We start from the raw sequence: 44,912 nt of genomic DNA, 5'->3' as shown, positions 1-44,912 counted from the left end.
ACGTTCTCCTTGTAACTGCCCTCGATTCCACATTCTCCAAGCAGTGTCATAACTGATCCCTTTTTTCTTAGCATAATCTGATAGTTTCATGTGAACTGCAATGTAAACTTGTACTAACCATATTAGCAGTTGTTTGCAGTCATTTGCATATATTTTTTACAAAACTTTACAATACCGGCAGATGTGCATCCGGGCAGTTCCGGACACCAAATTGCCCATTCGTTTGTATCGGGATCGGGTTCAAGTATCACTCGCCATTTCATAGGGACTAAATCCTTAGAGAACTACCCAAGATGATAACAGATGGACTCCACAAGCATAATCAATGCTCAAGCCCGGGATGACTCGATAGTGGTTCACGTTGAAAGTGCCAAGGGTTTATTATGCCCAAAAGCAATAAGTAGTCATGCAAAATAAATTTCCTAGTGAAGACAGGCAAGAGGCAATAGGCAAGAGGCAAAAGCTTTATCGAAATGTGTAATTAATTTTGCTTAGGTACTTATCAGGTGGGGAGCCAATAACCCCAACGCTTTCCCAATAAGCAACTAGCTCTAGCCCTGTTTTAGGAGGATTTTGTAGATAACTCATTCTCTAGCTCTGAAGGTAAATCTAGGCTGATGTTCACGGTATTTCCTCAACGTTCAATGACCTGTCTTTGATTATATCGGAATATATTCAGTTAAACGAAGGGGTTGAGTTTCCTTGCGTAAAACCAGCCTAGGACTGTGATTTAATTGATAGAGCTATTGCCCAATTAAACCTTGAAAATGAGAATATTTACAGATAACGGTGCTACAAGCTGTAGGACTCGACGAACCTGTGCTGGTTCTAGGCGTTGTCAGATAAAGAGATGAGAAGGCAAATCAGAAAATTCCCTTAAGCTTCTAATTCATGACCTTAAGTTTAAGGATGTTCCAGTTCCCTACACTTTTGCTTGATTCATCTTTACATCTGACAACGCCTATCCTCTTGCCAGTAGCTGTTGAAAAGCAAAATGATCAAATCCTAGAGAACCGCTTGGATATTTGTTTGATTCTTGGCCAATTCTGCCAATGTCATTCCCTTTGTAAGTCGTTCAATTTCACTGCATCAGCTTAATTCCTTGCCAATGAATCAAATAAAGACAAAGACTTTACCGCTAGTTTTGGCAACTATTCTCGGTGTGAGAGGAGGAGGCAGATTTTGCTGCCGTTTCCTCTTGATAGCTAAGACAGGATTAGTTTTTGCGGTAAAAAATCTTACTGCCTTGGTCACTGACAAAATGACAATTGCGGTAGGACCGCCAGAGAGATCTGAAAATCGGTTCTTTCGAGACGCGATAATAGTCTCCTAAGACGGGACGGATAGCCTCGGTTGCTTCTTGGAGATGATAGTGGGGAATAGTGATAAAAATATGATGGGCGACGTGGGTACCAATTTGGTGATGGATGGGATTAAAGATGCCATAATCGCGATCGATGGTAGAAAGCGCTCCTTTGAGAAAGTACCAATCTTGACCGCGATACCAGGGAATATCATCTTCAGTGTGGTGTAGGAATGTCACTAGGTCCAACCAAACCACAAAGACGATATAGGGCATGATGTAGTAGTTAAACAGAAACCAAAAGCCGTAGCTGATACCCACCCCGATTAATAGACCTAACATAAAGGTACAACAAACGGTGCTAGTCAGTACCTGCCACCGTTCCGAGGGGCGAAAGAGGGGGCTTTCGGGCGTAAAATGTGACCCCTGTTTATTAGGAGAACGACGGAAAAGATAAAGGGGATAAACAAATAAAATTAGCTGAAAACGAGCTAATTTTTCGTACCAAGCCATATTGTTATACTGGGTTTCCGTGACGGGATACCAACTTTCATCGGTGTCGATATTGCCAGTATTAGCGTGATGGGTGCGATGACTGATGCGCCAACCGTGGAAAGGTACGAGAATAGGAGTATGACTGAGATGACCTATTAAGTTATTTAACCAACGATAACGGGAAAAGGAACCGTGACCGCAATCGTGACCGACGACAAATAAGGCCCAAAACATGGTTCCCTGCATAAACCAAAAAAGGGGGAAGAACCATGCTTGATTAATCTGGTAAGTTATCCAGTAAAGCAGGGTAATGATGCCAATATCAAAAAAAAAGTAGGCTAAAGAGCGAAAAACGCTTGATTGGAAGCAACGGGCCGGGATAGCTAGACGGACATCCTGTAGGGTAAATGGCAAAAATTCTCTTTTTAGGGCAGGTTTAGGTAGGGTTTGGGACACTAGGTTATAACTTAAGATGGATAACAGGGCAGTATTGACGAAGGCTTGAGTAGCTCAAGTTTTCTGTTTCTCGGTGCGCTATCTTTTCTCTATCTCAGCTAGGAGCAGATAAAACCAAGCGATCGAGTGAATTTCGTCTAACTCACTGGAATTTTATTGTAGGGCTTAATGTAACTTAACAAAAGCCCCTAGGGAAAGTTAATCACATTCTCCCCCTGTCTGTCCATCTGTCCCCCTGGGCATCTAGTACAATAATATCTGAGAAAATAGATAAGACTCTCGGTTATTCAATCAACATTATGAACGAGTTACCTATTCGTCCAGCTAACAAAAATTTTACCCATAGTCGCTTGACTTTTGCCGATTTTTATGCGGGAATTGGTGGCTTTCGTCTCGGTCTTGAACAAATCGGTTGGCAATGTGTTTTTAGCAACGAAAATAACCCAGATTGTGTGAAAACCTACAATCACAATTTTCATGAATCCATGAAACCGCAAGATGTTGAAGCTTTAATTCCTAGCTTACTTCCCGATTTTGAGGTTTTTTGTGGGGGATTTCCCTGTCAGCCATTTTCCAGAGCAGGACAACAAAAAGGTTGGCAAGACAGTCGCGGACTAGCCATTCAGGAAATTCTCAGAATTTGCCATGAAAAAAAGCCTAAAGTTATCTTTCTTGAAAATGTTAGTAATATCCTGCGCTTAAATAAAGGGCAGATATTAAAAGATATATTAATCCAGTTAAAGGAAATAAATTATCTGGCTTTTTATGCAGTTATCGATAGTAAATATTTCCAAATTCCTCAATCAAGACCTCGCTTTTTTTTATTGGCTTTTCGCAAGGATTTAGGAATTAAAAACTTTCAATTTCCCCAACCTTGCCATGCAGAAGTAGGTATTGAAAAAATTATTGTTCCGGGGGATTATTCAATTCCCATATCGGAAAAATGGCAGCAGTATATTGATTATTATGCTGGCAGAATTACTGCCGAACAATTATCTTTTCAACTGCCAAAAACAAGAATAAGTATTGAAAGGGCAAGTGTTAATGTAGATTATGATAATTGTATTTATCAAATGAGATCTAGTGGCATCCGAGCAATTTCTATCCAAAAACCCTTTCCTACTTTTGCGGTTAGTGTTAGCGGTGGTGGTGCCATGATTCCAGTGTATAGCAAGGAAAGAAGACATTTAAGTCTCTTAGAAATAAAAAGATTAATGGGATTTCCCGATGATTATTATTTTCCTGTTTCTCGCACCGCTGCTATTAAACAACTTTCTAACGCTGTCTGTCCCCCAGTCATTAAACATATTGGTATAAATATTACTAAATCACTTAATTAGCTCGATTTAGCCGGTCTTCAATATTTTCTTGACTGGGGAAAATAATCTTAGTTACTTCAGGAAAAGCTAAGACACATTCTGAACATTTATCAGGAGCATAGTTACAAAGATTACAGATTTGCCATTTGCATTTATTACAATAGAAGCAGAGAGCTTGAAAATTGTCATCGGCACTATTTCCACCTTTTTCTACGGGAATCCGATGATCCCAAACTAAACGCACTCGATCCCTAGCATAGGTATTTTGATTGATATTTTCTTTCTTTTTAAGAATTGAGCCACAAAAATTACATTTATTTTTTTGTTGTTCTAAGATATTTCTCTGAATTAGGGATGAGGGAGGTGTTCTAATCGGTGGTTTAGTAGTGGTAAAAAGTCGTTGATGATCGGAACTATCTAAAATATATTTTTGACTGCCTAATCTTTTTTGTCCTGGGGGAGCATAAATAAAATTAAATCCCTCTTCATTTCAAAGTTCGCTAAAGGGTTTATTAGCATCAGCATAGGAATCTTGAATTAAATTTTCAGAAATTTTACCCTTGAGTATAGTTTTTATCTCTTGCAAATTATTGGTCGCATTAGTTAGATCGCTCTCACAACCTTCTCCATACCTAATCAGAGTTAGCAAAGCAGCAATAGTTCTTTTTTTATATAAAATAATTACTCTGTTATCATTAAAGATAATTAAATATCCTTTTCCTTGAGGATTCTTGGTAATTTCCCTAATATCTTCTAACTTGATCCCACTCATCTTAATACCTCTAGAAATTACAGATAATTGGCTGTTAAAACCCAAAAAAAGGGCGAACAAAATTCACCCTAACAGACACAGTAATCATCCTACAAAGTACCGATAAACTGATCAATGCGATCGAATCCTTTTTCAATCGTCTTTAGGTCTGTAGCATAGGAAAGACGAATACAATCATCAGCACCGAAAGCAATACCGGGGATAGCAGCCACTTTTTGGGTTTCGAGGAGTTTCTGACAAAAATCCCGGGATTTTAAACCAGTTTGACTAATATCGATAAACACATAAAAAGCACCGTTGGGAGTAGGACAATTGAGTCCAGGGAGCGATCGCACTCGTTCTAAAATATACTGTCGGCGCTCGCTAAAAGCTTTGACCATTTCCTCGATGCAATCTTGGGGACTCTCTAAAGCAGCGATCGCACCGTATTGGGCAAAAGTGCAGACATTAGAGGTACTATGACCTTGGATCTTAGTCATAGCTTTGACAATTTCCACCGGTGCTGCCACATAACCGACGCGCCACCCCGTCATCGAGAAAGCTTTAGCAAAACCATTACTAATAATACTGCGCTGAAAGATTTCCGGACCAAAAGAAGCGATACTGCGGTGAATTGCGCCATCGTAGAGGATTTTCTCGTAGATTTCGTCAGAAACCACTAAAATATCCTTTTCAACCACAATTTTTGCTAAAGCTGCGATTTCTTCGGGAGTATAGACAATACCGGTGGGATTAGAGGGGGAATTGAGAACAAATAATTTAGTTTTCGGTGTAATTGCCGCTTCTAGCTGTTCGGGGGTGATTTTATACTGATTCTCTAGGCTAGTATTGACGATAACCGATGTTCCTCCCGCTAACGTCACCATTTCAGGATAACTCAACCAGTAGGGTGCGGGAATAATTACTTCGTCCCCCGCTTCAATTAACGCCATGATTAGATTGTAGAGAGACTGTTTACCGCCATTGGTGACGATGACATTATCGGCATTGTATGCTAGTTGATTATCCCGCAGCAATTTCTCGGCGATGGCTTTTCTTAACCCCGCTTCCCCGGCAGCCGGTCCGTAGCGAGTTTTTCCCTCATCGAGGGCCTTTTTCGCGGCAGCTCTGATGTGAGTGGGTGTGTCGAAATCTGGCTCCCCGGCGCTAAAACTACAGACATCTTCGCCGTTTTTCTTCATTTCCTTGGCCAGAGAGTCGATAGCTAGGGTAAGGGAGGGGGTGACTTGATTGACTCGTGACGCTAGTTTCATAGTATTTTACCCTGACAGGGCTTTTCTGATGACCTACACAACCTTTAGTATTGTCCATCACCCCGATTGTTCTGGGTGTTTTTTTATATAATCTCCGGAATTGCGGCGCTTAGGGATGGGAATGGGGTGATGGGGTGTGGGGTGTGGGGTGTGGGGTGTGGGGTGTGGGGTGATGGGGAAATGGGGTGATGGGGAAGTGGGGTGTGGGGTGTGGGGTGCGGGGAAATGGGGAGAATAAATAAAAATAATCTCCTGTCTCGGAGTCTCCTGTCTCCTTTCTTCGTTATTGAGGATTTTTTCTTTTCGAGGGTTTTTGTTTGCTGGTAGGGAGTAGGGGAGCGGTTAATTTTTCATAGAGTTCAAAAAGGTATTCAATACGGTTTAATTCACTGGTAAAGGGTTGGGGACGATAACACAAATCAACAGCTTTGTCAAGTTTTTGGTGAGCTTTGAGCAAGTGGGGAGGCATGGTTAAAGGATCGTATAAATCCGCAAGGCTACTATCAGGATATTTTACCCTAGTATCTAGCACAGCTTGAGCGCAAGTTTCGACGGTTTGTTTTTGTTTGTCGGTGATATTTTCTGGAAAAGGAAAATTATTATAAACAATATCTTTTGAGTAGCGATAATCGCTTTTTAATCTTCCGCAAACATATTTAACCCATGCCATGTGCATTTCTGAAGTTAAGATACCAAATAAATATAAATCGCCGTTCGGAATAGACTGACAAGTATCACTTACGATATTATCAGCAGTAAAAAAGCCAATGGGAATGTATTTTCTATTTTCTGACGTAGTTCTAGGTACAAGAATATAGTCTGATTTTGGTTGCGTTATTTGTCGAAATAAACAATGATAAGAATAGTTCCGGGTTGAAGCTGCAATACTTTTTGACCTGAATTGTTTCACGGCTTCCACACGCTCCAAAATTTCAGGTATATTCTTGAGTTCATTTGGTTTAATATCGAGTAGCCACAAACACCATTTTTTGCCACCATTTAAAAATTCTCTAGCACTAATAAAAGGTCTAATAAATTTAATTACCAAAGTATTTTTTGAGACAAGAGTATTTTTTTCTTCTTCAGATAAAATAAAATTACCTCCATCTGTTGGCTTATTTCCATACATCATATTAGGGACATTACAGAGAGGATATTTTCGATTAAAAACCAAAATATTGTTTGCATTGATTAAGTAAGGATTAATATTTTTGGCTTTTATTAAAAGCGGCTCACTGGTTATAGTCTGATAGTCGAATAGATATTTTTCATTAGCTTCAAAACTAGCAAATCCAATAATCACACAATGAACCGCAGCATTACCTTTAGCTTCATTACTCCATTTGAAAGTTCTATGAGCAAAATGAATACTGATATTAAATTCGTTTATTAAAACATTCCATAAGATAGATGATTGTTCCCCTTGAGAAATAGAATTAGTCGCCACTAATCCCACCTTAATTTTTGTGTTTTGAATAAATTGAGCAGATTTATAAAACCATGCTGATACATAATCCATAACCCCTGATCCAATGATTTTATCAAGAACTAGCTTTAAGTCTTCTTTTTGATCAAAATTTTGGTAATGATGCCCCACAAAAGGAGGATTACCTAAAATAAAATTGAGCTTCTCTTTTGAGATAACTTCCTCCCAATCAATCCGCAAAGCATTTCCATGAACAATTTTCGCCGCTTTCTTTAATGGTAAACGCACAAAATACTGACCAAAAGTATTACTAACTTTAATATTCATCTGATGATCAATTAACCACATTGCCACCTCAGCCACCCTCACCGCAAACTCATCGTATTCAATACCTGCAAACTGATTGACATCTACCTGAATAATGGTACTAATATCTGTTACCAACTGCCCCGTTTTATCTAATTTATCTAACTCTTGTAATACCAAAATCTCTAAATCTCGTAACTCTCGATAGGTAATAATTAAAAAGTTGCCGCAACCACAGGCAGGATCGAGAAAATATAAATTAGCAATCTTTTTCTGAAATTCTAGTAATTTATTGCGATTGCCTTTAACCTTCTCAAATTCTCTGTGTAAATCATCTAAAAATAACGGTTTAATCACCTTTTGAATATTTTTCTCGGAGGTATAATGCGCCCCTAAATTGCGTCGCTCTTTTGGATTCATTACCGCTTGAAACATAGAGCCAAAAATAGCAGGGGAAATTTTTCCCCAATCAAAAGCACAAGCTTCTAATAACATGACTCGCATCTTGCTATCAAAAGCCGCTAGGGGTAATGACTCCTCAAATAACTTGCCATTTATGTAGGGAAATTGAGTTAAATTTTCATCGAGATTTTTTAATCTTTTTTCTTCTGGTGTATTCAAAACCTGAAAAATATAAGCGATGTGCATCGCCAAATCACTGCCATCTTCTTTGGTATGTAAATCGATATATTCCCAGAAAATCCCCTTATTAAAAATACCAGTATCATCGGCAAATAAACAAAATAATAAACGCACTAGATAAACTTCTAAATTATGCCCCATATAACCAATTTCTTTGAGGCAATCATGAAGTTTTCCCATTAACTCGGCCGCTTGAATATTGACGGGATCTTCGTCTTTATAAACTCGCTTTTCGTAACCAGCAATAAAATCAAATAAATGAACATTATCAACAAAATTACTTAATTCAAATTCCCATTGATTGCCCGAATCTAAATCATATAATTTAAACCGTTGAAAATCCGAGACTAAAATATAACGCGGTAACTCATGTTCCTTTAAATTGGGAAAATAATCCTTAGCCTGTTGTGTGGCTTTTTCTAAATCTTTCCCCTTCGATTTATGCTCAACTAAAATCGTTCCTTTCCAGAGTAAATCAATAAAACCCTGTTTATTATCGGCTTTTTTTATCGGTTGCTCAAAACTGGCTACCCTACGCCGTGAAATGCCAAAGACATTAAAAAAATCATTCCAAAAAGATTGAGATTCTGCTTTTTCTGAAGTCTCTCCTTCCCACTCTTTTTGAAAAGCGATGGCGCGATTTTTAATTTCATTCCAACTTAAAGGCATAGTTTTAACTCCTTATCTTTCGCCGGTTTGCTCAAAGATAGTAGAAAATGGTGTAGGGAGCCAGATGCAGTCAGCAAGGGATACAGATAAGTAGCTGGTTATAATTAAATTGAAGATAAATTTTAGGTTCGATCCCCCCTTAATAAGGGGGGTGCCGATCCCCCCTTAGTCCCCCCTTAATAAGGGGGGCATCTGATAATTTTTAACGCCTACCTACTTAGTTTCCATTTTAGGTGATTTTTTGGTAAACTACAAGGGAAGCTAGAAATTAGTAACGCCTTGAGAATTGTAGCCGCTTAGTTATCAGTGCAGTTATTGACTCGAAGGAACAACTTATCGCTATGTCCAAAACTCTCTACGAACAAGATTTTCAATTGTGGCTCGCAACAACAATTAGCCACCTACAGAAGCGGGAATTTGCTGCGCTGGATACTGATAACTTAATTGAGGAGTTAACCGAGTTGGGAAAATCGGAAAAAAGAACTTTAGAAAGTAATTTGATGATTCTTTTAGCTCATTTGCTCAAATTAAAAGTACAGCAGGACGCACCGCCATCAATGAAGGATAGCTGGTATTGTTCTATTATTGAGCATCGCCAGCGAATTGAGAAAAACTTACGCAATACACCTTCCCTGAAATCCTATCTAGAAACTGCTATTCGAGAAGCTTATCCAGATGCTCGTCAAGTGGCAATTAAGGAAGGGAAACTTGCTCAATTTGGTGTTCGGATTCCCCCAGAAAATGATTATCCTCAAATTTGTCCTTTCTTGCCAGAGCAAATCTTAGATGAGAACTTCTATGGCAATTGACCAAATGTGTCTCAGCTTATAATAATATGAACAACCACAAAGGCACAAAGGACACAAAGATTAGGTTTTTCTGGCAACCCTAACTAGGGTTTGCTGAATAAGTAGGGGCGAAGCATTCGGATAGAAAATCTACCTTTTCACCGATAGGTTATTGTCCGAATGCTTCGCCCCTACAGGACGCGGACCGATGAAGACGCAAGGTTTTGAACGACGATTCTCTCAAAATCTTGCACCTGTGGGAGCGAGAAAAGCCCCAAAACCTTTACTTTGCCTACATTTCAAATTTATTCAGCAAACCCTAACTAAAACTTACCTGAAGAAAAGCCCCCAGAAAACATCACTTTCTAGGGGTTTAATTACAATTGACGGAAAACAAACTTATGGGGAGGTTAACCTCCAGCCACCGCAGGAACGATACTGACTTCATCGCCATCTTTTAAGGGAGTTTTTGTCCCATCGAGGAAGCGAATATCTTCACTGTTGACGTAGAAATTTAAAAAGCGCCGGGGTGCGCCCTCTTCATCGCATAAGCGGGCCTTAATACCGGGGAAACTTGCTTCTAAGGATTCGATTAAATCACCGACACTACTAGCACTACACTCGATGGTAGCCTTATTTTCTGTAAATTTTTGCAGGGGAGTAGGAATGAGAACTTTTACGGCCATAGATATCAAGGAAAAAGTGGAAAGGACAGTAAGCTGCGCGCAAATTTAAATTGCTTGTGGAGATGAGGCAAGGGGATAATCGCCCCATCATCCCCGAACATCAATTCTAGACGAGAACCTGTTGCCATTCGAGGCGTTCGAGGGTGCGGGAACGTTCCAGGGCCCGTTCAAAGCTTTCTAATTTCGGTTCGATTAACAGGGGTTCACCGATATAACCCTGTACCGCTTCTTGGGTTTTTAGACCATTACCAGTGATATAAACAACTGTGGTTTCTTCAGGGTCGATTTTACCCGCTTCTACTAATTTTTTCAAGACGGCGATGGTTGTACCGCCTGCGGTTTCCGTGAAAATGCCCTCCGTTTCTGCCAAAAGTTTAATACCTTCGATAATTTCGGCATCGGTGACGGATTCAATATTACCGCCGGTTTTACGGGCAATATCAAGGGCATAAACACCATCGGCGGGATTACCAATAGCGATCGATTTGGCGATAGTATTGGGTTTAACTGGGGCGACAAAATCCCGTCCTTCCTTGAAAGCTTGGGCAATGGGGGAACAACCCTCCGCTTGAGCGCCACTAAAACGCACTGCTTTATCTGCCACCAAACCGACTTTGACGAATTCTTGGAAGCCTTTATAAATCTTGGTAAAGAGGGAACCACTGGCTAAAGGTGCGACAATATGGTCGGGGAGTTTCCAGCCTAATTGTTCAGCCACCTCAAAGCCTAAAGTTTTGGAACCTTCGGAATAGTAGGGACGCAGATTGATGTTGACAAAACCCCAACCGTAGGTATTGCCCACTTCTGAACAGAGACGGTTAACTTGATCGTAATTGCCTTTAACTGCCATTACCGTGGGATTATAGATTAGGGTGCCAAGAATTTTACCCGCTTCTAAATCGGAGGGAATGAAAACACAACAGTCTAAACCGGCGTGAGCAGCAATAGCGGCGGTGGAATTGGCGAGATTTCCCGTACTAGCACAGGAAACGGTAGTAAAACCTAATTCTTTGGCCCGGGTAAGGGCGACGGATACCACTCTATCTTTGAAGCTGAGAGTGGGCATATTGACGGCATCATTTTTAATGTAGAGATTTTTTAGACCCAAGCGCCGGGCTAAACGGTGGGATTTAACTAGGGGAGTCATACCCGTACCCACATCGATAGGATTTTCACTTTCCACCGGCAAAAAGGAACGATAGCGCCAGATGGAATTGGGACCTGCTTGAATGCTTTCTCTGGTAACGGTGCGACGGATGAGGTCGTAATCGTAGTCCACTTCTAGGGGGGCAAAGGTTTCTTCGCAGATATTCAGCGCTTTCAGGGGGTAAGAAGTCCCTCCTTCCTTAGAAACCAAGCGGGTAAAGGTGGGGATGAATTTTGAGGTTTTGATGTTTGTCGCTAGGGTCATGATTTTCCTGTCTTGCCGTCAACTGAATCTACACACATCCTATCACCGGCAAAATCTTGGTGTCAAATATACCCGACAAAAATAGTCGGGTATAAATTTATACCAAAAATAGGTGATATTCTGGGGAGCAGCAAGGGTTAAGGGGAGAGAGTTCGGCTGCCGTGTCAGGAAACTTCGGGGTAATTTTAGGTCAAAAAAAGGACTAGGAGAAGGGATTTAGGTTTTTAAGGGAGCTATAGCCTATTTACTGCTAATTTTATCGAAATAAACCCTAATTTTTCTTTAAATAGCTTAAATAGGGGGCGATTAACTGCGGTTGTCAGAAAGTTTCTCGCTTTACTCCGGATGATTGTCAAGAAAAGTGACAAATTATGTGATTTTGTTGAGAAATAATAATTTTTCTAGGCTGCCAAATAAAATTGACCATTTCCGGCAGGAGACTCCGAGTCAGGAGGCAGGAGTCAGGAGATTATTTTTATTTATTCTTCCTTTTCCCCACACCCTACACCCCACACCCCACACCCCACTTCCCCATCACCCCACTTCCCCATCACCCCACACCCCACACCCCACACCCCACACCCTACACCCTCTTTCAAGTCAGTGGTCAGGAGATAACTGCTTTTTGATAAAAAGTTAAGGTAGTATTGCCGTAGCGTTTTTGACGACAAATGGTTAAACCTTCTAGATTAATTGCTTGCCAAGATTTGGGATTATGTTCCACGGCAATTTCCCCCAGAGAATCTAATAAATTAGATTGAGAGATGGCAGTTAGTACCGGTAAATATAACCCGCTTTCGTAGGGAGGATCAAAATAAATTAAATCAAAACTTTTCCCCGCTAAAGTGGCTAACTTTGTCAGCACATCCCCCCGAATTACTTGGAATTGCTGGGGAGAAGTTGCTAAATTGCGCCAATTTTCCTTAATAATTTCGCCAGCGCGTCCTGATTGTTCAATTCCGATTACTAGACTCGCACCTCGACATAAAGCTTCCGCACCCATGGAACCATTACCCGCACAAAGATCCAACCAACGACAGCCGGATAATTTCTGTTGCCAGATATTAAATAAAGCTTCTCGCACCCTTGCTGTCGTCGGACGGGTTAATTGTCCTGCTAGGGTTTTTATGGGACGATTGCCGTAAATTCTCATCGGTTAAAAGGCAAATTCAGTTAATCTTTTTTGTAATAAATCAGGAAAAAGAGCATAGTATCTTTGATTGAGAGGAGAAGGATGGGGGAGAGGCAATAAAGTCACTTTCTTTTGCTGTTTTAATCCATCTTCATCGGTAGCGGTAAGGGTAACTAGCAGTTTTTTGGTAAAGCGTTCTTTATCAAGATAGAATTTATCTACTTCTTTGGGTTTACCGTAGGGTTCAAACCATTTAAAAGCTTCCGTGCCAAGGGGAATGATATGATCACCTTGCCAATAAAAAACGAGCAGTTTTTCTATAAATGGACGAAAACGATCTTTCACTTCCCCAGAATAAGCTTTATTACCCGGCGGTTTGTAGGGAACTGTATTAGTTAGGAAAATTCGATCGCACACCGATAATAACTCTTGACGATCATGGGATTTTCTCCCCTGCCAAGCTTGAAAAAATCCCTCTCTTACCATTCTACCGGCAGCCCCGATCAAAGGTTGTCCTGCATACACTTCATCTCGTCCTAAATCCCGGCCAAAAAAGCATAACTGACTAGCAAGATTACCAGCATACAAAACCGGTTCAAAGGGGTCTTTTTTTGCCTCTTGGTAAATCAGGGTATCGATGGGAAAATCCTCTTTTTTTGCCTCTTGGTGTACCTGTTTAATTAGGGTTTTAATATCGGTCATTATTCCAGAAATCGGTTATTAGTGGCTCTCCATTCTACTACAAAAATGAAAATTATCAGTCTTCAGTCTTCAGGAGATTATTTTTATTTATTCTTCCTTTTCCCCACACCCCACACCCCACACCCTACACCCCACACCCCACACCCTACAACCCAATTCACTCCTCGGTGCGATAGCCAAATTCTGCTAAAAGTGAGCGAGATTGTCGCCATTTCGGTTCTACCTTCACAAATAACTTTAAATATACCTCCCCAGCGATTAACTTTTGAATAGCCGATCGAGCGGAAGAGCCGATCGCTTTTAACATACTGCCATTTTTACCGATGACGATCCCTTTTTGGGAAGCTCGTTCCACGTTAATGGCGGCAAAAACCTTGGTTAAAGCGGGAGTTTCCTCGACGCGTTCAATCACCACCGCCACAGAATGGGGAATTTCCTGACGGGTTTGCAGTAAAATCTGTTCGCGGATTAATTCGCCCATAATAAACCTTTCTGGCTGATCGGTGACTAAATCGGGGGGATAGTAATAGGGACCGACTTCGAGGGAATCAGTTAACAGATTTTGCAGTTCTTCGATTCCCGTCCCCTCCAGTGCCGAAAACTTGAGCAGAGGCCAGTTATTTTCCGTCGCTAAGGTGCGATAACTATCGTCGATAGGCTCCGGGTCTTCCGGCTGCTGATCGGCTTTATTTAGCCCCAAAATCGTGGGAGTTTGGTTTTTAGTCAGTAAATCGGCAATATAGCGATCGCCACCGCCCAAAAAATTACTACTATCGACAACAAATAAAACTAAATCTACAGAATTTATGGCGTTTTCGGCATTTTTAACTAAAACTTTGCCTAATTCGTGATGGGGTTTGTGAATGCCGGGGGTATCGACAAAAATCATCTGGGAGCGCTCGTCGGTGACAATGCCGCGCAAACGGTTGCGGGTAGTTTGAGCGATGGGGGAAGTAATGGCGATTTTTTGTCCCACTAATTGATTCATCAGGGTAGATTTGCCCACATTAGGACGACCAATAATGCCAATAAAACCGGATTTAAAACCAGTGGGTGCGATGGGAATTACTGCCGAATCGAGATTAAAGGCTTGGGAGTTGATAAAATCGTTCATAATTAAAGAATATTACTTAAAAAATATTTTTACCCATGCAAAGGATAATTTTGTTCTTGTTAGTATTGATTCTAGGCTGTAGTAACCATTTAGAATTATCTATAGCGGGAAATTTAAGCGATCGCTTAACTAATTATCCTCGCTGGATGACTAAACCGGTGGTTAGTTTTGCCAGCGGAGATTTAGTTTATCCCGATTGGATGGTGGGCAGTTGGACTGTCACCAGTACCCTAATCGATTTAACCGCTCCTCTTTCTCCCCAGATTATCACACCTGGTTTTGAAAGTAATCGTCGTTACCTGGAACAATCGATCGAGTTTCCGGTGAGATTCATCGAGAAAGCTATTTCCAGACCGATAAATGCTGCCTTTTTATCCACCATTATCAGTAAACCATCAATTGTGGCCGATCGATCCTTTAATGGTTTAGCAATTAGTCGGGCCTACTTAGGTAATCAATCGGTATTATCGGTAAAAACTGACCCTAATAATCCCAATCGTCAGATTACCTTTTTACGCGGCGCTCATCAACTAATTTCCACCGTAATTGCCAGAAATAGCGAAACTCCTAGCCGAAATCAATTTATTGCCACAGAAATCAGTCAACAAATTTTCCGGGGAGAAACCAACACTTATCTTAATGAGGTGGAAACCACCACCGCCTATCAGTTATTATCTGCCGATAAAATTCTAGGCGATCAGGTGACAGCCATTTATCTTTCTCCCCAATCGCCGGATTTTTTCCAAGCGCCGAATCGTCCGGTGGCTTTGTATCGTTATCGCTTAGAGTTGCTGAAAGATTAATAGAAATCCTGTAAAAATCAAAAATCTTCCCTTAGATGAGGAGACAGGAGGAGAAAAAAGACAAGAGATAATCCTAGCCATAAAACCTAAGATTAGGTCAAATTTATCTAATTGGGTCGCCGGTCGTCGGTCGTTAACACCACATTAGGTTATACTTCTAGGAAAATGACATCGCTATTAAAATAAGTTTAATTAATGTTTGTGAGCAGAGGAGCTAGGAGTTAATGGTTTGGGATCTGGGCAAGAAAATTAAAGATGGCCAGTACAGGATTCAGGAAGTATTGGGTGAAGGAAGATTTGGCATTACCTATCGAGCCAGCGATCGCAATGGTGATTCAGTGGTGATCAAAACGCCGAGGGATGTGGGTTTTAAATTGTGGGAGTCTAAGCGTTTACAGAAACTTTTTTGGCAGGAAGCGAGTAAATTAAAAGGTTGTGATCATCCTCATATCGTGCGAGTTAAAGAGTTATTTTCAGAGGGTAAAGCTAACTGCATGGTTATGGAATATATTGATGGGACGACCTTAGATCGGCGATCAACAAAAATTTTACCAGAAAAAGAAGCCTTACGCTACATTGAGCAGATTGGACAGGCTTTAATGGTGGTACATAGTCGCGGTTTTCTGCATCGAGATATTCGACCGGGTAACATTATGATTCGGACTGGTAAACCAGAAGCGGTCTTAATTGATTTTGGTTTAGCCTTAGATTTTGATGAAGAATTAACCAAAATTCGTACCCAGGAATTAGCCTCAGGTTTTGCGCCTATTGAGTGTTATTTTCTTAATAATAAACGCGGAGCTTTTACCGATATTTATAGTTTAGGAGCCGTGTTATACGAGCTTTTAACGGGTAAAATTCCAGTGAATGCGATGACTAGAAAAGATGCGATGACTCGAAAAATTGATCATCAGCCTTTAATTGAGCCGAAAACCTACAATTCAGAAATCAGCCCTAATATCAATAAAGCCATTCTTTGGGCATTGCAATTAGACGCAGATAAACGTCCTCAGTCAGTGCAAGCATGGTTTAAGGATTTAGGTTTGTCTATTCCCAAAAAAGAACAATTTAAAATATCTCAACCCATTGTTATTAATTGGACATTAGTGTGGGCTGGTGTCGCGGCGATTGCTACTTTATTAACGGCTTTAGGTGTACCAGAATTGATGAAGCAAAAGTTTACACCTCAACCAACTCCGACAGTTTCTCCCCCATCTTCTCCTAAGTAGGTAGGCGTTAAAAATTATCAAATGCCCCCCTTATCAAGGGGCGATCAAGGGGGGATCAAGGGGGGATTAAGGGGGGATCAAGGGGGGATCAAATGCCCCCCTTATCAAGGGGGGATCAAGGGGGGATCAAACCCCCCTTATCAAGGGGGGATTAAGGGGGGATCAAACCCCCCTTATCAAGGGGGGATCAAGGGGGGATCAAGGGGGGATCAAGGGGGGATCAAAGACGATTGCAGTTCGATAAACTCACTAACCACAATGGGATGCAAGACGTGCCATTGGTGTAAACTTAAGCACCACCAAACTCCCGTAAGGGCGAAGCATTTGGGCAATAACCTATCGCTGAAACCGTAAATTTTTTATCCGAATGCTTCGCCCCTACAAACTCAAATACCAAAACATAAGCCAATTTTGAGACAAAAGCAGATTTTTTGGTATGATAAAAACAACTATTGCAAAATTCTATGGTTTGGCAAGCGGGACAACTCCTCCACAATGGCAAGTACGAGATCCTTGAGGTCTTGGGACGGGGAGGTTTTGGCCTGACCTATAAAGCACGTCATCGCCAACTCACCCTGGAAGTGGTGATCAAAACTCCTGATATTTTGCAAAAAAGAGATACGGAATACGAGGATTATGTTAGACAATTTGAGGCGGAAGGACGCAAGTTAGCCAAATTTTCCCAGACTCACCATGCCCATATCGTCCGTATTTCCGATTTTTTTACTGAAGATAAAGTTCCCTGTTTGGTGATGGATTTTATTCAGGGTCAAACTTTGATGGAAAGGGTGAAAACTCAAGGAAAATTATCGGAAGCGGAATGTTTAAAATATATTCGGCAAATTGGCAGCGCATTAGAGGCAGTTCATCAAGCAGGAATGGTACACCGAGACGCTCACCCTGGCAATATTATGATTCAACCCAATGGGAATGCTATCTTGATTGATTTTGGCATTGCTAAAGAGATTATTCCGGCTGGTAGTAGTTCCACAAATTCAGGAGCTAATTTGTCTTTTGCCCCCTATGAACAGATTGTAGAACACTTTCAAAGTCAAGATAGAGCTTTAGAAAACATTACAAGTAATCGTAAACCTAGTGTCGATGTTTATACGCTTGCGGCTACTTTTTATTATGCTGTCACCGGACAAAAACCGACTCCTTCAATGGAACGCCGTTTAGATAATCGTCCCTTAACATCACCGAAAGAAATTAATCCTAATTTAAGTGATCATCTTAACAAAGCCATTACTCTGGGGATGGCTTTGAAAAAAGAAAACCGCCCTCAATCTATGTCCGATTGGTTACAACAATTGGAATTACCACCGCCTCCTGTAGAAGAAAAATATCGTCCGCCTCCTGTAGAAAAGAAATATCGTCAAGAAAAAGTTAATCCCCCACAGCCAAGGAAAGAGCCAAAAGAGGCTGAAAAAAAAGCCCCTGTTAACCCAAACCCTTCTGATAATTCTCTTCAGAAAAAACTCAAAGCTCTTCCCTGGGGTTGGTTAATCGGTGTGTTTTTTGTTTATGGTGTAATTGGTTACACTTTAGCTGCCAATTCAGCACGATGGTAAGTTTGGGCTGGGGCTGCAGCTGGGGCTGGGGCTGGGGCTGGGGCTTTGGTTGCGGCTTTGGCTGTGGCTGGGGTTGTGGCTGGGGTTAAGGCTGCGGCTGTGGCTTTGGTTTGGGCTGTGTCTTGGGTTGCGGCTATATCTGTGGCTTGGGTTGCGGCTGTGGCTGTGGCTTGGGTTGCGGCTGTGGCTGTGGCTGGGGCTGGGGTTTGGGCTTGGCCTTGGGCTGGGGCTGTGGTTGTGGCTTGGGCTGGGGGGGTTGTGGCTGGGGCTGGGGCTTGGGTTGCGGCAGTGGTCGGGTCATGGTTCTATCACCGGGAAAATACAAATCAGTTTGCACCTTTCTTGCTTTTTGTTTTTCCTGGATTGATAGGTGGTATTACTTTCAGTCTTATGTCAGGGAATGTTCTTGGAGGAATAGTAACTGGAATAGGGAGCATGGTAATAGTATTTACTCAGGGTTGTACTGCATTGGAGTTAGACAGGAAAAACTTTAGCCCTTTCAATATTTTTCTGATTCCTGCGGTTACAAATTTAAGTGGTTTAGCAAGCGGTTGGTTATTGGGTTTTCTCCTGCATTCCAAAGGCTAACAAAACATAAAACTATCCTCACAATTCCGTTTTTTCTATTGTTATCTTCCCTAGATTAGGTTAATTAATGCAACCCAAAAATTAAATTGTGCCATAGTAGTGAGTCTATTCTGCTGAGGAGCATCTCACTTGTGCCATGCGTATTAATGCTTATAGCTGTCAAAAACTATAAAACAATGAGCTTGCAATCAAAAGTTCATGTCTGCGTCACAGTAAGTTCATATCCCCCACCTAAATTAGAGATAGTCAGTCCCAAGCCGTTTTCCGAAACACTCCTCTCACACCCACGATTATTAGGACTGACTTTTATTCCCTTCTCAAAATGGTTAAACAATAAAAACTATGACTCGCAATATTTTTAACGATAATATTTCCCCGCTCAACGAAGGCAATCCCAAACGCTCCAAATCTTCTGCAATGAAAAAACTTTTTGCCTATTCCTCCTTACTGGTTTTGGGTGCTGGGTTAGGCATCGGTGCCACCTACGCCTACAGCCAAAATCCTCTAGAATTAGCCCAAAATATTGCCACCGCTACCAATAATCCTCGCCCCTCCACAGCAGCCGCAGCCGCTCCCTCGTCTCTGGTTATTCCTACCAATTTTGTCGCTTCTGTGGTGCAAGAAGTGGGGCCGGCGGTGGTAAGAATTAATGCTTCTAGGGAAGTCAATGGAGGCGGTGATTTTTCGGAATTTGCTAACGATCCTGTTTTCCGTCGCTTCTTCGGTTCCCAAATACCGGAGCGAGGAGAGAGACAAGTTCAAAGAGGCACGGGTTCAGGATTTATTATCAGTAATGACGGTAAAATTATCACCAATGCTCACGTTGTCGAGGGAGCAGATAAGGTGACTGTCACCCTCAAAGATGGTCGCACTATTGATGGTAAAGTCTTAGGTAGTGATCCTTTAACTGATGTGGCAGTGGTACAGGTGGAAACGAGCAATTTACCCACGGTTAAATTAGGTAATTCTGATAGTTTACAGGTGGGAGAATGGGCGATCGCTATCGGTAATCCTTTGGGATTAGATAACACTGTCACCACGGGGATTATTAGCGCCAAGGAACGCAATGGCTCCCAAATTGGTGCTAGTGATAAACGGGTGGATTTCCTGCAAACCGATGCGGCAATTAACCCCGGAAACTCCGGCGGACCTTTGTTAAATGCTCGGGGAGAAGTTATCGGAGTTAACACCGCTATCATTCAAAATGCCCAGGGTTTAGGTTTTGCTATTCCGATTAAAACTGCCCAAAGAATCGCTGAACAATTAATCGCCACGGGTAAGGTGGAACATCCCTATCTCGGTGTTCAAATGGTACAGTTAACCCCAGAGGTAAAAGAACAATTAGCCGATAGTCCCATGGCTGATAATTGGACTATCCCCGATGATTCTGGTGTCTTGTTAGTGCGGGTGATGAGAGATTCTCCTGCCGCAGCAGCAGGATTGCGATCGGGTGATGTGTTAAAGTCTGTAGGTGGTAAGAATGTTACCGATCCCGATGCAGTTCAGGAAATTGTGGCTAATACTCAAATTGGCGATAATTTACCCGTAGAAATTAGCCGAGAAGGACAAAAAATTAATCTGAATATTCAAGTGGGTAGCTTGAATACTGCTAACAGATCCTAGTCTGGAAGATAAGTGGTAAAAGACCTAAACTTTATAGAGAGCTTGTTAGTAAGCTCTCTATATTTCTGGTTTTACTTTTGGCTCTTGAATCGAATAATTATAGCATTTATCTTAATGGTGAGATAAGTAGGTAGGCGTTAAAAATTATCAGATACCCCCCTTATCAAGGGGGGATTAAGGGGGGATCAAGGGGGGATTAAGGGAGAATCGAAAGATAGTTAAATACTTGAACCTACGCTGACAATTTTACTGTTGGGAGATAGAAAATAAAAACCGCTCGTAAGCTCGATTAATTTTTTGCATAATTTTAATCGCCATGGCGGAGGAATTGTGATCGGGGTGATACTGACGAGCAAGCTGATAATATCTTTGTTTAACTTCTGAAAAACTGGCATTCTTAGAAATTTCTAAAACCTCCCACCAATCCTCGGAATCGGAGGGCAATATTTCTAATTCTCCTAACATTTCTGACCATATTTTTACCTTATGTCCATAACTACCTGTAATTAAAAATTGACCGTCAGGACTAAATTTTAAGGGAGCAGTTCCCCGTAAAGTTTTAATTAATTCTCCTGTTTGTCCTTGCCAAATTTTAATTTCTGTTCGGGAAGCACTAGCAATTAGATGGCGATGAGGATTAATAGCAATACTGATAATTGCCTGCTCGTGTGCCTGCCAACTTTTAATAATTTCTCCTGTCTTTATATCCCAGATTTTAATCACTTTATCACTACCACCACTAATTAGATATTGACCATCATTACTAAAAGCTAAACTGTTAACGGCTGCCCTGTCACCGATAAAAGTTTGATAAGCATAACTATGATCAAATCGCCATAATTTAATAGTTTTATCATCACTACCACTAGCAATAATTTGGCTATCGGGACTAATAGCACAGGTATTAACTGCCTCCTCATGACCGATTAAAGTTCGCTTTAATTCTCCTGTATGATAACCCCAGATTCGCAGAGTTTTGTCATTACTAGTGCTAACAATAAATCTTTCATTGGCAGCAAAAGCTAATTGTAAAATTACACCATGGTGGCTATGGGGAGCATTGACACGAGCGAAAAAACTACTTTTATACTGCTTAGTGTCTAATTGCCACTGACTAATTCTGCCATCTAATCCACCAGCAATAATCGATTTACCGTTAGGACTTATCGCCAGAGTTTGGATCGGTTCATTAACTCCCACAAAGGAATAAATTAATTTACCCGTTTCTCGCTGCCAAAGTTTTATGGTTTGATCTTCTCCCGCACTAGCGATAATTTTACCATCAGGACTAACATCGATCGCCCCAATATTTTCCTGATGACCTTTAAGAGTTTGGAAACACTGCCAAGATAAACGCTCTGGAATAGTAATTTCTGTAGAATATAACTGTTGATTTTCCTGAACAGATACTTCTTCTAAAAGTCCCTGTAGTTCTGCCTCTAGATTTTTATATTTTCGCGTAACCTCTTGCCAAAATAAAGCTTCTTCGTACTCTCTAGTAATGCGATCAAAAAATTCTAGATTGCCATAAAAATTATTGTTGGAGTAGGTGGGGGATAACATTTTCATCAGTCCGTAGACTCCTAACCCGACTATCCCACCAGCGATCGCCATAGAACCGACACCAACACCGAAAGCTGTACCTTTAACCGCGACTCCCACACCCCCAAAGGTAGAGTAGATACCGATTCCGCCAAGGCTTCCTATTCCCAAAGCTAACCCGACATTGTGATCGTTTGTTTCTAGTCCTTGCAGACTGGCATAAATTGCCGAACTTGTCAGGATGCCAATCCCCGTCATTCCCACTAAACCGACGCTTATACCGCCAAATCCGCCGACTAAGCCAATATTTCCCAGACAAGCAGATAAATTGGCTCCTGTGACTCCACCGACGGCAGGAATAACAAAATCGAGCTTTTTAGCCATATTTTTGCGAAATAATCAAGTTAGTCATCGGGTTTCTCCTATAGAGTTTAGCCTAGTTTGGTATCGACGACTGACTCCCCAAAATGGTACTTTTCCCTCCTGCCCCTGCCCCCTGCCCCCTGCCGACCGCCTCTTTCAAGTCAGTCCCGATGAAAAAATTTTCACCCCTACAGATGAAAGAGGTTTTCTTCCCTACACCCCACACCCCACACCCTACACCCTCTTTCCAGTCAGAGGCAATCAGGAAAAATGATAAGTATTTTATATATAAATAGCTTCAATGCTTAAAAATATTTAAATTTACAATCGGTAATATTTATTTTTACTTAAGAATTTATTGAGAATAATTTTTATTTATTTACGAGGTTGCAATACTTCCAGCGATTCTGGTACAATTTTCCATTATGCTATGATGGCCTTTATTGTAATTTTTAAGGTTTTTATGGTCTAGGTTGTCTTAAAACCCTTGCTAAATCTAGACTTTTCCCTTGAGCAAAACCAAACACTTTCGCCAATTATCCCTTTTTTCCCCAACAGCGTTGATCTAATTTTTGTGTAGTTTTGTTGCAAAGTCAAAATTTTTTTGACAAAATGGCTAAATTGTGGTATGGACAAAGTATAACGGGTTGTGGATTGACCATACCTGTCACCTTATTTTCAGCGAATTATCAGAAAATTTGCCCACTAGAGTCGCCCTAGCTTGCTTTCTTTTTCTATAATAGGGGTTAATCTTCCCACACTTGTCAAACGGCTATGAGTCTCTGTCTCAATCCCGATTGTTCGCACCAAAACACCCCCACGGATAAATTCTGTCATAAGTGCGGTTCTCAATTACTGCTCAGAGAACGTTATCGAGCGCTAAAATTAATCGGTCAAGGGGGTTTTGGCAAGACATTTCAAGCGATAGATGAAGATAAACCCTCAAAACCCTATTGTGTAATTAAACAATTTTTTCCGTCAGCGCAGGGAACAGGAACTTTACAAAAAGCAGCAGAATTATTTAAAGAAGAAGCGATTCGTTTAGATAGTTTGGGAAGATACCCACAAATCCCCGAACTTTACGCCTATTTTACCGCTAATGACGGGCGACAATATCTCGTTCAGGAATATATCGAGGGACAAAATCTAGAACAAGAATTAAAACAGGAAGGAGTATTTAACGAAGCCAAAATTAAACATCTTTTGTCAGAGATTTTACCGATTCTAGAATTTATTCATAGTAAACAAGTAATTCATCGCGACATTAAACCCGAAAATATTATTCGCAGAAAAAGCGATAATAAATTGATTTTAGTGGACTTTGGAGCGGCAAAATTTGTCAGTCCTTTAAATCGTTCCATGACAGGAACAATTATCGGTTCTGCTGAATATATTGCCCCAGAACAGGGAAATGGCAAGGCAGTTAATGCCAGTGATTTGTATAGTTTGGGTGTAACTTGCCTTTATTTATTAACTGGAATATCTCCCTTTGATTTATTCGATGGGGGGGAACACCAATGGGTATGGCGACAGTGGTTAGTTAATAATCCTGTTAGTAATGAGTTAGGGAATATTCTGGATAAATTAATCGAGTTTGGCACAAAAAAACGCTATCAATCCGCCTCGGAAGTGTTGTCAGCTTTGCAGATAAAAACATCAGTCTCTATATCTCAGACAACTATTACGCAAACTCCCCCATCTATTCAGCTTAAAAGTGCCAAAGGAATCGATTATCGGAACTTAGAAGATTTATTGAAATGGCAGCAATGGAAGGAAGCGGACGAGGAAACCATGAAGGTAATGCTACAGACTGCCAACCGCACAAAAGAGGAGTTGCTGTGGATAGAGGATATCGATAAGTTACCCTGCGAAGATTTGCGAACAATTGACCAATTATGGGTGAAATATAGTAACGAAAAATTTGGCTTTTCTGTGCAAGCGAAAATCTACCGCGAACTCGGTGGGACGCAGGAGTATAATGAAGAAATCTGGAACGCTTTCGGCGATAAAGTGGGCTGGCGGCAAAGTATATACCTAATGAAGAGATGGATATACTACAAAGACGTTACTTTTGACTTGAAAGCACCCCAAGGCCATCTCCCCTGTAGATTTCTTGTAGTTAGAGGTTTGATTGGGTTGGGGATGGTGGGATGGGGTTGGAATGGGGAGAAGTGGGGTGGACTTAGGGTATCTTCTCTCGCGTGGAGACTTGCAAAATGTAAAATCTAAAGTCCAGTCGGGTGCGTTAGGCAAGCATAAACCACCACCCTCCTATTCTGTAAAATAGGGATAACAAAACTGGCACAATTCTAGGAGAAGATATTTGCCGACCAAAAAACAGAAAGATACCGCTATCTTTATCTGTCAATTGCTTATCTTTTCTCTACTAACCGATATACCTATTCCGCTCACGATTCAGCTTATCAATAATAATCTAGAGAAATTTTAGGGTAAACTCCAAATGCTAGAAATTACCAAAAACTATGTATTAGACGAGGATCAAAAGCTGATTGCCGTTAAGATTCTCATTGCCGAATTTGAAAAAATTGCATAAATCCTAGAGGACTACGGACTAGGAAAACTCATCGAAAAAGTTGAAAATGATCAAAGGATTCAGTATGATAGCTCTTTATTGCGAACCGGACCGACGATGATCTATTCTGGATCCTAGCCTGACTTGCCAATCCCCACCGCCAAAAAAGAATAATGTACTGCGATTACCTGGTTCAAATCCTCACCGCACGCGTCTATGATGTCGCCCAAGAAACCCCCTTGGAATTTGCCCCCAATCTCTCCCAACGCTTGCACAATCAGCTTTTACTCAAGCGTGAGGATATGCAGTCAGTTTTCTCTTTTAAACTGCGCGGCGCATACAACAAAATGGCGTATTTGTCAAGGGATTTGTTACAAAAAGGTGTAATTGCTGCCTCGGCGGGAAATCATGCTCAGGGAGTCGCTTTGGGAGCGCGGCAATTGGGAACCCAAGCGATTATCGTTATGCCTGTCACCACTCCCCAAGTCAAAATCGACGCGGTAAAAGCCCGGGGGGGGATTGTCGTCCTGCACGGTGACACCTACGATGATTCATACACCTACGCGCGGCAGTTAGAAGCGGAAAAAGGCTTAACTTTTATCCATCCCTTCGATGATCCGGAGGTAATCGCCGGCCAGGGTACGATCGGTATGGAAATTTTACGACAATATCAGCAACCGATCGAGGCCATTTTTGTCGCTATTGGTGGCGGTGGCTTAATATCAGGTATTGCCGCCTATGTCAAGCGTTTACGCCCAGAAATTAAAATTATCGGGGTGGAACCTGTGGACTCAGACGCGATGAATCAATCCCTAAAAGCCGGTTATCGGGTGCGTTTGTCGCAAGTGGGATTATTTGCCGACGGGGTGGCGGTGCGCGAGGTGGGAGAGGAGACTTTTCGTCTCTGTCAGCAGTATGTGGATGAGATTATTCTCGTGGATACGGATGATATCTGTGCCGCGATTAAGGATGTTTTTCAAGATACACGCTCGATTTTAGAACCTGCGGGGGCGTTAGCGGTAGCAGGAGCGAAAGCTTATGTAGAAAGAGAAGGAATTGAGGATAAAACCCTCGTTGCTGTGGCTTGTGGGGCGAATATGAACTTTGATCGTCTGCGGTTTGTGGCGGAAAGGGCCGAATTAGGGGAACGGCGCGAGGCGTTGTATGCTGTGACTATTCCCGAACAACCGGGCAGTTTACGGCGTTTTTGCGAATGTGTCGGCAAACGCAATTTAACCGAATTTAGTTATCGCATTGCCGATGAAAAAGAAGCGCATATTTTTGTCGGCGCCCAGATCGAAAATCGCAGCGATGCCAAGAAATTAGCCGAGAGTTTTGAAGCTTGCGGCTTTAAAACCCTCGATATTAGTGATGATGAATTGACTAAATTGCATCTGCGCCACATGGTGGGAGGGCGATCGCATTTAGCTGATCATGAATTATTTTACCGCTTCGAGTTTCCCGAACGACCGGGGGCTTTAATGAAATTTGTCGCCTCCATGAGTCCCCACTGGAATATCAGCGTTTTCCATTATCGCAATAACGGGGCCGATTACGGGCGCATCGTCGTGGGCATACAGGTCCCCCCCGATGAAATGAATCAATGGCAAGCTTTTCTCGATACTCTCGGCTATCGCTATTGGGATGAAAGTCAAAACCGGGCCTATCAGTTATTTTTAGGTTAGAGTTGGCTGAATAAATCTAAAAACCTTGTTGGATAAGGCTTTTAGACTTTTTTCCCCTCAAAAAGTGCTGACCATTGGAGTGATCGGGGGTAAAATTCAGGCACTTTTTCCCTGAAAATTAGGCAACTGACTACCTCAAAATCGGTAAAACCCTACACCCCACACCCCACACCCCACACCCTGCCCCCACCAACAAACTTTTTGCCGCAAACCCTAGGTTAAATCGCCATTTTTAGGAAGTTATCAGTACAGATGAATCAAGATTTTCCCCATATTTCCGTTTTGAGTCAAGAATTAATCGCCGGCTTAAATATTCAACCCGGGGGGCATTATCTCGATCTTACCCTAGGGGGTGGTGGACACAGCCGCTTGCTTTTAGAAGCTCATCCCGAAACGAAAGTAACCGCCATCGATCGCGATCAAAGCGCCCTAGAAGCCGCTAAAATTAGTCTTGCCCCCTATCTAGATAGCCGTTTAACCCTCTGGTGGGGGAACTTCGCCGATTATAAGGGACAAAATAGCAGTTTTGATGGCATTATCGCCGATTTAGGAGTCAGTTCTCCCCAATTCGATCAGAGCGAGCGCGGCTTTAGTTTTCGCCACACGGCAGCCTTAGATATGCGGATGGATCGCTGTCAATCCCTGACGGCAGCCGATATTATTAACCATTGGCAGGAAAAAGAATTAGCGGATCTTTTTTATCAATACGGAGAAGAACGTTTATCTCGTCCTATTGCTCGCTCGATCGTCCAAAAACGTCCTTTTACTACCACTACAGAATTAGCGGCTGTCATCGCTAGTTCTGTCCCCGCTAGTTACCGTTATGGACGTATTCATCCGGCAACGCGGGTTTTTCAATCCCTACGCATCGCTGTTAATCAAGAATTAGATTCTCTGCAAAAATTGTTAAATCAAGCCCCCCACTGGCTAAAATCCGGGGGAATTATCGCTATGATCAGTTTTCATAGTCTAGAAGATCGTCTGATCAAGTATGGCTTTCGCGAAGATAATTCCTTGAAAATTATCACGAAAAAGCCGATTATTCCCAGCCGAGAAGAACAGGCTAAAAATCCCCGTTCTCGTTCGGCTAAACTAAGAATAGCCCAAAAGATCGAATCAGAGGTTATCCTATAGCAGTTATCTTAATAGTGAGGTACAAACTATCTGGTTTTAGGGAGTCGTTATCTTGAGGAAAAAGGCTGTGGTAAAGTAAAAACCAAGAAAGAAAGCCAGTATTTATTCTTCAAAATCACTGACTAAAATAACGCAGTCCTTTTACCAATCTTTCTACTGCCGTTAAAGCTGTTTCTGGAGATAAAGTCTGCTTCAAAAGCTTGTCCCACAGGGTATCTAACTTCCGTTTTTGTAACAAATGACCCACTAATGAATATTTTCAGCACAATACCCAGGAAAGCCAGGGTGGAACTATCTCGATAGTCAGAGTCAATTATTCGAGATGCGTTGTCACTCATAAAACAACAAATAACCTAGTTATCTGTAGCTTGCCTATAAATAGGGATGATTTTCGATCGAACTGTATAGAGCCATCGATCGAGCCTTCTTTTTCGTCTAAACCATTGGGGATGGGCAATATAATGATAACAGCTATCAGGGTTTACGGTTTGTATTTGGTAGCCTAACCCTTGAACCTTTTTAGAAATGGCAATTTCAGATGCGATCGCTTCCCCATAGTTTTTGCCAAGTATAAACCCATCTATTTTTTCTAAAATGGAGCGAGATGTAAAAATAATAATTGATTGTAAGTGTTCGGCAGTTTCCCCTTCAGGGATTTTATGTTCCTCTAAAAAATGTCGGTAAAAATCAACTCTTTTAATGGGTTCACCATTCAGTAAATGATCCCGATTAATTTGATTATAACTAGATCGCACCAGTTCTTCCCAAGTACATTCCCAGTTTAAACTTTCTCCTAGAAGTCCTATTTGGGGAGATTGACAGAATCGATCAACAAAGGCTTTTAACCAGAGCGGACGGACAATAAAACAGTCATCTTGAAGAAATAAATAATAGTCATAAGGAGGCAAATGTCGCCAACCATAATCCCATGCACCTATGTTAAATCCTGTATTTTCTCGTATTAAATACTTGACTTTTTGGCTATCTAATTGAGGTAAATCAGGTATATTACCCAAACTGTTGGCATTACAGACGACCACGATATCGAAGAGACAACCCGACTCAATACGTTGAAGCTGTTTAAGTAAGTGGAGCAAAGGTTTAATACTCCGCTCACACCAGAATGAAATAATTACAAGGTTTTTCATGTTTCTGAACTTATTTCCTGCAAGCACCAATTAGATATTGAACCGTTAAAAATTCTTCTAAGAGATGATGATTTAAGCGATTTATACTTTTAAGCAACGAAGGACCGGAAAAGGATCTAGGTTTAATACAGGTCACTTTTAAATTTGCTTGTTCAAAAAGATTAATCATCGTCTTTTTGGTAAAAAATCGAAGATGAGTTCTATCGAGAATACCCATTTCTGTATAAGTCCAATTACCTTTAAACAGGAGATCCTTCATGACGTAGATATGTCTAATATTAGGGATACTTGCAATCATCACACCACTTGGATTTAGGAGATCAAGATGGGCTTTAATGATGTTCCAAGGACTTTTCAAATGTTCTAAAACATCGGGATACATTATGCAGTCGAAACGGTAATTTTCGATTTCCATCGGGATAGGAGTTCGATCCAGATCACAAACAATTAATTTTTCCCAACAACCCTGTCGTTTTGCTACTTCAATCGCCTCAGCACTAAGATCAATTCCTATTACCTTACTGCCATATTTATCCACAATAGCTTTGCCAGTTTTACCAATACCACAACCCACCTCAAGAACACTTTTGGGAGTATAGGGTATTAACTCTATTAGGTCAAACCTAGTGCGAGAATTCAGAAAATATGGGTCTAAATTATGAGATATGTCTGGAGAGTTGGTCATGATAAACTATTTTTTACACGAAGGAGAAATAATCGATCGAGAATTGAATTATGCTTTTGACTTGCCAAGGTTGTTTATTTTGTGTTTAAATCTGTCGTATTTGAAAGCTAAATATCGCTGACTGAACAACCATCTTTTTTCAAATTGACTTAAAGCAGACCATTGGTCGTAGGTGGGAAAAGCCACATCTTTGAAAAAAGACATCCATTGATTTAAAGTGGTTTCAATTGTGTGTTCTTTCGCCCTCTCATAACCGTTTTCAACCATTTTTTGATAAAGTTCTGGAGAACTTTTCAGACGACAAACTGCTTCAATTGCCTCCTCTAGAGAGTGAATAATAATAAAATCTAACTCCGTCTTTCTTTCTGCTAAAAAGCCTAACTCTGGAGTCAAAAGAGCGGGAACACCCGCGTGCCAAGCATTAATTAGCTTAATAGAACCTTTATTAGGATAATTTCGAGAATCAAAACTACGCGCGGCTACAATCACATCTAGATTAGTATAATTGTTCCAGTGAAATCTATCCCAAATCGGCATCCAATGGCAATTGAGAGTAGCCAAAGACTCTGGCCATGCTTCCGACCTTAATTCCGGTGCCAACTGACCCCTGGTGCCAATGTAAGAAATATTCTCCACTAGGGTGTTCCGTTCCCTATCTCTGGGAACTAACCCTGGCATCGGCCAATGACTAATTAGATAGGGGTTCCAAATAGAGTCCTTAACCTTCTCCCAACTAGACGGATTATAAACAATGTGTAGGTGAGCCGAAGGGTGATATTCTTTGTCGCTTTTGACACAAACTAACATGACCTTATCTAGGAAAGGATAGTCATTATCTAGGGTATCTCGGTCGGCGATTAAAATTCCTTGCTCTGGGATTTCTCTGGCTATTTCACAGGGAAAGCCGGCTTGTTTAAGATGAAAGTAGGTTTGGGCTATCCAAGCCGTAAAATTGCTATGATCGCCTGTCCATAGAGTCTGGTCTTCCTTGATATTTTTTTGTCTGATTTCGCCAGGGGCATAAAAATAGATTGTTTGCATTTTTAGGCCAGAGCATTCCGCATCCCCTAGTCTAGATCAAAAGCGCTTTGCCGTCAATTGTCCAAGAGTTCAGCAATTCTGATTATGAAAATCAGCCAGCCAAACCCCTAGTCTCAAGAAATACATTTGATCGCCTCCCAGGGTGGATAATTAGGAAACAATCCCTTGAGCTAGGGAAATAGTACCAGGCTTCGCTTTAAGTAATTGACCGACCACGGCAATAATCGGCGTTTGCACCCCATCCATGCGCGAAAGAAGGTTTTTCATCAGTTGTGGTAAAGTAAAAACCAAGAAAGAAAGCCAGTATTTATTCTTCAAAATCACTGACTAAAATAACGCAGTCCTTTTACCAATCTTTCTACTGCCGTTAAAGCCGTTTCTGGAGATAAAGCACCGTAGGCAAGACGCAAATAACAGCCTTCTGTTATCCCAAAAGTTGAACCGGGTAACACCGCCACCCGCTGCCGCTCGATTAAACTTTTAACTAACTGAAAATCATTCTTGTCTGTGGTAATTTTCAGGAAAAAATAAAAAGCCCCTTCCGCAGTGGCAACATCACAGATATCGCCGATTGATTCTAAAGCATTCAGGCAAATTTCTCTAACTTGACTGATAGTTTTTAACTGTTCTAAAGGATAGCTTTTACCCACCTGTAACGCCCCTAGGGCCGCGTATTGCGAAACCACCGGCGGACAAATTAAAATAGTATCCTGAATCTTATTAATCGCCTCAGATAAATGTTCTGGTACTACCATATAACCAATGCGCCAACTGGCAAAACCGTAGGCTTTTGAGAGACTAAATAAGGAAATAGTCCAGGATTCACTGTCAACAATTGCCGCCGGAGAAAAGTGACGGGCATGGTTATAGGTAAAATACTCATAAGCCTCATCATGAATGTGATAGATGCCCTTTTTTTGACAGATGCGATTGACTTCTCTTAGGGTATTTTCTGGATAAACTACTCCCGTGGGATTATTAGGAGAAATCGTCACCACTGCCTTAGTTTTTGCCGTGATTGCCTCTTCAATGGCAGCCGGATGCAATTGATAATTTTTGTCTGTGGCGACCAAAATTACTTGACAATCAGCCATTTTTATGGCCATTTCATGATTGAAATAAAAGGGAGTGTTGAGAATAATTTCATCCCCCGGGGAAGTAATGGCTAAAATAGCATTCATAAAGGCCATATTACTGCCCGCCGTCACAAAAATTGCCTGTTTATCGCTGATTTCTATCCGATTATCTTCGGCTAGTTTTTGCCGAATTACTGCTAATAAGGGGGAAATTCCCGCCACGGATTGATATTGATGATTTTTGGGATTAGCTAAAAATAAAGATAGAGATTCGATCGCTTCCTGGGGTGGATAATAGGAAACAATCCCTTGACCTAGGGAAATAGTGCCGGGGTTCGCTTTAATTAATTGACCGACCACGGGAATAATCGGCGTTTGCACCCCGTCCATGCGGGAGAGAAGGTCTTTCATTAAACTAATCAGTGGAGCCGAGCAGAGTCGAACTGCTGTCCAAATTAGGTATTGACTGTCCGTTCATTCACAGGTTTAGTTTCGATTACCCTCGAAACGGGGACTGTCACTTATCCCGGACAGTGGGATGCTCTAGTTAAAGCTTAGACGGTTAACTAACTAGAGAAAGTTAAACGTGGCATCCGTTGGGGGTTTATCCATAGTCCTTAACGGAGTCAAACTATGAATGCTCGAGTCGATTAGAGACTATTAGGCAGCTACAGGAGCGGCTTTACGAGCGAAAGGAACGATGTTGTTCGCATTTACTTTTTGTTTGAGCCTTTGATTTACGAGAGGAGACTCACTCTCGACCTGTATCACGGGGGAGCTTTCGCTAACCTGTCGAAACCGTTACGGCCCCTTGTGCTTACATTCTGATTATAGCACATTTTTTGATTAAGCTAATTGTGGCTCAATTGGGATTTTTCCGAGCTTCCCAGTCTTCAGAGCCAGTCCAGATGGGAAAAAAGGTTTTTATCGCTGATTTTTGGGGAAATTATCCTATATTTGACCTCGATTAGTATCACCAGAGACTAAACAATTAATTGAGCAGCTATTGCTCCACTGCGATAACCTAAGTTCGGAATCAGGGAAAACGGCAAAATTTCCCTAATCCGAACTAAACTTGATTACAAAACCTTGTGGGTGTGAGAATGTTGTTTGACGTTATCCTCCGTCCGCACCACATGAACAGCATTCAAGATGCGTTTTTTCTCTAGGGAAAAGTTTAAATCGTCTTTTTGGCCGCCCAAGGGGATTAACCCTTGTAGGTGGGGTTGATTTTTATAGGTGCGAGTTGCAGCAATCGCCCTTTCGACAAAATTCTCGCATAATTGGGCATTATCGGGGAAATTACTGGGTATTTGAGGATTATCGTCCTGAAATACCTCTCCTAAACTCATGGCGCGGGCAAATTCGTAGGAAGTGGGAATTCCTTTGACAATTGCCTCTAGGGCTGCCGAGGGAATCGGTTCTAACACCGCCACTTTTTCTAATTCTCCCTCCTGTTTGAGAAAACAAATCGCTAAACCGAATACACAATAATCATCTTTTGTCAAGTCAGAAATGTTTAAGAATTGTGTCGCTGTGGCCATTATTTTAATCCTGAGTCGCTCTTTATTTAATCTTGCGGGCGATCAGCGATCGAATCAAGGTTTTTATTAAGAGATATGAAGGAGAAAAATTTAGCAGGGTTAGGCCACGCTAACGCACCCCCAATACGGAAAAAACTGATAGCTGTTAGACTAGAAACCAGCAGATTAACTGATAAACGAGCTTTATGTCACCCACTCTACTCATCTCCAAAGAACTCCCCACCCTGAAATATAATCCTAGTCTGGAGCGCTTTGATAGCTCTTGGGCGGCCCCTTTGTCCACTCTCCTGGGACTGGGACGGGCTGCCGGGGCGACTTTTATCGAATTTTTCCTGGAAAGAGTCAACTATATCAGTTGTTTAGCCGAAGATGACAGCATCACCAGTCTCTCACCGAAACTATCTACAGGGGCAGGAATCCGCCTTTTTCGCGGTAAAGCTGATTGTTATGTCAGTACCAACGATTTAAGCTTCCAAGGCTTAAAAAATGCCCTAGAAAAAGGTTTATCGATTCTCGGTTTAAACCTACCCAGTCCTAACGCGTATATTCCCGAAATCAATCTGGAAATGTTCCGGGATTATGCCACGGTCAAAAATAAAGATATTTGGCTGAATAATTGCAGTTCTTTGCGAGAAATGGGTGATATTCTCCTAACTGCTAACGTTCACCTCAATCAGAAAGCCTCTCACGTCCAATCTCGTCGCGCCGCTTATTTTCGCGATTGGCAAGAAATTTTAGTTGCCGCTAGTGATGGCACTTTTGCCCGGGATATTCGCCTCACCCAATCCGTGGGCTATAATCTCCTCTGTGCCGATGGGACTAATCGTTCTAGCATTGGTAAACGGGTGGGTAGTACCAGTAATCCCGATTTTCTGCGGACGTGGAATGCTGAGGAATCGGCGGCAGAAGTGGCCGAATCGGCGGGTAAAATGCTTTACGCTGACTATGTAGAATCCGGCAGTTATCCCATCGTCATGGCCAATGAATTTGGCGGCGTTATCTTCCACGAAGCTTGTGGCCATTTGCTAGAAACTACGCAAATTGAGCAAAAAACCACACCCTTTCTCGATAAAAAAGGCGAAAAAATCGCCCACGAAAATCTGACGGCTTGGGACGAAGGATTATCCGATAAAGCTTTCGGTACTATCGATATGGACGATGAGGGAATGCCGGCCCAGCGTACTCTCCTAATTGAAAATGGTATCCTAAAAAACTTCATTGCCGATCGCACTGGTTCAATTAAAACCGGTCATCCGCGCACGGGTAGCGGTCGCCGTCAAAACTACACCTATGCGGCCGCTAGTCGGATGCGGAATACCTACATCGCTCCTGGGGAATATACCCTCGATAATCTCTTTAATTCCATCGATAAAGGCATTTATTGCAAAAAAATGGGCGGTGGTAGTGTGGGGGCGACCGGTGAATTTAATTTCGCCGTCGAGGAGGCCTATCTTATCGAAAATGGCAACCTGACTAAACCCCTGAAAGGCGCGACTTTAATCGGTTCAGCTAAGGAGATTATGAATAAAATCTCTATGTGTTCCCAAGATTTAGGACTAGCGGCGGGTTTTTGCGGTTCTGTCAGTGGTAGCGTTTATGTCACCGTTGGTCAACCCCATTTAAAAGTCGATTCTATTACCGTTGGCGGTCGTTAATCATGGCTTTAGTAATTCTCTACTATTTCCTCATCGCCATCATGATAGTGGGGATAATTGGCGAACTGCTGCCCGCTGTCCCCGGCATGAGTTTGATTTTAATCGCCATGGTGGTGTGGGGTTTTGTCACCAAATTCGCGGGGATGGGGGTCGCTTTAACCGTGGCCTTTGTTGTCCTTCTCCTCAGTATCGGGGTGGAATTCCTCGCTAGTTATCTCGGCGCCCAAAAAGTTGGGGCGAGCAATTGGAGCCAAATCGGGCTAGTAGTGGGCTTATTAGCGGGAATATTCGGGCTTTTACCGGCTTTACCCATTGGCGGCCCGATTATCGGCCTATTTGTCGGTCCTGTGGTCGGGGCTTTTGTCGGAGAATACGCCTATCGTCGCGATTTGGAATTAACCCCCCGTTTGCAACAATCCCTAAAAGTCTGTGTCGGTATCGTCGTCGGTACGGTTATCGGTCACGTTGCCAAAGCTATGCTGGCTACGGCTGCCGTTATCGTCTTTATTGTCACTACCTGGCCGAATCTCTCTTCAGTTATCAGTTACCAGTTATCAGTTATCAGCTATCAGTTTTCAGATTTGAGTTCTTTGTTTTTCAATTAATCAGCCATTTTTCTGATAAATATCACTTTTATCTAGCTGACTGCTGATGGCTGACCGCTCAATTCTACATTCATCTCATTTCTGACCAAATCTATGCCAAAAGTTGAAGATATCGCCCAAATCGCTAATTCTAGCGCCCAAGCTTTAGGAATTGCTAAATACGACATCTATGGTTCTTCTGTGGATGAAACCGATGTGGATGTGTTTCAAGGGGAACCGAAACAGGTACAAGCTTCCAATCGTTCCAGCGTTATCGTTCGCGTCTGGAATCGGGATAATCAAGTCGGTGTCACCTCGACCACCGATGTGGACCTGGTGGGACTGCAATTAGCCCTGAAAACCGCCCAAGAAGCCAGCTTTTTTGGCGTTAAGGAAAATGTCCCCGATTTTAGTCCCGCTGCCACCGCACCTACCACAGAAGTGGCCAGCGAAATGTCTAATCAAGCACCTGTATCCACTCTCGTCGATAAGTTATTAGCCGCCGAAAAATCCTTACTAGCAGCCCATCCAGCTATTGCCAGTGTTCCCTATAACGGTTTGGGACAACAGCAGGTCAGACGTTTTTATCTCAATAGCGACGGGGCAATGCGTCAGGAAGCGCGTAGTTATGCCAGTGTGTATTTATACACCAAAACCGAACAGGAAGGCAAAAAACCCCGCAGCGCCGGTGCTTTTCGGGTTAGTCCAGGACTGGAAAAATTAGATATCGATGGTTGTATCGAGGAAGCGATTAGCAAAACTGTTAGCCATCTGGACTATCAACCGATTACCACGGGTAAATATTTGGTGGTTTTTGCCCCCCGCGCCTTTTTGAGTCTAATGGGAGCATTTTCTAATCTGTTTAATGCCCAAAATATCCTTGATAAACAGAGTCTTTCTACTCCTGAATCTTTGGGAACACAAATCGCCGCTACTGCCTTAAATTTGTGCGATGATTCCCTCCATCCGGCTAATGTTGCCGCAGAAACTTTTGATAGTGAAGGTACTCCCACCCGTCGTGTGGAATTAATTAAAGAGGGGATCTTGAGTAATTTTCTCCACAGCACGATTACCGCTAAACGGATGAATACGGAACCAACTGGCAACGGTAACATTGGGGCAAAAGTAACGGTTAGTCCCCATTTTTATCACGTTTTTGCTAGTGCTAATCAACCCAAAAGCTATTCTTTGGAAACGGCAGAAAATGTGGTTTTAATTGATAGTTTACAGGCACTTCATGCAGGAGTTAATTCTCTACAAGGTTCCTTCTCTTTGCCCTTTGATGGTTGGTTAGTGAACAAAAATGAGCGCATTAGCATCGATTCCGCTACCGTAGCCGGAGATATTTTAACACTGCTGAAATCGATTGTTTATCTGGAACCGGAAGTAGTTATTACTCCCAGTGGTGTTTGTCCCTACGTTTGGGTAGAGGGTTTATCAATCACGGGAGAAGCTTAACACTATACCTGACCAAAAATAGGGGGTATTAACCAGGGTAATACCCCCGCAAGATGGATGTTAATTTTATAGTCGTGGGTAAGCTGTTGACCGTGCAAATTATACTAAATCTGGTTATTAAAAACTGATTATTTATTCCCCTTTTTGTCTTTTGCATGAGTAGAAAACGGGTTTCTCGGAGAAACCCGTTTTCTGTGAGTTACTCAACGGATTTAGTATAAATCTGGTTATTAAAAACTGATTAGGGTTTGCGGCAAAAAGTACGGGCGAAGCATTCGGATAGAAAATCTACGGTTTCACCGATAGGTTATTGCCCGAATGCTTCGCCCCTACAGGACGCGGGCCGATGAAGACCCAAGGTTTTGAAGCACGATTCTCTCAAAATCTTGCACCTGTGAGAGCAAAACAGGACACTAAAACCCTTATCTCGTCTATATTTCACATTTATTCAGCTTTAGTATTACTCCTAATTAAGAACTATTTTTCCGCTGGGGGAAACCAATTATCATCTAATGTTTGTTCGAGGGATATACGAGCGTCTGAATTAAGGGAAAAAAGCTGAGAAACCGATTTAATCGCCACTGGATAAACTTTATCATACATGGCTGCTAATTCTGGCCGTAAGCTGGGACTATCTTCTAAACGCTGCTGAATTTGGGCGCGAAAATTGACTATTGCTGCCGCCCAATGATTACCTGACCGTTTTTTTTCTTCTTGCCAATAAGCCAGCTTTAAAAGATGTTCGATAAGACGGGTTAACAGACTCATTAAAGCTCGTCTATCACTTTTTCCCATACTCTCGATTTCTTCAATTAAATTATCCCAATCCACTTGCTCAAAATTGCGCTCTTGTAAATGTTTTACTGTCTCTTTTAGCCATTGATTATAATCAGTTTCGTAGGCAGTTGACGACATAATTTAACTCTCCATAGAAAATTACTTAAATGGCTCTCTATCTAGGGCTGGCTGAATACATCTAAACACCTTTTTGGCTAAGACTTTTAGACTTTTTTTCTCAAAAAGTATATCAGATCTGGGAGTGATCGGGGGAAAAATTAAGGTACTTTTTCCCTGAAAATTAGCTAATTGACCCCGGCGGTTCGACAGGCTCACCGCTGAAGCCCACACCCCACCCCCCACGAAAAACTTTTTGCCGCAAACCCTAATTAGCAATACCCTCTTTTTTTCAAACTATAACCAGCTAATCCGATGGTTAGCAATCCTAAAACTGCGCTAGGTTCTGGGACAGGTTTGATGGAATAAATCGCCAGATTACGACTAACTTCATTGGCCACAATTAACGGGGGAGTACCATTGGGACTATCGGCAGCGGGAATGAATAATAATCCTTCGGGAGAGATATCGCCTAATTGCCAATCGTTGATATAATCAACAAAGAAAGGATGACTAGGGCTGGTGATATCATAAACCATGAAACCGCCAGCCCTTTCTATTCCCACAAAAGTATAGGGACGATATTATTTTCCTGTAGAGACACCCATGCAGTGGTTCCATTGTCGGAAACGGTGATGTATTCTGGTTCCACATCTTGGGAAACCGTTTGACTGGGGAAAATACGAACTCCCTGACTTCTTAAAGTGTTCTTTTGACCATTAAAACCGGTAAAGGTGGCAGTGTTGACCGTGGCATTGAGAACACTGATGCTAAGGTCAATAATACTAACGGAACTATTGGGATTGATCCCTCCTTTCGCTTCCCCTTCATTAGCGACCAAAACCCGATTACCGTCAGGAGTGAAGGTTAACATATCTGGTAAAGTGCCCACAGTCACCTGACTCTCAAAGACACCATTAGTATTGAAAAAAACCACACTGCCCTTATTGGTAATCTGACTAGCTTCCATGGCCACGATACCATTTTTGATGGCAACGCTGTTAACCCCTTTTTTCAGTCCCAAGTTAAAGGAAGATTAAACAAGAGAGAAATTAAGAATATCTTCAAAATTTGGACAAAGGTAGTACAGGCGAACTAAGAAAACGGGTTATTCGATCGCTTTTTAGTTGAACGGCTCATTTACCGGAGTGATAACATGGATTAGTATAAGCTCGATCAATATGGAATCAAGACTCGTGTTATCTATTCTCCTAGCCGATTTCAAGATCATTTTTGAACGTGACCCCGCTGCCCGCAACTGGTTAGAGGTAATGTTTTGTTATCCTGGATTACAGGCTTTACTGTGCCATCGCTTCGCCCATTGGCTATATCACATCGGGATTCCCTTTATTCCCCGTTTAATTTCCCATCTTGCCCGTTTTCTGACTGGTATTGAAATTCACCCCGGCGCCCAAATTGGTCAGGGTGTTTTTATCGACCATGGCATGGGAGTGGTCATCGGAGAAACCGCCATTGTCGGTGATTATGCCCTCATCTATCAAGGAGTTACTTTAGGAGGGACGGGGAAAGAAAGCGGTAAACGTCACCCGACTCTAGGGGAAAATGTGGTCGTCGGCGCTGGGGCTAAGGTTTTAGGTAATATTTATCTGGGTAATAACGTTCGCGTCGGCGCTGGTTCTGTGGTTCTGCGGGATATTCCCGCCGATTGTACCGTTGTTGGTGTACCCGGTCGTTTAATCTATCGCGCTGGGACGCGGGTGGAACCCCTCGAACACGGTGATTTACTCGACTCGGAAGCGGTGGCTATTCGCGCTTTGGTGGACCGTATTGAACAACTGGAAAAACAAGTGTACGAATTGCGCCTAGAACGGTCAAAAGAACCAGATTATCGGATTAATTGCCCAGTTTTAGCCCATTTAGAAGAAGAAGCCAGTCATAGCTGTTGCCCGGCAGCTGATCGGGATATGCGCGAGTTTCTCGAAAGAGCGGTTTAACCCCGATAATCTTCTGATATGATAGAAGACTGGTTTTTTAGTAGCTGAAACCCATTCGTCAAGGCTATGATTGTTTAGGACTACTTGGCACCGTCCGATGGCTCAAACTGACTCAATCCGTATTCGTGGCGCCCGACAACACAATCTCAAAAATGTTGATCTCGAATTACCCCGCAATCAGTTGATTGTTTTTACGGGAGTTTCGGGATCGGGCAAATCTTCCCTCGCTTTCGACACTATTTTTGCCGAGGGACAGCGCCGCTATGTGGAATCCCTCAGCGCCTACGCGCGTCAATTTTTGGGACAATTGGATAAACCCGATGTGGATGCGATCGAGGGTTTAAGTCCGGCTATTTCCATTGACCAAAAATCCACTTCCCACAATCCCCGTTCTAGTGTGGGAACTGTAACGGAAATTTACGATTACTTGCGTTTATTGTTCGGTCGTGCCGGTGAACCCCATTGTCCCCATTGCGATCGCAATATTGCCCCCCAAACCATCGATCAAATGTGCGATCGAGTGATGGAATTAGCCGATAAAACCCGATTTCAAATCTTAGCTCCAGTAATTCGCGGCAAAAAAGGCACCCATAAGCAATTAATCTCTAGTTTGGCCTCCCAAGGCTTTGCCCGGGTGCGGATTGACGGCAAGGTAGTAGAATTATCCGAGGGCATCGAGTTAGATAAAAAACATCTTCATGATATCGAAATTGTTATAGATCGCCTGATCAAAAAAGAGGGTTTACAGGAAAGATTAGTGGATTCTTTAACCACTTGTTTAAAGCACTCCGACGGTGTAGCGATTGTGGAAATTCTCGATGAGAATAACGAAGATAATCCCGAAGTTACCAAAGAAATTGTCTTTTCTGAAAAATTTGCCTGTCCCGAACACGGGGCAGTTATGGAGGAATTATCCCCCCGTTTATTCTCTTTTAATTCTCCCTATGGTGCTTGTCCCAACTGTCACGGATTGGGCAGTTTACGGAAATTTTCGGCAGATTTAGTCATTCCAGACCCAAAACAGCCGGTTTATTCTGCTATTGCCCCCTGGTCAGATAAGGATAATTCCTACTATCTTTCTCTCCTCTACGGTTTAGGGCAAGCTTTAGGTTTTGAAATTCAAACTCCTTGGCAGAAACTAACAAAAACCCAGCAGGATATCATTCTCTATGGGAGTAAAGAACCGATCTATTTTGAAGATGATTACCGTTACGATACTGGTCGCGGTTACTATCGAGAATTTGCCGGAGTTATCAATATCTTAGATAGGAATTATCAAGAAACCACCTCGGAAGTTATTAAACAAAGACTAGAAAAATATATTGTTAACCAAACCTGTGAAGTTTGTCACGGAAAAAGATTAAAACCGGAAGCTTTATCGGTACGTTTAGGAGAATATACGGTCACGGATTTTACCGGAGTTCCCATCCGGGATTGTTTGCAGAGAATTAATGATTGTCATTTAACCCCAAGACAAGCATTGATTGGAGAATTGGCCCTGAAAGAAATCAAAGCGAGACTACAATTTTTAATCGATGTGGGATTAGATTATCTTACCCTCGATCGACCGGCGATGACTTTATCTGGGGGAGAATCCCAACGAATTCGATTAGCCACTCAAATTGGTTCGGGATTAACAGGAGTATTATACGTTCTCGATGAACCTAGCATCGGATTACACCAAAGAGATAATAGTAAACTGTTAGAAACCCTGCAAAGATTGCGAGATTTAGGTAATACTTTAATCGTCGTCGAACACGATGAAGAAACGATTCGGGCAGCTGATTATTTGGTCGATATCGGTCCAAAAGCGGGCATTCATGGCGGAGAAATCATCTGTCAAGGCAGTTTTAAAAGTCTTTTAAAGTCGAAAAAATCGATAACAGGAGCCTACCTATCGGGACGCAAAGTTATTGAAACTCCTCCCCAAAGAAGGTCTGGGAATGGTAATGCTTTAGTCTTAAAAAATTGCCATCAAAATAACCTAAGAAATATTGATGTAACGATTCCTTTAGGAAAATTAGTCTCGATTACGGGGGTATCTGGTTCAGGCAAATCTACCCTAATTAATGAGTTATTATATCCGGCTTTACAACATCATTTAACCCGTTTAACTCCCTTCCCCAAAGAGTTAGATAAAGTGGAAGGATTGGACGCGGTTGATAAAGTAATTGTCATCGACCAATCACCGATAGGACGCACTCCTCGGTCAAATCCTGCCACCTATACGGGGGTTTTTGACATTATTCGCGAGATTTTCACCGAAACCATCGAAGCAAAAGCTAGGGGTTACAAAGCGGGGCAGTTTTCTTTTAATGTTAAGGGAGGACGCTGTGAAGCTTGCCTAGGCCAAGGGGTAAACGTCATCGAGATGAATTTTCTCCCCGATGTCTATGTGCAGTGTGATGTGTGTAAAGGGGCGCGTTATAATCGGGAAACCCTACAGGTTAAGTATAAAGGTTATTCGATCGCCGATGTCTTAGATATGACGATCGAGGAAGCATTAAAAGTCTTTGAAAATGTCCCCCGGGCCACCACCAGATTACAAACTCTCGTGGATGTGGGTTTAGGATACTGTAAACTTGGCCAAAGCGCTCCCACTTTATCCGGTGGGGAAGCACAAAGGGTAAAATTAGCGGCCGAATTATCCCGACGGGCCACCGGAAAAACCCTATATTTGATTGATGAACCGACTACGGGTTTATCTTTTTATGATGTGCATCATCTCTTAGATGTGTTACAAAGATTGGTCGATAAAGGTAATTCGATTATCGTCATCGAACATAATCTCGACGTGATTCGCTGTAGCGATTGGATTATTGATTTGGGACCGGAAGGAGGGGACAAGGGAGGAGAATTAATCGCGGTGGGAACACCGGAAACCGTGGCTAAATGTGAAAGATCCTACACTGGTCATTATCTTGCCCAAGCATTACTTCAATATCCCCCAAAAAAGCGGGATAATATTAGGGAAGAACACAGAGATAATAAAGCCAATGATCAAGATTAGTATTTAACTCTTGTTCGCTCTTAATTTCCTGACCGGTTTTCCAAGAATAAATTTTAATCTCTTGAAAGTAAGACCTTAACTGTCTTAATTGTTCTTTGGGTGTGGCGTAATAATTTTGGAGACGAAAATTATGGGGTTCATCCCGAATAATTGCATAGTCAGCAGTCAATAACTGTTCGTAGCTAAGAGAGGGATTACAGACCCGCAAAATCACCCAGATGACTAAATTGACATAGCTACTAAAAGGATTGAAACTAATCTTTTTTTTCCAATCGAATTCTGGGATAATTCCCTGAAGATTATGACTAGAAAAACAAAAATAACCGCCCGCTTTACCGATGCGGCTAATTTCCTCTAAAACTAGAAAACGGTCAGCAGGGGAAATATAATCAATGCCATTAAAACTAAAGAGAATAAAATCAAAATAATTATCCGCAAATTGTTCTAGATTTCTAGCATCGGCCACTTGCCAGACTAAATGGGGGAATTTTTGACGACAAGCGGCGATCATTTCCGCAGAATAATCAACCCCGATATATTCTCCCACAAGAGGGGCAAAATACTTCGTAGTCCGTCCCGCACCTACCCCTAAATCAAGCATTTTCATGGTTGATAAACGCTCTTGCAGCAGGGTTAAAATTGTCTTTTCTGCCGGCTGTAGTGCGGTTAATTGGGCATAATAACCGACAATACTAGGGTCTCTATAGGTTTGATGATTTTTGTCCTTAATCATTCTCGATCGCTCTTTCCTACTGCCATCTTTAAGAAAATATTTAGACTATCATAAGATGCGCTTAAATTATCCAATTGGCATCAATGGAGATTTTTAGTTCTTTTGTCTTATCTACAAGGATAGCATTTTCCAAAAGTGATAAAAGAAATGTAAAGTTATTTTATAGTAGTTGTCTTTGGTGTCTGTCTGTGTTACAATTACCACAACCAGTCATTATTAACACTTAGATAAAAAACTTCAAATATTATCTTAATCAATAGGAAAAAACATTTGTCTTGAGATGATATGAACAAAACTATTTTGAGCAATGCAATATTTATGACGTTTTTTTTATCGACGGTTAGTCATGGATATACTCAGAATGAGGCTTCTTTTCCTATTCGAGCTTTGGAAGGAGATAATTGTAATCGAGTAGTTGAATTGATCTATCAATCAGAAAAATTAGCATCAAATGACTCTAGCACAAAAGTTTATTTTGAAGGGTTTTTAAGAAGAATAGGAAAAGATGAAGATCAAACAAATACATCGGGATTTTGTGAACCAGCAACGGACAGGGAAACTCTATCTATTAAGATTATTATTGAAAATAATAATGAAATAAAAAAGATTGAATTACGTTCAGAAAAATTTCCTGGATATATAATATTCACACCCATATCTTTCGATATAAAAAATAATTATATTTTAGCTCGATACTATTTAGCTAATAACTGGGGTTCAGTAGATACTGGATATTTCACATACGATCTAAAATCCGATAAATTATCTTATATAGAAGCTTGTCAAGAAGAAGATTGGGTCGAATATAGAGGCTTTATTTCTTCATTAGAAATTGCTTTTAAGTGTTCTTCTTACGGTCAAGATCCAACAGAAACATCATTTATTTATGATATTTTTAATTCTAGCAATGGTCAAGTTTATCGAGTCAGAGAAAGAATCAGAATCAAACACGAAAGATTTGGTGAAATTGTTGATGAAATGTCAATCATCAAAAGGCAGGTTTTTTAATTAAATAGATCCTGCTAATACTGTATCAAAAATTATAGCTAGTTTAACGCTATTTTACGTTATTTTATAGTATTAGCCATAATTAAATCTCCCAGTCTTCATATTTTAAACCATCTATACGACTGAATTCACGGATATTATGAGTGATTAAAATTAACTCATTAGTCATAGCAAGAGCTGCAATTTGTAAATCATAACCACCGATAGGAATACCTAATTGATTTAATTGAGAACGAATTCTTCCAGCAATTTTTGCAGAATTTTGGTCAAAAGGTAAAATACTAAATTGATTACAGAAACGCTCTAGCTTTGCTAAATTTTGCTCTTTCCTACTGCTTTTGTAAGCCCCATAATATAATTCTAATTGTACCACAGTAGCTGAGAGGGGGACAAGCGAGCTAGAAGGTAGATAGGGCAAGCGATATCGCTCTTTGTCCTTTGATGTAATCCTTCAACCGATAGCGGCTAATTTGCCTTAGCTCTTCTATATTTTTTTGGAACATTTGATGTAGCTGGAGCCAATGATAGAGATGTTGACCCACATAAAAACTGCTGTGTCTGCGTTGACCTTTATAT

General features: G+C 41.7%; 39 protein-coding genes, 1 other RNA gene and 3 pseudogenes. 18 read left to right on the top strand and 25 right to left on the bottom strand.

Going from position 1 to position 44,912, the window contains the following annotated elements; translation table 11 throughout:
* From H6G40_RS23330 to H6G40_RS14020, 3 genes and pseudogenes are all read right to left on the bottom strand, one after another.
* Positions 1-90: pseudogene (locus H6G40_RS23330) on the bottom strand (IS607 family transposase); the annotation flags it as partial.
* A 74-nt stretch (positions 91-164) separates the two neighbouring features.
* Positions 165-263 (bottom strand): annotated as a pseudogene (locus tag H6G40_RS24180) (type II toxin-antitoxin system HicB family antitoxin); the annotation flags it as partial.
* Positions 264-1,216: 953 nt separating this feature from the next.
* Positions 1,217-2,254 carry a fatty acid desaturase gene (locus tag H6G40_RS14020; protein WP_069474710.1) on the bottom strand — a complete coding sequence of 346 codons (1,038 nt, stop codon included), beginning with the start codon at positions 2,252-2,254 and terminating at the stop codon, positions 1,217-1,219.
* Between the two features lie 299 nt (positions 2,255-2,553).
* On the opposite strand from H6G40_RS14020, the gene H6G40_RS14015 reads away from it, so the two are divergent.
* Entirely contained in the window at positions 2,554-3,594 is a 1,041-nt protein-coding gene (locus H6G40_RS14015) for a DNA cytosine methyltransferase (RefSeq protein WP_002737648.1), read from the top strand.
* Here H6G40_RS14015 and H6G40_RS23325 read toward each other — a convergent pair.
* From H6G40_RS23325 to H6G40_RS14000, 4 genes are all read right to left on the bottom strand, one after another.
* Positions 3,587-3,817, bottom strand: coding sequence for an HNH endonuclease (locus tag H6G40_RS23325; protein ID WP_256094039.1), 231 nt, complete (start codon positions 3,815-3,817; stop codon positions 3,587-3,589). The genes H6G40_RS14015 and H6G40_RS23325 overlap by 8 nt on opposite strands.
* 246 nt (positions 3,818-4,063) lie before the next feature.
* Positions 4,064-4,405 (bottom strand): hypothetical protein, encoded by a 342-nt coding sequence (locus H6G40_RS23320; protein WP_242028760.1) that lies wholly within the window; start codon positions 4,403-4,405, stop codon positions 4,064-4,066.
* Positions 4,406-4,434: 29 nt separating this feature from the next.
* Entirely contained in the window at positions 4,435-5,598 is a 1,164-nt protein-coding gene (locus H6G40_RS14005) for a pyridoxal phosphate-dependent aminotransferase (RefSeq protein WP_069474709.1), read from the bottom strand.
* 283 nt (positions 5,599-5,881) lie between these two features.
* Entirely contained in the window at positions 5,882-8,641 is a 2,760-nt protein-coding gene (locus tag H6G40_RS14000) for a DNA methyltransferase (RefSeq protein ID WP_190537840.1), read from the bottom strand.
* A 341-nt stretch (positions 8,642-8,982) separates the two neighbouring features.
* Between H6G40_RS14000 and H6G40_RS13995 the strand changes: the two genes are divergently transcribed.
* Positions 8,983-9,450, top strand: a complete 468-nt coding sequence (locus H6G40_RS13995; RefSeq protein WP_069474707.1) for a DUF29 domain-containing protein — start codon at positions 8,983-8,985, stop codon at positions 9,448-9,450.
* Positions 9,451-9,839: 389 nt separating this feature from the next.
* Here the strand turns inward: H6G40_RS13995 and H6G40_RS13990 are convergent, their stop codons facing one another.
* The 5 genes from H6G40_RS13990 to era form a co-directional block, all read right to left on the bottom strand.
* Positions 9,840-10,115, bottom strand: coding sequence for a MoaD/ThiS family protein (locus H6G40_RS13990; RefSeq protein WP_002735127.1), 276 nt, complete (start codon positions 10,113-10,115; stop codon positions 9,840-9,842).
* 106 nt (positions 10,116-10,221) lie between these two features.
* Positions 10,222-11,526 carry a threonine synthase gene (gene thrC, locus H6G40_RS13985; RefSeq protein ID WP_002750866.1) on the bottom strand — a complete coding sequence of 435 codons (1,305 nt, stop codon included), beginning with the start codon at positions 11,524-11,526 and terminating at the stop codon, positions 10,222-10,224.
* Positions 11,527-12,133: 607 nt separating this feature from the next.
* Complete coding sequence (rsmD, locus tag H6G40_RS13980) at positions 12,134-12,679, bottom strand: 16S rRNA (guanine(966)-N(2))-methyltransferase RsmD (RefSeq protein WP_016514818.1); 546 nt, start codon at positions 12,677-12,679, stop codon at positions 12,134-12,136.
* A 3-nt stretch (positions 12,680-12,682) separates the two neighbouring features.
* Positions 12,683-13,360, bottom strand: coding sequence for a uracil-DNA glycosylase family protein (locus H6G40_RS13975; RefSeq protein ID WP_002750869.1), 678 nt, complete (start codon positions 13,358-13,360; stop codon positions 12,683-12,685).
* 157 nt (positions 13,361-13,517) lie between these two features.
* Positions 13,518-14,474 (bottom strand): GTPase Era, encoded by a 957-nt coding sequence (era, locus tag H6G40_RS13970; RefSeq protein ID WP_190537838.1) that lies wholly within the window; start codon positions 14,472-14,474, stop codon positions 13,518-13,520.
* A 35-nt stretch (positions 14,475-14,509) separates the two neighbouring features.
* Here era and H6G40_RS13965 point away from each other — a divergent pair, with 35 nt between their 5' ends.
* From H6G40_RS13965 to H6G40_RS13950, 5 genes are all read left to right on the top strand, one after another.
* Positions 14,510-15,277 (top strand): DUF6816 family protein, encoded by a 768-nt coding sequence (locus tag H6G40_RS13965; protein WP_069474705.1) that lies wholly within the window; start codon positions 14,510-14,512, stop codon positions 15,275-15,277.
* Between the two features lie 224 nt (positions 15,278-15,501).
* Positions 15,502-16,506 carry a serine/threonine protein kinase gene (locus H6G40_RS13960; RefSeq protein WP_190537836.1) on the top strand — a complete coding sequence of 335 codons (1,005 nt, stop codon included), beginning with the start codon at positions 15,502-15,504 and terminating at the stop codon, positions 16,504-16,506.
* A gap of 464 nt (positions 16,507-16,970) precedes the next feature.
* Complete coding sequence (locus H6G40_RS13955) at positions 16,971-18,077, top strand: serine/threonine protein kinase (protein ID WP_242028759.1); 1,107 nt, start codon at positions 16,971-16,973, stop codon at positions 18,075-18,077.
* 45 nt (positions 18,078-18,122) lie between these two features.
* On the top strand, positions 18,123-18,665 hold the full coding sequence (locus tag H6G40_RS23315) for a hypothetical protein (protein ID WP_242028758.1): 543 nt from the start codon (positions 18,123-18,125) through the stop codon (positions 18,663-18,665).
* Between the two features lie 342 nt (positions 18,666-19,007).
* Positions 19,008-20,288: an HhoA/HhoB/HtrA family serine endopeptidase gene (locus H6G40_RS13950; protein WP_190537833.1), complete on the top strand. Its 1,281-nt coding sequence runs from the start codon at positions 19,008-19,010 to the stop codon at positions 20,286-20,288.
* 246 nt (positions 20,289-20,534) lie between these two features.
* Here H6G40_RS13950 and H6G40_RS13945 read toward each other — a convergent pair whose 3' ends face one another.
* Positions 20,535-22,214: a WD40 domain-containing protein gene (locus H6G40_RS13945; protein ID WP_069474700.1), complete on the bottom strand. Its 1,680-nt coding sequence runs from the start codon at positions 22,212-22,214 to the stop codon at positions 20,535-20,537.
* A gap of 4 nt (positions 22,215-22,218) precedes the next feature.
* Here H6G40_RS13945 and H6G40_RS13940 point away from each other — a divergent pair, with 4 nt between their 5' ends.
* The 5 genes and pseudogenes from H6G40_RS13940 to rsmH all read left to right on the top strand — a co-directional run bounded on the left by H6G40_RS13940 (position 22,219) and on the right by rsmH (position 27,545).
* Positions 22,219-22,467: a hypothetical protein gene (locus tag H6G40_RS13940; RefSeq protein WP_002738100.1), complete on the top strand. Its 249-nt coding sequence runs from the start codon at positions 22,219-22,221 to the stop codon at positions 22,465-22,467.
* A gap of 500 nt (positions 22,468-22,967) precedes the next feature.
* A complete protein-coding gene (locus tag H6G40_RS13935) occupies positions 22,968-24,422 on the top strand; it encodes a GUN4 domain-containing protein (RefSeq protein WP_069474699.1) in 1,455 nt (484 codons plus the stop codon).
* 232 nt (positions 24,423-24,654) lie between these two features.
* A pseudogene (locus tag H6G40_RS24175) lies at positions 24,655-24,864 on the top strand (hypothetical protein).
* A 35-nt stretch (positions 24,865-24,899) separates the two neighbouring features.
* Positions 24,900-26,411, top strand: coding sequence for a threonine ammonia-lyase, biosynthetic (gene ilvA, locus H6G40_RS13925; protein ID WP_069474698.1), 1,512 nt, complete (start codon positions 24,900-24,902; stop codon positions 26,409-26,411).
* 252 nt (positions 26,412-26,663) lie between these two features.
* Complete coding sequence (gene rsmH / locus H6G40_RS13920; RefSeq protein ID WP_002736211.1) at positions 26,664-27,545, top strand: 16S rRNA (cytosine(1402)-N(4))-methyltransferase RsmH; 882 nt, start codon at positions 26,664-26,666, stop codon at positions 27,543-27,545.
* Positions 27,546-27,660: 115 nt separating this feature from the next.
* Here the strand turns inward: rsmH and H6G40_RS23720 are convergent, their stop codons facing one another.
* From H6G40_RS23720 to H6G40_RS13890, 7 genes are all read right to left on the bottom strand, one after another.
* Positions 27,661-27,792 (bottom strand): hypothetical protein, encoded by a 132-nt coding sequence (locus tag H6G40_RS23720; protein ID WP_002735344.1) that lies wholly within the window; start codon positions 27,790-27,792, stop codon positions 27,661-27,663.
* Positions 27,793-27,898: 106 nt separating this feature from the next.
* A complete protein-coding gene (locus tag H6G40_RS13915; protein ID WP_133158918.1) occupies positions 27,899-28,642 on the bottom strand; it encodes a glycosyltransferase family 2 protein in 744 nt (247 codons plus the stop codon).
* Positions 28,643-28,703: 61 nt separating this feature from the next.
* Complete coding sequence (locus tag H6G40_RS13910) at positions 28,704-29,378, bottom strand: class I SAM-dependent methyltransferase (protein ID WP_002737440.1); 675 nt, start codon at positions 29,376-29,378, stop codon at positions 28,704-28,706.
* Between the two features lie 48 nt (positions 29,379-29,426).
* Entirely contained in the window at positions 29,427-30,419 is a 993-nt protein-coding gene (locus tag H6G40_RS13905) for a glycosyltransferase (RefSeq protein ID WP_002736520.1), read from the bottom strand.
* Between the two features lie 320 nt (positions 30,420-30,739).
* On the bottom strand, positions 30,740-31,906 hold the full coding sequence (locus H6G40_RS13900; RefSeq protein WP_069474697.1) for a pyridoxal phosphate-dependent aminotransferase: 1,167 nt from the start codon (positions 31,904-31,906) through the stop codon (positions 30,740-30,742).
* A 9-nt stretch (positions 31,907-31,915) separates the two neighbouring features.
* Positions 31,916-32,306: a transfer-messenger RNA gene (gene ssrA, locus H6G40_RS13895) on the bottom strand.
* A gap of 268 nt (positions 32,307-32,574) precedes the next feature.
* Positions 32,575-33,039, bottom strand: coding sequence for a hypothetical protein (locus H6G40_RS13890; RefSeq protein WP_002735666.1), 465 nt, complete (start codon positions 33,037-33,039; stop codon positions 32,575-32,577).
* 185 nt (positions 33,040-33,224) lie between these two features.
* Between H6G40_RS13890 and H6G40_RS13885 the strand changes: the two genes are divergently transcribed.
* The 3 genes from H6G40_RS13885 (at position 33,225) to H6G40_RS13875 (ending at position 36,736) form a co-directional block, all read left to right on the top strand.
* On the top strand, positions 33,225-34,694 hold the full coding sequence (locus H6G40_RS13885; RefSeq protein ID WP_002735204.1) for a TldD/PmbA family protein: 1,470 nt from the start codon (positions 33,225-33,227) through the stop codon (positions 34,692-34,694).
* A 2-nt stretch (positions 34,695-34,696) separates the two neighbouring features.
* Positions 34,697-35,299 (top strand): DUF456 domain-containing protein, encoded by a 603-nt coding sequence (locus tag H6G40_RS13880; RefSeq protein ID WP_190537830.1) that lies wholly within the window; start codon positions 34,697-34,699, stop codon positions 35,297-35,299.
* A gap of 93 nt (positions 35,300-35,392) precedes the next feature.
* Entirely contained in the window at positions 35,393-36,736 is a 1,344-nt protein-coding gene (locus H6G40_RS13875; RefSeq protein WP_190537828.1) for a TldD/PmbA family protein, read from the top strand.
* 477 nt (positions 36,737-37,213) lie between these two features.
* Here the strand turns inward: H6G40_RS13875 and H6G40_RS13870 are convergent, their stop codons facing one another.
* The 3 genes from H6G40_RS13870 to H6G40_RS13860 form a co-directional block, all read right to left on the bottom strand.
* Positions 37,214-37,651 carry a DUF29 domain-containing protein gene (locus H6G40_RS13870; protein WP_190537827.1) on the bottom strand — a complete coding sequence of 146 codons (438 nt, stop codon included), beginning with the start codon at positions 37,649-37,651 and terminating at the stop codon, positions 37,214-37,216.
* Between the two features lie 251 nt (positions 37,652-37,902).
* Positions 37,903-38,169 carry a choice-of-anchor I domain-containing protein gene (locus H6G40_RS13865; protein WP_190537841.1) on the bottom strand — a complete coding sequence of 89 codons (267 nt, stop codon included), beginning with the start codon at positions 38,167-38,169 and terminating at the stop codon, positions 37,903-37,905.
* Between the two features lie 17 nt (positions 38,170-38,186).
* Positions 38,187-38,654 (bottom strand): choice-of-anchor I domain-containing protein, encoded by a 468-nt coding sequence (locus H6G40_RS13860; RefSeq protein ID WP_242028757.1) that lies wholly within the window; start codon positions 38,652-38,654, stop codon positions 38,187-38,189.
* A 157-nt stretch (positions 38,655-38,811) separates the two neighbouring features.
* Between H6G40_RS13860 and cysE the strand changes: the two genes are divergently transcribed.
* Complete coding sequence (gene cysE / locus H6G40_RS13855) at positions 38,812-39,585, top strand: serine O-acetyltransferase (RefSeq protein WP_002792459.1); 774 nt, start codon at positions 38,812-38,814, stop codon at positions 39,583-39,585.
* Between the two features lie 97 nt (positions 39,586-39,682).
* A complete protein-coding gene (gene uvrA / locus H6G40_RS13850) occupies positions 39,683-42,595 on the top strand; it encodes an excinuclease ABC subunit UvrA (RefSeq protein WP_002737693.1) in 2,913 nt (970 codons plus the stop codon).
* On the opposite strand, the gene H6G40_RS13845 is transcribed toward uvrA, so the two are convergent.
* The gene (locus H6G40_RS13845; protein ID WP_002754293.1) at positions 42,552-43,328 is read right to left on the bottom strand and encodes a class I SAM-dependent methyltransferase; all 777 of its coding nucleotides are present in this window, start codon (positions 43,326-43,328) and stop codon (positions 42,552-42,554) included. The genes uvrA and H6G40_RS13845 overlap by 44 nt on opposite strands.
* 285 nt (positions 43,329-43,613) lie before the next feature.
* Between H6G40_RS13845 and H6G40_RS13840 the strand changes: the two genes are divergently transcribed.
* Positions 43,614-44,336 (top strand): hypothetical protein, encoded by a 723-nt coding sequence (locus H6G40_RS13840; protein ID WP_042790633.1) that lies wholly within the window; start codon positions 43,614-43,616, stop codon positions 44,334-44,336.
* Positions 44,337-44,418: 82 nt separating this feature from the next.
* Here the strand turns inward: H6G40_RS13840 and H6G40_RS13835 are convergent, their stop codons facing one another.
* The gene (locus tag H6G40_RS13835) at positions 44,419-44,709 is read right to left on the bottom strand and encodes a PIN domain-containing protein (protein WP_202950801.1); all 291 of its coding nucleotides are present in this window, start codon (positions 44,707-44,709) and stop codon (positions 44,419-44,421) included.
* Positions 44,710-44,912 lie beyond the last annotated feature (203 nt).

It is taken from the genome of Microcystis viridis FACHB-1342, from assembly GCF_014698335.1.
Lineage (GTDB): Bacteria > Cyanobacteriota > Cyanobacteriia > Cyanobacteriales > Microcystaceae > Microcystis > Microcystis ichthyoblabe_A.
This window is presented reverse-complemented; position numbering and strand designations above follow the sequence as displayed.

Coding starts and splice junctions, on each gene's coding strand:
- H6G40_RS13905 (WP_002736520.1), bottom strand. CDS start 30,419: ATGCAAACAATCTATTTTTATGCCCCTGGCGAAATCAGACAAAAAAAT.
- H6G40_RS13880 (WP_190537830.1), top strand. CDS start 34,697: ATGGCTTTAGTAATTCTCTACTATTTCCTCATCGCCATCATGATAGTG.
- H6G40_RS13975 (WP_002750869.1), bottom strand. CDS start 13,360: ATGACCGATATTAAAACCCTAATTAAACAGGTACACCAAGAGGCAAAA.
- rsmH (WP_002736211.1), top strand. CDS start 26,664: ATGAATCAAGATTTTCCCCATATTTCCGTTTTGAGTCAAGAATTAATC.
- H6G40_RS14005 (WP_069474709.1), bottom strand. CDS start 5,598: ATGAAACTAGCGTCACGAGTCAATCAAGTCACCCCCTCCCTTACCCTA.
- H6G40_RS14015 (WP_002737648.1), top strand. CDS start 2,554: ATGAACGAGTTACCTATTCGTCCAGCTAACAAAAATTTTACCCATAGT.
- H6G40_RS13845 (WP_002754293.1), bottom strand. CDS start 43,328: ATGATTAAGGACAAAAATCATCAAACCTATAGAGACCCTAGTATTGTC.
- H6G40_RS13950 (WP_190537833.1), top strand. CDS start 19,008: ATGACTCGCAATATTTTTAACGATAATATTTCCCCGCTCAACGAAGGC.
- cysE (WP_002792459.1), top strand. CDS start 38,812: ATGGAATCAAGACTCGTGTTATCTATTCTCCTAGCCGATTTCAAGATC.
- H6G40_RS13955 (WP_242028759.1), top strand. CDS start 16,971: ATGGTTTGGCAAGCGGGACAACTCCTCCACAATGGCAAGTACGAGATC.
- H6G40_RS13945 (WP_069474700.1), bottom strand. CDS start 22,214: ATGGCTAAAAAGCTCGATTTTGTTATTCCTGCCGTCGGTGGAGTCACA.
- H6G40_RS13885 (WP_002735204.1), top strand. CDS start 33,225: ATGTCACCCACTCTACTCATCTCCAAAGAACTCCCCACCCTGAAATAT.
- H6G40_RS13900 (WP_069474697.1), bottom strand. CDS start 31,906: ATGAAAGACCTTCTCTCCCGCATGGACGGGGTGCAAACGCCGATTATT.
- H6G40_RS13910 (WP_002737440.1), bottom strand. CDS start 29,378: ATGACCAACTCTCCAGACATATCTCATAATTTAGACCCATATTTTCTG.
- H6G40_RS13865 (WP_190537841.1), bottom strand. CDS start 38,169: ATGGTTTATGATATCACCAGCCCTAGTCATCCTTTCTTTGTTGATTAT.
- era (WP_190537838.1), bottom strand. CDS start 14,474: ATGAACGATTTTATCAACTCCCAAGCCTTTAATCTCGATTCGGCAGTA.
- H6G40_RS13875 (WP_190537828.1), top strand. CDS start 35,393: ATGCCAAAAGTTGAAGATATCGCCCAAATCGCTAATTCTAGCGCCCAA.
- H6G40_RS13995 (WP_069474707.1), top strand. CDS start 8,983: ATGTCCAAAACTCTCTACGAACAAGATTTTCAATTGTGGCTCGCAACA.
- rsmD (WP_016514818.1), bottom strand. CDS start 12,679: ATGAGAATTTACGGCAATCGTCCCATAAAAACCCTAGCAGGACAATTA.
- H6G40_RS13990 (WP_002735127.1), bottom strand. CDS start 10,115: ATGGCCGTAAAAGTTCTCATTCCTACTCCCCTGCAAAAATTTACAGAA.
- ilvA (WP_069474698.1), top strand. CDS start 24,900: ATGTACTGCGATTACCTGGTTCAAATCCTCACCGCACGCGTCTATGAT.
- H6G40_RS14000 (WP_190537840.1), bottom strand. CDS start 8,641: ATGCCTTTAAGTTGGAATGAAATTAAAAATCGCGCCATCGCTTTTCAA.
- H6G40_RS13960 (WP_190537836.1), top strand. CDS start 15,502: ATGGTTTGGGATCTGGGCAAGAAAATTAAAGATGGCCAGTACAGGATT.
- H6G40_RS13890 (WP_002735666.1), bottom strand. CDS start 33,039: ATGGCCACAGCGACACAATTCTTAAACATTTCTGACTTGACAAAAGAT.
- H6G40_RS13840 (WP_042790633.1), top strand. CDS start 43,614: ATGAACAAAACTATTTTGAGCAATGCAATATTTATGACGTTTTTTTTA.
- uvrA (WP_002737693.1), top strand. CDS start 39,683: ATGGCTCAAACTGACTCAATCCGTATTCGTGGCGCCCGACAACACAAT.
- thrC (WP_002750866.1), bottom strand. CDS start 11,526: ATGACCCTAGCGACAAACATCAAAACCTCAAAATTCATCCCCACCTTT.
- H6G40_RS13870 (WP_190537827.1), bottom strand. CDS start 37,651: ATGTCGTCAACTGCCTACGAAACTGATTATAATCAATGGCTAAAAGAG.
- H6G40_RS13935 (WP_069474699.1), top strand. CDS start 22,968: ATGAGTCTCTGTCTCAATCCCGATTGTTCGCACCAAAACACCCCCACG.
- H6G40_RS13965 (WP_069474705.1), top strand. CDS start 14,510: ATGCAAAGGATAATTTTGTTCTTGTTAGTATTGATTCTAGGCTGTAGT.